This is a genomic window from Methylorubrum salsuginis, from assembly GCF_900114375.1.
Classification (GTDB): domain Bacteria; phylum Pseudomonadota; class Alphaproteobacteria; order Rhizobiales; family Beijerinckiaceae; genus Methylobacterium; species Methylobacterium salsuginis.
Genome location: NZ_FOSV01000019.1, coordinates 1 through 55,174, shown reverse-complemented (window position 1 = coordinate 55,174; position 55,174 = coordinate 1). Strand labels below are relative to the sequence as shown.

At 69.2% G+C, this 55,174-nt stretch carries 56 protein-coding genes and 1 other RNA gene (1 of these 57 cut by a window edge); 26 read left to right on the top strand and 31 right to left on the bottom strand.

Annotated elements, in window-relative coordinates:
* On the bottom strand, positions 1–533 hold the 5' portion of the coding sequence (locus BM140_RS19180; protein WP_091950139.1) for an RNA methyltransferase. The gene continues 202 nt to the left of window position 1, outside the view; 533 of the gene's 735 nt are visible here — the first part of the coding sequence; the start codon lies at positions 531–533; its stop codon lies beyond the left edge, outside the window.
* A gap of 168 nt (positions 534–701) precedes the next feature.
* Entirely contained in the window at positions 702–2,495 is a 1,794-nt protein-coding gene (locus BM140_RS19175) for a PHA/PHB synthase family protein (RefSeq protein ID WP_091950068.1), read from the bottom strand.
* Positions 2,496–2,622: 127 nt separating this feature from the next.
* On the opposite strand from BM140_RS19175, the gene BM140_RS19170 reads away from it, so the two are divergent.
* From BM140_RS19170 to BM140_RS19155, 4 genes are all read left to right on the top strand, one after another.
* Positions 2,623–2,970 (top strand): hypothetical protein, encoded by a 348-nt coding sequence (locus BM140_RS19170; protein ID WP_091950066.1) that lies wholly within the window; start codon positions 2,623–2,625, stop codon positions 2,968–2,970.
* A gap of 252 nt (positions 2,971–3,222) precedes the next feature.
* Complete coding sequence (locus BM140_RS19165; protein WP_091950064.1) at positions 3,223–4,443, top strand: LL-diaminopimelate aminotransferase; 1,221 nt, start codon at positions 3,223–3,225, stop codon at positions 4,441–4,443.
* Between the two features lie 239 nt (positions 4,444–4,682).
* Entirely contained in the window at positions 4,683–4,898 is a 216-nt protein-coding gene (locus BM140_RS19160; protein WP_091950062.1) for a hypothetical protein, read from the top strand.
* 107 nt (positions 4,899–5,005) lie between these two features.
* A complete protein-coding gene (locus BM140_RS19155; protein WP_091950060.1) occupies positions 5,006–5,353 on the top strand; it encodes a hypothetical protein in 348 nt (115 codons plus the stop codon).
* Between the two features lie 62 nt (positions 5,354–5,415).
* On the opposite strand, the gene BM140_RS19150 is transcribed toward BM140_RS19155, so the two are convergent.
* From BM140_RS19150 to BM140_RS19140, 3 genes are all read right to left on the bottom strand, one after another.
* A complete protein-coding gene (locus BM140_RS19150) occupies positions 5,416–6,522 on the bottom strand; it encodes a PhoH family protein (protein WP_091950058.1) in 1,107 nt (368 codons plus the stop codon).
* A gap of 36 nt (positions 6,523–6,558) precedes the next feature.
* A complete protein-coding gene (miaB, locus tag BM140_RS19145) occupies positions 6,559–7,899 on the bottom strand; it encodes a tRNA (N6-isopentenyl adenosine(37)-C2)-methylthiotransferase MiaB (RefSeq protein WP_091950055.1) in 1,341 nt (446 codons plus the stop codon).
* A gap of 100 nt (positions 7,900–7,999) precedes the next feature.
* Positions 8,000–8,569, bottom strand: a complete 570-nt coding sequence (locus tag BM140_RS19140) for a PH domain-containing protein (RefSeq protein ID WP_091950053.1) — start codon at positions 8,567–8,569, stop codon at positions 8,000–8,002.
* 105 nt (positions 8,570–8,674) lie between these two features.
* Between BM140_RS19140 and BM140_RS19135 the strand changes: the two genes are divergently transcribed.
* A complete protein-coding gene (locus BM140_RS19135) occupies positions 8,675–9,115 on the top strand; it encodes an MEKHLA domain-containing protein (RefSeq protein ID WP_091950051.1) in 441 nt (146 codons plus the stop codon).
* Between the two features lie 18 nt (positions 9,116–9,133).
* Here the strand turns inward: BM140_RS19135 and BM140_RS19130 are convergent, their stop codons facing one another.
* The 4 genes from BM140_RS19130 to BM140_RS19115 all read right to left on the bottom strand — a co-directional run bounded on the left by BM140_RS19130 (position 9,134) and on the right by BM140_RS19115 (position 11,972).
* Complete coding sequence (locus BM140_RS19130) at positions 9,134–10,003, bottom strand: lysophospholipid acyltransferase family protein (protein ID WP_091950048.1); 870 nt, start codon at positions 10,001–10,003, stop codon at positions 9,134–9,136.
* 19 nt (positions 10,004–10,022) lie between these two features.
* Complete coding sequence (locus BM140_RS19125) at positions 10,023–10,544, bottom strand: GNAT family N-acetyltransferase (protein WP_091950046.1); 522 nt, start codon at positions 10,542–10,544, stop codon at positions 10,023–10,025.
* On the bottom strand, positions 10,541–11,221 hold the full coding sequence (gene tsaB, locus BM140_RS19120; RefSeq protein ID WP_091950044.1) for a tRNA (adenosine(37)-N6)-threonylcarbamoyltransferase complex dimerization subunit type 1 TsaB: 681 nt from the start codon (positions 11,219–11,221) through the stop codon (positions 10,541–10,543). Before tsaB ends, BM140_RS19125 begins: the two co-directional genes overlap by 4 nt.
* 181 nt (positions 11,222–11,402) lie before the next feature.
* Positions 11,403–11,972 carry a NifU family protein gene (locus BM140_RS19115; protein WP_091950042.1) on the bottom strand — a complete coding sequence of 190 codons (570 nt, stop codon included), beginning with the start codon at positions 11,970–11,972 and terminating at the stop codon, positions 11,403–11,405.
* Positions 11,973–12,159: 187 nt separating this feature from the next.
* Between BM140_RS19115 and BM140_RS19110 the strand changes: the two genes are divergently transcribed.
* Both BM140_RS19110 and rplS read left to right on the top strand, forming a co-directional pair.
* Positions 12,160–12,696: a hypothetical protein gene (locus tag BM140_RS19110; protein WP_091950040.1), complete on the top strand. Its 537-nt coding sequence runs from the start codon at positions 12,160–12,162 to the stop codon at positions 12,694–12,696.
* Between the two features lie 80 nt (positions 12,697–12,776).
* On the top strand, positions 12,777–13,181 hold the full coding sequence (gene rplS, locus BM140_RS19105) for a 50S ribosomal protein L19 (protein WP_091950037.1): 405 nt from the start codon (positions 12,777–12,779) through the stop codon (positions 13,179–13,181).
* Positions 13,182–13,388: 207 nt separating this feature from the next.
* Here the strand turns inward: rplS and BM140_RS19100 are convergent, their stop codons facing one another.
* Positions 13,389–14,585, bottom strand: a complete 1,197-nt coding sequence (locus BM140_RS19100; RefSeq protein WP_091950035.1) for a lytic murein transglycosylase — start codon at positions 14,583–14,585, stop codon at positions 13,389–13,391.
* 292 nt (positions 14,586–14,877) lie between these two features.
* On the opposite strand from BM140_RS19100, the gene rpsD reads away from it, so the two are divergent.
* Complete coding sequence (gene rpsD, locus BM140_RS19095) at positions 14,878–15,495, top strand: 30S ribosomal protein S4 (protein WP_091950033.1); 618 nt, start codon at positions 14,878–14,880, stop codon at positions 15,493–15,495.
* Between the two features lie 78 nt (positions 15,496–15,573).
* On the opposite strand, the gene BM140_RS19090 is transcribed toward rpsD, so the two are convergent.
* Together BM140_RS19090 and BM140_RS19085 are read right to left on the bottom strand one after the other, a co-directional pair.
* Positions 15,574–16,359 (bottom strand): class I SAM-dependent methyltransferase, encoded by a 786-nt coding sequence (locus BM140_RS19090; protein ID WP_091950030.1) that lies wholly within the window; start codon positions 16,357–16,359, stop codon positions 15,574–15,576.
* A gap of 10 nt (positions 16,360–16,369) precedes the next feature.
* Complete coding sequence (locus BM140_RS19085; protein WP_091950028.1) at positions 16,370–16,972, bottom strand: LOG family protein; 603 nt, start codon at positions 16,970–16,972, stop codon at positions 16,370–16,372.
* 237 nt (positions 16,973–17,209) lie between these two features.
* Here BM140_RS19085 and BM140_RS19080 point away from each other — a divergent pair, with 237 nt between their 5' ends.
* From BM140_RS19080 to BM140_RS19060, 5 genes are all read left to right on the top strand, one after another.
* Entirely contained in the window at positions 17,210–19,060 is a 1,851-nt protein-coding gene (locus BM140_RS19080; protein WP_244535509.1) for a LysM peptidoglycan-binding domain-containing protein, read from the top strand.
* A 135-nt stretch (positions 19,061–19,195) separates the two neighbouring features.
* Positions 19,196–21,115, top strand: a complete 1,920-nt coding sequence (locus BM140_RS19075) for an ABCB family ABC transporter ATP-binding protein/permease (RefSeq protein ID WP_091950024.1) — start codon at positions 19,196–19,198, stop codon at positions 21,113–21,115.
* Positions 21,116–21,252: 137 nt separating this feature from the next.
* The gene (locus BM140_RS19070) at positions 21,253–22,254 is read left to right on the top strand and encodes a sensor domain-containing diguanylate cyclase (RefSeq protein ID WP_091950022.1); all 1,002 of its coding nucleotides are present in this window, start codon (positions 21,253–21,255) and stop codon (positions 22,252–22,254) included.
* Between the two features lie 59 nt (positions 22,255–22,313).
* On the top strand, positions 22,314–23,024 hold the full coding sequence (locus tag BM140_RS19065) for a phosphatidylserine decarboxylase (RefSeq protein WP_091950020.1): 711 nt from the start codon (positions 22,314–22,316) through the stop codon (positions 23,022–23,024).
* 37 nt (positions 23,025–23,061) lie between these two features.
* A complete protein-coding gene (locus BM140_RS19060) occupies positions 23,062–23,883 on the top strand; it encodes a CDP-alcohol phosphatidyltransferase family protein (protein ID WP_091950018.1) in 822 nt (273 codons plus the stop codon).
* 13 nt (positions 23,884–23,896) lie between these two features.
* Here the strand turns inward: BM140_RS19060 and cysS are convergent, their stop codons facing one another.
* Positions 23,897–25,285 (bottom strand): cysteine--tRNA ligase, encoded by a 1,389-nt coding sequence (cysS, locus tag BM140_RS19055; RefSeq protein WP_091950016.1) that lies wholly within the window; start codon positions 25,283–25,285, stop codon positions 23,897–23,899.
* 314 nt (positions 25,286–25,599) lie between these two features.
* On the opposite strand from cysS, the gene BM140_RS19050 reads away from it, so the two are divergent.
* Positions 25,600–25,926, top strand: coding sequence for a hypothetical protein (locus tag BM140_RS19050; protein WP_091950014.1), 327 nt, complete (start codon positions 25,600–25,602; stop codon positions 25,924–25,926).
* Positions 25,927–25,998: 72 nt separating this feature from the next.
* Here BM140_RS19050 and BM140_RS19045 read toward each other — a convergent pair whose 3' ends face one another.
* Positions 25,999–26,535, bottom strand: a complete 537-nt coding sequence (locus BM140_RS19045; protein ID WP_091950012.1) for a CreA family protein — start codon at positions 26,533–26,535, stop codon at positions 25,999–26,001.
* A gap of 153 nt (positions 26,536–26,688) precedes the next feature.
* Between BM140_RS19045 and BM140_RS19040 the strand changes: the two genes are divergently transcribed.
* The 5 genes from BM140_RS19040 (at position 26,689) to BM140_RS25525 (ending at position 33,200) form a co-directional block, all read left to right on the top strand.
* Entirely contained in the window at positions 26,689–27,690 is a 1,002-nt protein-coding gene (locus BM140_RS19040) for a DUF2865 domain-containing protein (protein WP_091950010.1), read from the top strand.
* Positions 27,691–27,839: 149 nt separating this feature from the next.
* On the top strand, positions 27,840–30,227 hold the full coding sequence (locus BM140_RS19035; RefSeq protein ID WP_091950008.1) for an OmpA family protein: 2,388 nt from the start codon (positions 27,840–27,842) through the stop codon (positions 30,225–30,227).
* Between the two features lie 199 nt (positions 30,228–30,426).
* Positions 30,427–31,635 (top strand): MFS transporter, encoded by a 1,209-nt coding sequence (locus BM140_RS19030; protein WP_091950006.1) that lies wholly within the window; start codon positions 30,427–30,429, stop codon positions 31,633–31,635.
* Positions 31,636–31,642: 7 nt separating this feature from the next.
* Positions 31,643–32,413, top strand: coding sequence for a class I SAM-dependent methyltransferase (locus tag BM140_RS19025; RefSeq protein ID WP_091950004.1), 771 nt, complete (start codon positions 31,643–31,645; stop codon positions 32,411–32,413).
* A gap of 181 nt (positions 32,414–32,594) precedes the next feature.
* Positions 32,595–33,200 carry a hypothetical protein gene (locus BM140_RS25525; protein ID WP_131803895.1) on the top strand — a complete coding sequence of 202 codons (606 nt, stop codon included), beginning with the start codon at positions 32,595–32,597 and terminating at the stop codon, positions 33,198–33,200.
* Positions 33,201–33,245: 45 nt separating this feature from the next.
* Here the strand turns inward: BM140_RS25525 and gltX are convergent, their stop codons facing one another.
* The 10 genes from gltX to BM140_RS18975 all read right to left on the bottom strand — a co-directional run bounded on the left by gltX (position 33,246) and on the right by BM140_RS18975 (position 44,304).
* Positions 33,246–34,595 (bottom strand): glutamate--tRNA ligase, encoded by a 1,350-nt coding sequence (gene gltX, locus BM140_RS19020; RefSeq protein WP_091950002.1) that lies wholly within the window; start codon positions 34,593–34,595, stop codon positions 33,246–33,248.
* 52 nt (positions 34,596–34,647) lie between these two features.
* A complete protein-coding gene (locus BM140_RS19015; protein ID WP_091950000.1) occupies positions 34,648–35,478 on the bottom strand; it encodes an outer membrane protein in 831 nt (276 codons plus the stop codon).
* Positions 35,479–35,641: 163 nt separating this feature from the next.
* Complete coding sequence (locus BM140_RS19010; RefSeq protein WP_091949998.1) at positions 35,642–36,511, bottom strand: outer membrane protein; 870 nt, start codon at positions 36,509–36,511, stop codon at positions 35,642–35,644.
* 225 nt (positions 36,512–36,736) lie between these two features.
* The gene (glmM, locus tag BM140_RS19005) at positions 36,737–38,077 is read right to left on the bottom strand and encodes a phosphoglucosamine mutase (RefSeq protein ID WP_091949996.1); all 1,341 of its coding nucleotides are present in this window, start codon (positions 38,075–38,077) and stop codon (positions 36,737–36,739) included.
* Positions 38,078–38,217: 140 nt separating this feature from the next.
* Positions 38,218–38,964 (bottom strand): sulfite exporter TauE/SafE family protein, encoded by a 747-nt coding sequence (locus tag BM140_RS19000; RefSeq protein WP_091949994.1) that lies wholly within the window; start codon positions 38,962–38,964, stop codon positions 38,218–38,220.
* A gap of 103 nt (positions 38,965–39,067) precedes the next feature.
* The gene (gene ftsH, locus BM140_RS18995) at positions 39,068–40,993 is read right to left on the bottom strand and encodes an ATP-dependent zinc metalloprotease FtsH (protein ID WP_091949993.1); all 1,926 of its coding nucleotides are present in this window, start codon (positions 40,991–40,993) and stop codon (positions 39,068–39,070) included.
* Positions 40,994–41,130: 137 nt separating this feature from the next.
* Positions 41,131–42,147: a tRNA lysidine(34) synthetase TilS gene (gene tilS / locus BM140_RS18990; RefSeq protein WP_244535507.1), complete on the bottom strand. Its 1,017-nt coding sequence runs from the start codon at positions 42,145–42,147 to the stop codon at positions 41,131–41,133.
* Positions 42,144–43,142, bottom strand: coding sequence for a tol-pal system protein YbgF (gene ybgF, locus BM140_RS18985; protein WP_091949991.1), 999 nt, complete (start codon positions 43,140–43,142; stop codon positions 42,144–42,146). The genes tilS and ybgF overlap by 4 nt, the downstream gene beginning before the upstream one ends.
* Positions 43,143–43,237: 95 nt before the next feature.
* Positions 43,238–43,750, bottom strand: coding sequence for a peptidoglycan-associated lipoprotein Pal (gene pal / locus BM140_RS18980; RefSeq protein WP_091949989.1), 513 nt, complete (start codon positions 43,748–43,750; stop codon positions 43,238–43,240).
* Positions 43,751–43,983: 233 nt separating this feature from the next.
* Positions 43,984–44,304: an Hpt domain-containing protein gene (locus BM140_RS18975; protein WP_091949987.1), complete on the bottom strand. Its 321-nt coding sequence runs from the start codon at positions 44,302–44,304 to the stop codon at positions 43,984–43,986.
* Between the two features lie 102 nt (positions 44,305–44,406).
* Between BM140_RS18975 and BM140_RS18970 the strand changes: the two genes are divergently transcribed.
* Complete coding sequence (locus BM140_RS18970; protein ID WP_091949985.1) at positions 44,407–44,805, top strand: response regulator; 399 nt, start codon at positions 44,407–44,409, stop codon at positions 44,803–44,805.
* Between the two features lie 61 nt (positions 44,806–44,866).
* On the opposite strand, the gene BM140_RS18965 is transcribed toward BM140_RS18970, so the two are convergent.
* From BM140_RS18965 to gap, 6 genes are all read right to left on the bottom strand, one after another.
* Positions 44,867–45,889, bottom strand: a complete 1,023-nt coding sequence (locus BM140_RS18965) for a tetratricopeptide repeat protein (protein WP_091949983.1) — start codon at positions 45,887–45,889, stop codon at positions 44,867–44,869.
* A gap of 47 nt (positions 45,890–45,936) precedes the next feature.
* On the bottom strand, positions 45,937–46,605 hold the full coding sequence (locus tag BM140_RS18960) for a thiamine phosphate synthase (RefSeq protein WP_091949981.1): 669 nt from the start codon (positions 46,603–46,605) through the stop codon (positions 45,937–45,939).
* A gap of 10 nt (positions 46,606–46,615) precedes the next feature.
* A complete protein-coding gene (gene fba / locus BM140_RS18955) occupies positions 46,616–47,683 on the bottom strand; it encodes a class II fructose-bisphosphate aldolase (protein ID WP_091949979.1) in 1,068 nt (355 codons plus the stop codon).
* Positions 47,684–47,984: 301 nt separating this feature from the next.
* A complete protein-coding gene (locus tag BM140_RS18950; protein ID WP_091949977.1) occupies positions 47,985–49,187 on the bottom strand; it encodes a phosphoglycerate kinase in 1,203 nt (400 codons plus the stop codon).
* An 11-nt stretch (positions 49,188–49,198) separates the two neighbouring features.
* Positions 49,199–49,681: a hypothetical protein gene (locus BM140_RS18945; RefSeq protein WP_091950135.1), complete on the bottom strand. Its 483-nt coding sequence runs from the start codon at positions 49,679–49,681 to the stop codon at positions 49,199–49,201.
* Positions 49,682–49,778: 97 nt separating this feature from the next.
* Positions 49,779–50,786, bottom strand: coding sequence for a type I glyceraldehyde-3-phosphate dehydrogenase (gene gap, locus BM140_RS18940; RefSeq protein ID WP_091949975.1), 1,008 nt, complete (start codon positions 50,784–50,786; stop codon positions 49,779–49,781).
* 376 nt (positions 50,787–51,162) lie between these two features.
* Between gap and BM140_RS18935 the strand changes: the two genes are divergently transcribed.
* The 6 genes from BM140_RS18935 (at position 51,163) to BM140_RS18915 (ending at position 54,076) form a co-directional block, all read left to right on the top strand.
* Positions 51,163–51,465 (top strand): DUF4164 domain-containing protein, encoded by a 303-nt coding sequence (locus BM140_RS18935; RefSeq protein ID WP_091949973.1) that lies wholly within the window; start codon positions 51,163–51,165, stop codon positions 51,463–51,465.
* A 20-nt stretch (positions 51,466–51,485) separates the two neighbouring features.
* On the top strand, positions 51,486–51,821 hold the full coding sequence (locus tag BM140_RS18930; protein ID WP_091949971.1) for a cell division protein ZapA: 336 nt from the start codon (positions 51,486–51,488) through the stop codon (positions 51,819–51,821).
* Positions 51,822–51,930: 109 nt separating this feature from the next.
* A complete protein-coding gene (locus BM140_RS25520; RefSeq protein ID WP_131803893.1) occupies positions 51,931–52,341 on the top strand; it encodes a hypothetical protein in 411 nt (136 codons plus the stop codon).
* A gap of 168 nt (positions 52,342–52,509) precedes the next feature.
* A non-coding RNA gene (gene ssrS, locus BM140_RS18925) (6S RNA) lies at positions 52,510–52,666 on the top strand.
* Positions 52,656–53,249: a 5-formyltetrahydrofolate cyclo-ligase gene (locus BM140_RS18920; RefSeq protein ID WP_091949969.1), complete on the top strand. Its 594-nt coding sequence runs from the start codon at positions 52,656–52,658 to the stop codon at positions 53,247–53,249. Before ssrS ends, BM140_RS18920 begins: the two co-directional genes overlap by 11 nt.
* Positions 53,250–53,254: 5 nt before the next feature.
* A complete protein-coding gene (locus tag BM140_RS18915) occupies positions 53,255–54,076 on the top strand; it encodes a TIGR00282 family metallophosphoesterase (RefSeq protein ID WP_091949967.1) in 822 nt (273 codons plus the stop codon).
* Positions 54,077–54,868: 792 nt separating this feature from the next.
* Here the strand turns inward: BM140_RS18915 and BM140_RS18905 are convergent.
* Positions 54,869–55,174, bottom strand: a 306-nt coding sequence (locus tag BM140_RS18905; protein ID WP_165616499.1) for a transposase, incomplete at its 5' end; no start/stop codon positions are given.

Sequence of the window (55,174 nt, the reverse complement as noted above, 5' to 3'; positions counted from 1 at the left end):
GTGGCAGGGGGCGAGAGCATCTCGCCGGAGAAGCGCAGGGTCGCAAGCCCAGCGGCGCGCCGCCATTCATAGCCCATGAGCAGAACCGCCTGGGCGAGGTTGAGCGACGGGAATTCCTCCGTGACCGGGAAGGTCACGATGGCATCGGCCAGCGAGACCTCGTCGTTGGTCAGCCCGACCCGTTCGCGCCCGAACATCAGCCCGATCCGCTCCCCCCGCCCGATCCGTTCGGCAACCTCCGCCATGGCCGGCTCGGGCGCATGAACGCGCTTCATCTGCCCGCGCTCACGCGCCGTGGTGGCGAACAGGGCGTGCAGGTCGGCAATCGCCTCGGGCAGCGTGGCGTAGACCGTCGCCCGATCGAGCACGTGGGTCGCGCCGGAGGCCGCCTCCCGCACGCCCTTCTTCGGCCAGCCGTTCTTGGGCGCCACCAGCCGCAACTCGGACAGGCCGAAATTCGCCATGGCCCGGGCGGTCATGCCGATGTTTTCCGCGAGTTGCGGTTCGACCAAGATGACGATGGGGGCGGTCACGACACTCTCGACGGAAAACGCCGCCGAGCCGGGCGGCAGCGTGCAGGGACACAGGGCGACGAGACAGCGACCGGCCCGCCGCCGCCGGTTCTGCCACACGCCGTCGCGGCGAGCGACAGCGCAGCCCGCTTTCGCTCGGGATTCTCGGCGGAGCGGGTGCGGGTCGGCCTATGCCTTCATCCGCACATAGGTCCCCGGCGCCGGCCCGAGGGACGGCAAGGCGCCTTCACCGGGAATGCGGGCGGGGACGCGCTCGGGCGCCTGCTCCTCCAGCCATCGGAACCAGTAGGGCCACCACGAACCCTCGTGCTCGGTGGCATTGGCGACCCAGTCCTCGAACTTGCCCTTGGCCGGGCCGCCGGTGCGGAAGCCGTATTTGGGCTTCTTGCCCGGCGGGTTGACGACGCCGGCGATGTGGCCGGAGCCCGCCAGCACGTAATCGACCCGGCCGCCGAACTTGCCCGAGCCTTCGAACACCGAGAGCGCCGGGGCGATGTGGTCCTCGCGGGTGGCGAGGTTGAAGATCGGCGCCTTCACCTTCTTCAGATCGAGGCGCACGTTGCCGAGCACCATCTGACCCTTGGCCAGGGTGTTGTTGAGGTAGCAGTTGCGAAGATAGAAGGAATGGTTGGCCGCCGGCATCCGGGTGGCGTCGGCGTTCCAGTACAGTAGGTCGAACGCCTGGGGTGCCTTGCCCTTAACGTAGTTGTTGACGACGTAAGACCAGATCAGATCGTTCGGTCGCAGCATGTTGAAGGCGTTGGCCATGCGGGCGCCCTCGAGATAGCCGCGCTCGGCCATCCGCCCCTCGATGACCTTGATCTGCTCCTCGTCGGCGAACACCTTGAGATCGCCCGCGTGGGTGAAGTCGACCTGCGTGGTGAGGAAGGTCGCATTCTTGATGCGGCGGTTGCCGGTGGCGGCCTGATAGGCCAGCGTGACGGCCAGAAGCGTGCCGCCGACGCAGTAGCCCGCGGCCGAGACTTCGCTCTCCCCGGTGGCGACGCCGATCATGTCGATCGCCGTCTCGATGCCCTCGCGCATGTAGGACTCGAAATCCTTGTCGCGGTGGCGCTCGTCCGGGTTGACCCAGGAGATTACGAACACGGTGATGCCCTGGCTGACCATCCAGCCGATGAGGCTCTTCTGCGGGTTGAGATCGAGAATGTAGAACTTGTTGATCCAGGGCGGCACGATCAGGAGCGGGCGCTTCAGCACGGTCTCGGTCTTGGGCGCGTACTGGATCAGCTCCATCAGCTCGTTGCGGAACACAACCTCGCCCGGCGTGACCGCCACGTCCTCGCCGAAGGTGAAGGCGTTGAGATCGGTCTGGCGCACGCGGAGCTGGCCGCCGCCGGCCTGGATGTCCTCCTGCAGCATCTTCATGCCGCGCACGAGATTCGCCCCGCCTTCCTCCAGCGTCTGGCGCAGGAGTTCGGGGTTGGTCATCACGAAGTTCGAGGGCGAATAGGCCGAGAGAAGCTGGCGCAGGTAGAACTCCGCCTTGTGGCGGGTGTGCTCGTCGAGCCCCTCGGCCTTCTCGACCAGCTCCTCGGCCCAGCGGCTGAAGATGAAATAGCTCTGCTTGATGATGTCGAAGAGCGGATTCTTGGTCCAATCCTCGTGGGCGAAGCGCTTGTCCTTCGCGTCAGGCGCCGCGACGGGCTGCGGCTGCTGTCCCTGCATCCGCGCGGCGGTGGAGGCCCACAGGGCGGCGAAGGATTCGGTCAGCCGAGTCTGGGCCCGCACGGCCTTCTCGGGATCGGAGAGCCATGTCTCCGCAACCTTGGTGAGGGTGCGGGTCATCTCGTCGATCTCGTCGGCGCCCTGCACCGCGCCGCCCTGCCCCATCTTCTCGAACGGCTGGAGCGCCGTCTGCCGGAAGCTCTCGGCCAATTGGTTGGCGTTTCGGGCGATCGTCTCGAAATCCGGTGCTGCCGGGCTGGTCCGCTCCGTGGCCACGCGAGTCCATCCTCCCGTCTCGGCTCACCTTTCCGTCCGGAGGGACGCGACGAGCCTCGTTTCCGACAATTTAACGCTCCAGGCAGGAGATGTCGCCGTCCGCACATCCCATTTCCAGACCGTTGTCATGCTCGTGAGCCCCACTTTCCGCGCCGTCGCCCTGGCCGTGCCGGTTCTGGCGCTCGCGGCCGGCTGCTCGAGTGACGTCAACCCGATGAAGGCGGCCTTCGTCGGCGCGGGCTACGGTCCGAAGGAGACGCAGGCGCCGGATTTCGTCGCCGCCTCGCGCAAGGCGGATGCCGGTTACATGCCGGTCGGCGAATCGGCGCCGCGACCCACCCGCACCCGCAGCGCCGAGGGGATGAAAGCGCTCCAATCCGAACTCGAGAACGCCCGCAGCCGCAACGAGGCCAAGGGCCGGGCCGCCGAGAGCGCGGCCAAGGCCACCGCGCAGGGGCTCGCGCCGCCGCAGTGACCGGGACACAATCAAGGTCGAGGGTGCGGTAGCACCGTATGGCCGGGCGCGCAGAGCGCCCCGCGCAGCGGCCTCGGCCACGCCGAGGCGTCTAGCGGAGCGAGAAGCCTAAGCCCGCGGATGCGGGCGCCGGCGACTGAGGCCAACTAAAAAACCCATCGGCGCGTGAGCGCGCCGATGGTAAACACTCCGATTCCCTGCCGCCGACGCCACGCGGGGGGAAGCGTTCCGCGACACCGGACAGAACCCGCCATGACCGATTTCCACCGCATCAAGCGCCTTCCGCCTTACGTCTTCGAGCAGGTGAACCGGATCAAGGCCGCCGCCCGAGCCCAGGGCGCCGACATCATCGATCTCGGCATGGGCAACCCGGATCTCGACGCGCCGCGCCACGTCATCGAGAAGCTGGTCGAGACCGCGGGCAAGCCGCGCACCGACCGCTACTCGGCCTCCAAGGGCATCGCCGGCCTGCGCCGGGCCCAGGCCAATTACTACCAGCGCCGCTTCGGCGTGAGCCTGAACCCCGACACGCAGGTCGTGGCGACGCTCGGCTCCAAGGAAGGCTTCGCCAACATGGCCCAGGCGATCACCGCGCCGGGCGACGTGGTGCTCGTGCCCAACCCGAGCTACCCGATCCACGCCTTCGGCTTCCTGATGGCGGGCGGCGTGATCCGCTCCGTTCCGGCCGAGCCGACCCCGGCGATGTTCCCGGCCCTGGAGAAGGCCGTGGCGCATTCGATCCCGAAGCCGGTCGCGCTCGTGGTCTGCTATCCCTCGAACCCGACGGCCTATGTCGCGGGCCTCGATTTCTACCGCGACCTCGTCGCGTTCGCGAAGAAGCACGAGCTGATCCTGCTGTCGGATCTCGCCTACGCCGAGGTCTATTTCGACGACAACGACCCGCCGCCCTCCGTGCTGCAGGTGCCGGGCGCCATCGACGTGACGGTGGAATTCACTTCGCTCTCGAAGACCTTCTCCATGGCCGGCTGGCGCATGGGTTTCGCGGTCGGCAACGAGCGCCTGCTTGCGGCGCTGACGCGGGTGAAGTCCTACCTCGATTACGGCGCCTTCACGCCGATCCAGGTGGCGGCCACCGCCGCGCTGAACGGACCGGACGATTGCATCCAGGAGATGCGGGCCACCTACAAGAAGCGCCGCGACGCGCTGATCGAATCGTTCGGCAAGGCCGGCTGGAAGCTGCCGGTGCCGCAGGCCTCCATGTTCGCCTGGGTGCCGATTCCCGAGAAGTACCGGCCGCTCGGCAGCCTGGAATTCTCCAAGCTCCTGCTGGAGAAGTCCGACGTGGCGGTGGCGCCGGGCATCGGCTTCGGCGAGCACGGCGACGATTACGTCCGCATCGCGCTCGTCGAGAACGAGCAGCGGATCCGGCAGGCGGCGCGCAACGTCCGCCGGTTCTTCGACAACTCAGACCGCACGCTGCACAACGTCGTGCCGATGCAGAAGGCGGTTTGATTCCTTCTGGGTTGCGCGGCCCCCGCGTTAAGCCGGAGGCCGCGTCCGCCGTCATGCCGTTGTGATGCGGGCGGTCGGCCGAAAATGTTGCGGCGGGGCGACAGCCCCCCGCAATCGCGCCCCGCTCCCCGCGCGAGCCTCCGGGGAAGCTTGTCAGTGGGCCTCGCCGTCCGCAGGGTCTTCTCCCGTTCCGCCGCAGGGTTCCGATCCGGCGGCCGGTCTGTGCCCCGAGGATTCGCATGCGCCGCCTGAAGCTCTTCGCCGCCCTGGCGCTCGCCGGCGCCGCAACCGGCGCCTGCGCCCCGCACCCGATCGTGGCCCGCGACCCCGTGCCCGCGCCCTCGCCCGATGAGGCCTATGACTGCACGACGAAGCCTCTCGTCCTGAACGCCTACCAGACCGGCTGCGAGCCGCGCCTGCGCGAGCGCCGCACGGTGCTCCAGTCGAAGGGCTGAACGTAAAGCCTTCCTTGTCACATCTCAGACTTGATCGAAGCCGACAGACAGCGCCCTCCCGCCACGGCGGGGAGCCGAAACAGACGCCCTTCGTGAAGGAGCCACCCGTGGCCCATACCCGCCTCGTCCTCGCCGCCCTGCTCGGTTTGACGATCGCCGACACCGCCCTCGCCCAGGGCGTGGGCGACCTCCGCTACGGCGAGCGGACCGGACCGCAGGTGCTCCAGCCCGATCCCGACACCAGCCGCTTCGCCGGCCCGCCGATGAGCACGGACGGTCGTGATCTGCGCGCCATCGGCGCCGTGCCGGTCCCGACCGTGATGAACGGCGGCAGCTTCGGCGTCACCGGCAACGACTACTACAACGACATGAAAGTTCTGACGCCGCAGGGCCCGCGCCGGAACTCCGAGACCTACATGCTGGCCCCGGCCTACCGCTCGCCGCCGCTGCGCTGATCTCTCGGGGTACGCCGGTCTCGCCTTGCGCGATCGTCGCGGGGCGAGACCCGACGAGGACCCTACGCCAGCGGCCGACGCCGCGGGTTCGGGTTTCGGTCGTGCTCGCCCTCGCCATGGGCGGCCTTCTCGTAGGCCGTCACGATGCGGCGCACGAGATCGTGGCGGACCACGTCCACGTCGCGGAAGCGCACCCGGCCGATGCCCTCGACGCCGTCGAGCACGTTGACCGCCTCCACGAGCCCCGATTTCTGGCCCGGCGGCAGATCGATCTGGCTCGGATCGCCGGTGATGATCATGCGCGAGTTCTCGCCCAATCGCGTCAGGAACATCTTCATCTGCATCGAGGTGGTGTTCTGCGCCTCGTCGAGCAGCACGACGGCGTTGGTCAGGGTACGCCCGCGCATGAAGGCCAGCGGGGCGATCTCGATGATGCCGGTCTGCAGGCCGCGATCGACGTGGCGGGCCTCCATGAAGTCGTAGAGCGCGTCGTAGATCGGCCGCAGATACGGATCGACCTTCTCGCGCATGTCGCCCGGCAGGAAGCCGAGGCGCTCACCGGCCTCGACCGCCGGGCGCGACAGGATCAGCCGCTCGGCATGGCCCTGCTCCAGCAGCGAGACGGCGTGGCCCACCGCGAGCCAAGTCTTGCCGGTGCCGGCGGGACCTTCGGCGAAGACCAGCTCGTTCGCGCGTAAGAGCTTGATGTACTCGCTCTGCGCCGCGTTGCGGGCGCGCACGGCGCCGCGCTTGCGGGTGGCGATCTGCTCGAAATGCTCGCGGCCCGGATCGGCGGCGATCTCGGCGGACGGGAACAGGTTGCCCTGAACGGTGACCTCCTGGATCACCCCGTCCACGTCGCCGACGGTCAGGGTCGTACCGCCCTTCTGGACGCGGACATAGAGCCGCTCGAACACCCGCCGGGCCTTTTCCGCCGCGTCGGGCGCTCCTTTGAGCACGAGGTGGTTACCGAGCGCCGTGCCGGTGATGCCGAGCCGCCGCTCGATATGCGCGACGTTCTGGTCGTACTGGCCGAAGACCAGGCTGGCGAGGCGGTTGTCGTCGAAGGTCAGCGAGACCTCGACGGTCTCGGCGAGGCCGGGGCGCCCGGCGGAGGAGCTTTTGCCGCGGCCGGCGGGGCCGCGGGCGGACGCAACGTCAATCGGCACAAAGAAGATTCCTGCCTCGGTGCATTCCTATATAGGTCATGCGGCGGCGGCCGCATCGGGCAACCTCTCCCCGAACAGGCTGTTCGAGCCCGAACGCACGATCCGCACGGGCACCAATGTCCCGATGGTGGAGGCGGGTGCGTCGAACTGTACCGCCTGGAGATGCGGCGTCTTGCCCGCGACCTGCCCCGGATGACGTCCGACCTTCTCGACCAGAATCTCGGCGACGGTCCCGACCGCGGCCTCGTTGAAGGCGTGGCGCTGGGCGTCGAGGAGCTTTTGCAGTTCCGCCAGCCGCTCGGTCTTCACGCTCTCCGGCACCGCGTCCTCGCGCTCGGCCGCGGGCGTGCCGGCGCGGGGGCTGTACTTGAACGAGAAGGCGGCGGCGAAGCCGATGTCGGACACGAGCCGCATGGTCTCGGCAAAGTCGGCGTCGGTCTCGCCGGGGAAGCCGACGATGAAGTCCGAGGACAGGGCGATGTCGGGGCGCGCGTCGCGGATGCGCGCGATCAGCCGGCGATAGGCGTCGCCGGTATGGCGCCGGTTCATCGCGTGCAGGATGCGGTCGGAACCCGACTGCACCGGCAGATGCAGGTAGGGCATCACCAGCGGGTTGTGGGCGTGGGCGGCGATGAGATCGTCGGCGAAGTCGTTGGGGTGGCTGGTGGTGTAGCGCAGGCGCAAGAGGCCCGGCACCTGCGCCAGCGCGTCCATCAGGATGCCCAGGGTCGCGGGCGCGCCGTCGGCGCCGTCGCCGTGATAGGCGTTGACGTTCTGGCCGATCAGCGTGATCTCGCGCACTCCGTCGGCGACGAGGCGGCGCGCCTCCTCGACCACCGCCGCGACCGAACGCGACACCTCGGCGCCGCGGGTATAGGGCACCACGCAGAAGGCGCAGAACTTGTCGCAGCCCTCCTGCACCGTGAGGAAGCCGGTGACGCCGCGATTGCGCCGCGCCGGAAGGTGGTCGAACTTGTCCTCCAGCGGGAATTCGGTGTCGACGACGCGGCCCTCGCGGGAGCGGCGCAGCAGGTCGGGCAGTCGATGGTAGCTCTGCGGGCCCACCACCACGTCCACGGCCGGCGCGCGCGAAAGGATCTCGCGTCCCTCGGCCTGCGCGACGCAGCCCGCCACGACGATCTTCGTCTCCCGGCCGGCTTCCGCCCGCTCGCCTTTCAGCACGCGCAGCCGCCCAAGCTCGGAATAAACCTTCTCGGCGGCCTTCTCGCGGATGTGGCAGGTGTTGAGGACGACGATGTCGGCCTCCTCCACCGCCTCGGTGGCGCTGTACCCCTCGGCCGCCAGCACGTCGGCCATCCGGCCGGCGTCGTAGGCGTTCATCTGACAGCCGTAGGACTTGACGTAGGCTTTCTTCAAGATCGCATCCCGAGGCAGCCGGCACGGAGCCGCAGGACTGCCACTCATCGGTTCGAATGTTCCGGTGCGCCTAACATATTTCTCGGAAGCCGTCGCGGCGTCAATCGCGGCGGGCCGCGTCCATGAGGCCGCGCAGGCGCTCGTAGGCTTCGCCCGCCTCCGGGATGTCCCGGATCAGCGCGCCGCTGCCGAAGGTGCTGCCCATGCCGAACTGGGCGTAGGGATTCCACGACGGACTGTTCCCCGTGGCCTGCGTGGCGAGATAGACGGAGCCCAGGCCGGCGCCGCGCTGAAGCACGCCGCGCCGCAGCGACACCTCGCGCACGTCGCGGAACATCAGCCGCTTGGCATGAATGGTGAGAAAGCCTTCCTCGATCTCGAGGCGATCAGCATAGACGCGGTAGACCGTCGTCCGATAGTTCATCGCCCGCGCTATGCAGACGACGATCGGATACAGGATAAAAATCAGGCAGAACATGATGATATATGGCAGAAAAACGTCCCACAGTGTCGTTGGCTTGCCGAGCAAAGACCGAACTGGTTTTGCGAAAATGTCGATGAGCGGAACGCCGACGGCAAAGGTGAAGAACAATTGCCAGGGTAGCTGGTGCAACAGAGCAACCCACAGGACGAAAACCGGGCGATAAATCGCCAGGGGCTTCTCTGTCATTGAAATATTCCGACCTGATACACGCTGTGATCGCAGGCGCTTCAGATCGTGTCAATTGCAGCGCGCAGTGTTGGCGGGCTTTCGAGGTGGGAGGGTAAAGTCCTCATGAATCGGCGAAGCGATTTTCACTTCTTCAACCTGCTGACCGGCAGCTTCCGGCGCCTCGTCGGCCGCCCGCTCGTCGCCGAGCCGGGGCTCGGGCCGGATTGGCTCTACGCGGAGGCGCCCTTCGCGGTGTTGGCCCACGACACGTCCGCCGACCCGCTGTTCGTCTACGCCAACCGGGCGGCGCAGGCCGCCTTCGGCTACGACTGGGACGAGATCGTCGGCCTACCCTCGCGGTTCTCGGCGGAGGCGCCGGAGCGGGCCGAGCGCCAGCGCCTGCTCGACGCCGTCGCCCGCGACGGGTTCGTGGCGGATTACAGCGGCATCCGCATCGCCAAATCGGGCCGGCGCTTCCCGATCACCGACGGCATCGTGTGGCAACTCGTGGACGAGGCGGGCGTGACCCACGGACAGGCGGCGACGTTTCCGGTGGCGGGCTGAGGCCGCACCGGCAAACCGCTACACCGCCGCGATCCCCGGCGCCGACACGTCCGCCCCCTCGTGCGCCGGCGCCGTCGCGGGCCGCACCGGACCCATCCCGCCCCGCGTCTCGCGCAACGCCCGCCGCACCGCCGCCTCGGCCTGGGCGGTGGCCTGCTTGCGGTCCGTGGCGGCGTCGAAGGCGATCGGCGGACCCCAGGCGACGTGGACGTCGATGGGCCCGCGGGTCGCAAACAGACCGAGATGGGGCGCCAGTTCCATGTCGCCGTACCACGCGATCTCGGGACGCTCGGCCCGCGTCACCGGCAGGCCGTTGCGGCGGACATAGCTCAACGCCAGCGGCTGCAGCCGGATGCGGGCGAGCCCCCCGGTCTCGGCGGCGAGCGCCGCGCGGGCGGCCCCGACGAGCGAGGAGCGGAACGGCAGCAGGTGCAGCCCGTCTCCCGTGGTGCCCTCGGCGAACAGCACGATCAGGTCGCCGTTGGCGAGCCGCTCGCCGACGGTGGCGTTGACGGAGGCCGTGGCCGCCCGCTTCGCGCGCTCGATGAACACCGTCCGCTGGAGTCTGGCCAGCGTGCCGATCACCGGCCAGCCCTCGATCTCGGACTTCGCCACGAAGGAGAGCGGGCGCAGCGAGCCGAGCGCGACGATGTCGAGCCAGGACACGTGGTTGGACAACACCAGAGCCGGTTCCCCCGGCGGCGGCGGCGTGCCGCTCTGCGTCACCCGCACCGAGAACAGGCGCAGAAACAGCCGGTGGAACCAGACCGGGAGGCGCGCGGCGAGCCGTCCGCGCCCGAAGCGCAGGCTGAACCATTGGGGGGCAATGAGGAGCACGAAGGCCAGCGCCTGGAGCGCCAGCCGCAGGCCGATGCCGAGCCGGGTCATCGGGCGGAGATCGGGCCGATCACGCGAGCGCCGCGCTCATGGTCAGTGCGGTCGCCCGGCTGCCGTTGGGCAGGGGATAATAGCCCTTGCGCTCGCCGATCTTCACGAAGCCGGCCCGGGTGTAGAGCTTGAGCGCCGGAGCGTTGCCCTCGTCCACCTCGAGATGGACCGTGCGGATGCCGGAAAAGGCCAGCGCATTCATGTGCTCGCGCAGGAGCCGGTGGCTGTGGCCGCCGCCGCGGACGGAAGGGGCGAGCACGATGGTAAGGATCTCGGCCTCGTCCGCCGCCTTGCGGGAGAGCACGAAGCCGATCACCGAGCCGCCACGGCGCAGGGCATGGGCCTCGGTCGAGCGCTCGCACAGCATCCGCTCGAATTCGTGGGCGGCCCAGGGGCGGGCGAAGGCGGTGGCGTGGAGCGCCTCCAGGGCCGGCGCCTGGCCGGCGTCGCGCAAAGGGGCGACGTAGGGCGTCGAGCCCCAGGCGTCCCACCACGCCGACCACCAGTCGAGAGCCCAGAACGGGGAGAGGGGCCGGTTCATGCCCGCGCGATCCTGGCGTGATCCTGCGGCCGGGCATCCGGCCCGCGAAGGTAGAGGGGGCGCGGCAGGGCCTGCGCCGGGTCGGCCACGAGGCCGAGGGAGGCGACCCAGGCGATCTGCGGCGCGCCGGTGGCGGCGACCTCGACGGACAGGCCGGCTTCCGTGGCGGCGGCGGCGAGCACCGCGGCACCCGTGCCGGTCATCAGCGTGCGGCGGCGCCCGAGGAGGGCCACGGCATCGGCCAGCGACACGTGCTGCGGCGGGATCACCACGCCCTCGGCCACGCTCATGGCCTGGAGATAGACGGCGCCGTGGCGCGCATCGATGGCGGCGGCGATCAGTGCCTCGCCGTCGAGGGCCAGTTGCGGCGCCAACAGGGCGGAGAGCGTCGTGACGCCGACGACCGGGATGCCCGCGGCGAGCCCGACGGCGCGTGCCGCCGACAGCCCGACCCGCAGACCGGTATAGCTGCCCGGCCCGACCGTGACGGCCACCCGCGACAGGCTGGCGAAGCCGCCGTCGATCCGCGCCATCACCCGCTCGATCAGCGGCAGCAGCGCCTCGGCATGGCCGCGATCGAGCGGCATCGATTCCTCGGCCAGCAGGTCGTCGCTCGCATCGGTGGCGATGCAGGCGGCGCAGGCGTCGAGCGCCGTATCGATGGCAAGGATCCGCAAACCGTCACACCCGCCGACGGGGGCTTTTGGGACCCTCCGCCGGTTTTTCCATGAAACCTGACCGGAACGCCGGCCGGCGTCCCGTTCGGCTCACTCTAAGCCGAAAAGCCCGGCCTCGTCAGCGCGTCCGGCCGCGGCCTCCCCAGGAAGCCGCGGGGGTGTTGCCGATGCGCCAGCCGGATCAGACCGCCTGAACCTCGCGGACCGAGGGGAGGAAGTGGCGAAACAGGTTCTGGACGCCCTGCCGCAGGGTCGCGGTGGAGGACGGGCAGCCCGAGCAGGCGCCCTTCATCTCCAGATAGACGATGCCGTCGCGAAACCCCCGGAAGGTGATGTCGCCGCCATCGCCCGCCACCGCCGGGCGCACGCGGGTCTCCAGCAGGTCCTTGATGGTGACGACGGTGTCGTGGTCGGCCTCGTCGTAGAACTCGTCCGCCGTGTCGTCCTCCTCCAGCACCGCGCCGGCTTCCAGCACCGGGCGGCCGGACTGGAAGTGGTCCATGATCGCGCCGAGCACGGCGGGCTTCACCTGCGGCCACTCGTTCACGCCCTCGGTCTTCGTCACCGAGATGAAGTCGTGCCCGAAATAGACGCCGGAGACGCCGGGCACCGCGAACAGGGCGGAGGCGAGCGGCGAGCGCTCGGCGCCGGCGGCGTCGCGGGCCTCGAAGGTGCCCTCGGGCAGCACGACGCGGCCGGGCAGGAACTTCAGGGTAGCGGGGTTCGGCGTGGCTTCGGTCTGGATGAACATGGAAAAATCCTCGTGTCCGCTGGCGCCGGTTCAAGGCCGGCCGGGAACGGCAGCGGGCTTTTTGGGAGTGTCCGCTGCCGCTTTCCATGTGGACCGGGGCGCATGGATTCTCAACCGCGCTCCCCGCGTTGATCGCGGGCGATCGCGGTTGCAGGATGGGCTTCCTGCTCCTCTGACGCGATTCGCCATGGATACCGCCTTTGCCGATCCGCAGACCGCGCGCATCGCCGCCTTCCTGTGCGGCATCGGCATCCCGGTCGAGCCCGCCGACCTGCCGGGGCGCTGCTTCGTTCCGGGCATCCGCATCGAGTGCAGGCGCCTGCTCGTGGACGAATCGCGCATGACCTATCCGGGCGACCTCCTGCACGAGGCCGGCCACATCGCGGTGATGACCCCGGCGGTGCGGGCGCGGCGCAGCCTCGACATCAGCCAGAACATGGGCGACGAGATCGCCGCCATCGCGTGGTCCTGGGCGGCGCTGACGCATCTGCGGCTCGACCCCGAGGTGGTGTTTCACGCGGGCGGCTATCGCGGTGCCTCGACGTGGTTCGCCGAGCTGTTCGGCGCCGGCACCGCCCCCGGCCTGCCCCTGCTGCAATGGATGGGGCTGACCTACGACGGGGCGACGGCGGAGGCCCGCGGCGCCTTGCCCTTCCCGCACATGCAGCGCTGGCTGCGCGCGGCGCCGGAGGAGGCCATCGACAACACGGCCGACATCGGTTAGACGGCGGCCCAACTCACAACAGGATGCCGAAATCCTGACGCCCGGCCTTGACCGGTGGGGCGCAACGGCCGGAGTTTACCATGAACGTCATCGAGCAGCTCGAGCGGGAAGAGATCGCCCGTCTCAACAAGACCATCCCGGATTTCGAGCCGGGCGACACCGTGATCGTGAACGTCCGCGTGAAGGAAGGCGAGCGCACCCGCGTCCAGGCCTATGAGGGTGTCTGCATCGCCCGCGCCGGCGGCGGCCTCAACGAGAACTTCACCGTCCGCAAGATCTCCTACGGCGAGGGCGTGGAGCGCGTGTTCCCCGTGCACTCCCCGATGATCGATTCGATCAAGGTGGTCCGTCGCGGCAAGGTCCGTCGCGCCAAGCTTTACTACCTGCGCGACCGCCGCGGTAAGTCCGCCCGTATCGTCGAGCGCAACGACCGCGCCGACAAGGCCGGCAAGGCCGAGAAGAAGGCGCCTGCCGCCGCCGAGTGATTCGATCGGAATACGGCTCCCGCGCCAGCGGGAGCCGTCCGTGACCGAAGAAGCCCGCTCCGAGATGCTCGGGGCGGGCTTCTTCATTTCCGGCACGAGGCAGCGCGCCATCCCACCGTGACGGATATCGGATCCGTCACGGTGGGATGGGCGTCTGTTTTCGCATCATTATTTCCGAGTGCCGGGGCGGCGGGGCCGCCGGCACCGTCACCCCCGCCGGAGCGCCGCCAGCACCTTGCCGCCCGGTCGGCCGGTGGCCGGCATGCCGAGCTGGCGCTCGATGTCCTTGATCGCCTCGCGGGTCTTCGAGCCGACCTTGCCGTCCGGCTCGCCGACATCGTAGCCGCGGGCGATCAGGCGCGATTGCAGGTCGCGGCGCTCGGCCCGCGACAGCGGCGGATCGTCGGTCGGCCAGTCGGCCTGGACGCCGGGGCGCCCGCGCAGGCGGTCGGACAGGACAGCGATGGCCAGCCCGTAGGATTCGGCGGCGTTGTAGGAGTAGATCGCGTCGAAGTTCTTCGTGACGAGGAAGGCCGGGCCGTCGATGCCGGCGGGCGCAATGATGCCGGCGGGGCCCTCGCCGGTCAGCGGGCGTCCGTCGATGCGGGTGACGCCGAGCGAGGCCCAATGGCCGACGGCGTGCTTGTTCTTGCGGCCCGCCGCCCCGACGTTAAAGCCGCGCGGCAGCTTCACCTCGTAGCCCCAGGGTTGGCCGTTCGACCATTTGGCGACCCGCAGGAAGTTGGCGGTCGAGGCCACCGCATCGGCCACCGAATCGACCACATCGCGCCGCCCGTCGCCGTCGCCGTCGACGGCCAGGCGCTGGTAGGTGGTCGGCATGAACTGGGTCTGGCCGAAGGCGCCGGCCCAGGAGCCGGTCAGCCGCGAGGCCTCGATGTCGCCCCGCTCGATGATCTTCAGGGTGGCGATGAGTTCACCGCGAAAGAAGTCGCGGCGGCGGTTGCCCGAGCAGGCGAGCGTGGCCAGCGACTGGACCAGCGGCATCTTGCCGAGGTTCTTGCCGAAATTCGACTCGACGCCCCACACGGCGGCGATGGTGTGGCGATCGACGCCGTAGCGGGCCTCGGCGTTGGCGAGCGCCTGGGCGTGCTGGCGCATCGCCGCGCGCCCGTCCTCGACCCGTTCCTCGTCGACCAGCGCCGACATGTAGTCCCAGATCGGCGTCTTGAACTCGGGCTGCGCCTGGGACAGCTCGATCACCTTGTCGTCGTAAGCGATCCCGCTGGTCGCCGCCCGGAACGTCTGGGCCGAGACGCCGGCTCCCGCCGCCTGCGCCTGGATGCCGGCAAGGCAGGACTGGAAATCGGCCCGCGCCGGAACGGCGGACAGACCTGCGGCGAGGGTGAGGGCGATCAGGCTGGCGCGGGCTGTCGGCGTCGGCATGGTCGGGCGTTCTCCGGGTAACGGATGAATCTTTGGGCGCGATTCAGGCGATACGAGGGTTAACGAAGCGTGACGATGTCTCGTCCCTGACGATCCGGTGACACGCCGGAATTGACGCCAGGACCCATCTGGTCTAGCAGGCCGTCACGAACGGGGCTCCTCAGCGGGGCCCCGCGTCGTTTTCATGCGCACCCGCGAGCGGCAACGTCCGCTCTGTCGCCCTCGAAGGCTCCGGCCGCGATGAGGGAAAGGAGGGCGCGTTCCTCAAAGTCTTGTTCCAGAGGAACAGCGAATGTCCAAACGCGTCCAGGCGAAGCACAAGCTCGATCGCCGCATGGGCCAGAACATCTGGGGCCGCCCGAAGAGCCCCGTGAACCGCCGCGAGTACGGCCCCGGCCAGCACGGCCAGCGCCGCAAGGGCAAGATGAGCGACTTCGGCACGCAGCTGCGCGCCAAGCAGAAGCTCAAGGGCTATTACGGCAACATCACCGAGAAGCAGTTCCGTCGCTATTACGCCGAGGCGATCCGCCTGCGTGGCGACTCGGGCGAGAACCTGATCGGCCTGCTGGAGCGCCGCCTCGACGCGGTGGTGTACCGCTCGAAGTTCGTCGCGACCCCGTTCGCCGCGCGCCAGTTCGTCAACCACGGCCACGTCAAGGTCAACGGTCGCCGGGTCAACATCCCGAGCTACCAGGTCAAGGTCGGCGACCTGATCGAGGTGAAGGAAGCCTCCCGCCAGCTCGAGATCGTCGTCGTGGCCTCGCAGCTCTCCGAGCGCGACGTGCCGGACTACATCGAGGTCGATCATCAGAAGATGACCGCCCGCGTGACCCGCATCCCCGGCCTGTCCGAGGTGCCCTACCCGGTCCAGATGGAACCGAACCTCGTGGTCGAGTTCTACTCGCGCTAATTCGCTCCGGGCCTCGTCCGGATACGGAAAGGGCCGCCCCTCGGGGCGGCCCTTTCTCGTTGGGGCTGTGGTGACCTCTCAGCCGACGAGGCGCCTCAGGAAACCGCCGCGCCCGTGCCGATACGACCGGCCGCTAAGCCGCCGGAGGGCCTCCTCGGCGGGCACCAGGGTATGGGCGGCGTACATCCGGGCGATGCCGTCGGCGTCGTTCGGCATCTCCGAAAACGCGCGGACGATCGCGTCGTAGTTCTTCTTGAGCACCTTCGACGACGGATCGAGCCCGGTGATCACCACGAGGCCGGTGGGGGCGGCATCGACCAGCATGACGGTCAGGTCGGGCCGGTACTTGGCCAGGATCGGCACCACCTTCCAGACATCGCCGGTCCACCAGTTTGCGTAAGGGGTGCCCTGGCTGCGCGCTTGCGCCCGCATCGGATCGCGCTCGGCCATCGGCGCGGCGAGGGGCAGGCAATCGTGCAGGCAGAGGATCGAATCGCGCCGGCTGATCGCCTCGGTGTTCATCACGTCGCGCAGCAGGAACTCGAACAGGTGCATGCCGTCGAGGAACGCGAGGTCGATGCGACCGCCGAGATCGCGGCGCAGGCGCAGATGCCGGAAGAACACGTCGCTCATCACCTGATAGAGCGACACACGTGTCTTGTTGGCCGCGATGTTGGCCGTGAGCGTGAATTCCGGGTCCACTCCGATGCCGTGGCGGCAGGCGACCTGCGCGAACACGGCGCCGCGGGCGACGCCGATCTCGAGGTAGCGCTCCACCGCCGCATTCCGCGACAGGCGGGCGAGGAATTGCTCGTAATGCAGGCCCTTATGCGGGCCGAACAGCGTCTGGTCGGTCGCGTCCATGGGGCCGGGCTCAGAAGCGCTTGGCGATCAGGGCATCGGATTGCGGAGCGGGCTCGGCCTCGGCGAGCGCCCTGCGCAACAGCTCCACCGCCGCGGCCGGATCGTTCCCCACGATGTAGTTGAGGTCGAGGCCCTCGCGGATGAAGCCGAGGCCGCGCATGTGGTCGAGCAGGGTGATGAGCGGATCCCAGAAGCCGTTCACCGACAGGAGCAGGATCGGCTTGGCGTGCTGGCCGAGCTGCGCCCAGGTCATCTGCTCCACCAACTCCTCCAGCGTGCCGATGCCGCCGGGCAGCGCGACGAAGGCGTCGGCGCGGTCGAACATCAGCTTCTTGCGGGTGTGCATGTCGGAGACCACGATGGTCTCCTGAATCGCGTCGAGCATGCGCTCGCGCGACTTCAGGAAGTCCGGGATGATGCCGGTGACATGGCCGCCGGCATCCAGCGCCGCCTGCGCCACGGTGCCCATGAGGCCGACATTGCCGCCGCCATAGACGAGTCGGATGCCCGCGTGGCCGAGAGCGGCGCCGAGCGTCCGGGCGGCCTCGGTGAAGGCGGGATCGCCGCCGAAGCCAGAGCCGCAATAGACGCAGACCGAGGTGAGACGCTGCATCAGACCCCTCCCGGCCGGCGCGCGGCCCGGTCATGCCCACGGAAAAGTGCTGAGTAACCACGCGAATCCGGCCGGCGCGCGGGTTCGAGCTTTGGCGTTCTTCTCATGTTCGATAAGGTGTCACGGCATGTGGACGGGTCGTCGACGGCGGTGCGGGCGGTGCTGCGACGGGCGCAGGCCCTCGGCCAACCCGCGACGCTGCGGATGAGCGGGAGTCTGTGATCCATGAGGGCTGAGGTGCGGCGAGGCATCGTGCTCGCGGTTGCGGGCCTGCTCGGCGGCTTCGCCATGGTCGTCGCGCTGTTCGGAACGGGAGAACTCCTCAAGCGCAACGCGACGGGCGGCTCCTCCGAGCCTCCGGCGGAGGCGCCCGCGGGATCGGACAAGGCTGCTCCTCTTGCCGCTCTCACGCCGCCGCCGCAAGGAAAAACCCCCGGTGCCGGCCCGGATGCCGCCCGGCCGCAGGAGGCCGCTCCGACGGATGCGGACGGTGCTCCGACCTTCGACATCGTCCGCGTCGAGCCGGACGGTGCGAGCGTCGTCGCCGGGCGCACCGTGCCGAACGCGAAGGTCGAACTGCTGCGCGACGGCAAGGCCTTCGCCAGCGTCACCGCCGACGCGGCGGGCCAGTTCGCCCTGACGCCGCCGGACCTGCCCACCGGATCGAGCGAGATCGCCCTGCGGGCCGTCGCCCCGGACGGCAAGCCCCTCCCCGGCCGCGAGAGCGTCACCGTCGTCGTCTCGGAAAAGCGCGGCACCAAGCCGCTGATCGCCCTCTCCGCCCCCGACGCGCCGACGCGGGTGCTGTCCCAGCCCGACGCGCCGGAGGCCGGCACGGGCCGCCCCGCCACCGCCTTCGCGGAATCGTCCGGCAAGGCTGCACCCGGCCCGTCCTCCGACGGGACCAAGGCGGCCGACCGGAAGGCGCCGGTCCGCGGCGAGGGGGACGCGGCGGACGCGGCTGCGCCGATTCGAGAGGCGGCGCGACCGTCGGCGAACCAGGATCAGCCGGCCTCCGGCGCGGCCGAGTCGGCGCCGCGGATCGTCAGCATCGACGCCCAGGACGGCGGGCGCCTCGACGTGACGGCGCAGGCCCCCGCCGACAGCACCCTGCGGCTTTACCTCAACGACACCCTGGTGGCCTCCGGGCGCACCGGGGCGGACGGGCGGATCGCCTTCACCATCGGCCGCGGCGTGCGGCCGGGCAGTTATCAGGTCCGTGTCGATTCGGTCGATCCGGCGGGTGGCAAGGTGCGCCGCCGCGCCGAAGTCGCCTTCACCTATCCGGAGAGCACAGCGCGGGTCGCGGCTGCCGAGAAGCCCGCCGCGGAAGCACCCGCCCCCCGGAAGAACGGCGAGGGCAAACGCACCGAGAGCAAGCCTGCGGATCGCAAGCCGGCGGCCGAAGTCGCCACGCCTTCGGCGAAGGCGCCGACCGACGCAGCCAACGAGCCGAAGACAGGGCCGAGCGCCGCCAAGCCGGACGTGAAGCCCGCGAGCCCGAAGACGTCCGAGACGCAGGCCGGCGCATCGCCGATGGATCAAACGCCACCTCAGGCCAAGCGGCCCGACCCGCGCCCGGCCGAGACCGATGCGGGTCGGACGGCCCCGAGCGCGTCCGCCCCCGCCAAGGCTTCGCCCATGCCCGAGACCCGGACCGCACCGAGCCTCGCGGGCGATCCGGCCATCGCTCCGCCGCCCGCCGCGCCCTCCCCCGGCACGGTGGCGCCCGGCACGCCCTCCGTCGCGGCCGGCACCGGCATCGGCACGCCGAACCCGGCCGCCGACGGCGCCGCCGCGGCGGCACTCGCGCCCAAGCTGCCGGAGGCCGGGCGGACGGCGGAGGCGCCGGGCCAAAGGGCCGGCACCGTGTTCGTGCCCGAGATCAGCACGGCGCGCATCACCCGCGGCGACAGCCTGTGGCAGATCAGCCGGCGGACCTACGGCAAGGGCAACCGCTACACGGTCATCTACGACGCCAACCAGGACCAGATCCGCGATCCCGACCTGATCTATCCCGGCCAGATCTTCGTCCTGCCGAAGGACGCTCCCGCCGCTGCGGACAACCCGGCGCCCAAGAAGACGTAGGATTCCGGCGCAGGGAGGATGCGGCGCCGCGCCGGATGCACGCGGGCGCGGCCCGGCCTATATGCAGGCAACGGACGGCCTCGAGCGCCCGTCGCGCCCAGGCCGTCCTCCCCGCATCCGCATCCCGATCGCATCATGGCAACCGCATCCGAGCCGGCGGCGCCGAGCGCGCCCGTGCCGCTCGACCGACCCGGCCTCATCGCCACCTACCGGCGCCTGTGGCCCTATCTCTGGCCCCACGGGCGGGGCGACCTGCAACGCCGCATCTTCCTCGCCTTCGGCCTGCTGATGCTGGCCAAGGCCGCCACGATGGTGATGCCCTTCACCTTCAAGTGGGCGACCGACGCGCTGGTGGCGGCCACCGAAAAGAGCGCGCCCGCCTCCGTGCCTGCGGGGCTGATCTCGGCGCCGTTCCTGCTCATCGGCCTCTACGGCTTGTCGCGGGTCGCCATGGCGGCGATGACGCAGGTGCGCGACGGGCTGTTCGCCAAGGTGGCGATGCATGCCGTGCGCCGCCTCGCGCTGCTCACCTTCGAGCACATGCACCGCCTCTCCTTGCGCTTCCATCTCGAGCGCAAGACCGGCGGCCTCACCCGCGTGCTGGAGCGGGGGCGCAACGGCATCGAGGAATTGTCGCGCCTGATGGTGCTGACGCTGGTGCCGACCATCGTCGAACTCGCTCTGGTGCTCGGCATCCTGGCCTACGAGTTCGACTGGCTCTACTCGGCCGTCGTGGCGACGATGATCGCCGCCTATCTCGGCTTCACCTGGAAGGCGACCGAGTGGCGCATCGGCATCCGCCGCCGGATGAACAACTCCGACACCGACGCCACCACGAAGGCGGTCGATTCGCTGCTGAACTACGAGACGGTGAAGTATTTCGGCGCCGAGAGCCGCGAGACCGCCCGCTACGACGCCTCGATGGAGAAGTACGAAAAGGCCTCGACGCAGACCTACGTCTCGCTCGCGGTGCTGAACGCCGGACAGGCGGTGATCTTCACCCTTGGCATGACGGCGGTGATGGCCTTGGCGGCGCGCGACATCATGGCCGGACGCACCACGATCGGCGGATTCGTGCTCGTCAACACGATGCTGGTGCAGCTGTCGATGCCGCTCAACTTCATGGGCATGATCTACCGCGAGATCAAACAGGCGCTGGTCGACATCGACGACATGTTCCGCATCATCGACCGCAACCCCGAGATCGCCGACCGCCCCGGCGCCCCGGTGCTCGCGGTCCCGGCCGGGACCGTGCGGTTCGAGGACGTGCGCTTCGCCTACAATCCGGAGCGGCCGATCCTGCGTGGCGTCTCGTTCGAAGTGCCGGCGGGGCGCACGGTGGCCATCGTCGGCCCCTCGGGAGCGGGCAAGTCGACGCTGTCGCGGCTGTTGTTCCGCTTCTACGAGCCGCAAGCCGGGCGCATCACCATCGACGGGCAGGATATCGCCGCCGTCCGCCAGGATTCCCTGCGGGCGGCCATCGGCATGGTCCCGCAGGACACGGTGCTGTTCAACGACACCATCGGATACAACATCCGCTACGGCCGCTGGGACGCGAGCGAGGCGGAGGTGCGCGAGGCCGCCCGCCTCGCCCAGATCGACCGCTTCATCGAGAGCCTGCCCGAGGGCTACGAGACCCCGGTGGGCGAGCGCGGCCTGAAGCTGTCGGGCGGCGAGAAGCAGCGCGTTGCCATCGCCCGCACCATCCTCAAGAGCCCGCCGATCCTCGTCCTCGACGAGGCGACCTCGGCGCTCGATTCCTTCACCGAGCGCGAGATCCAGGCCGCCCTCGACCGCGTAAGCCGGGATCGCACGACCCTCGTCATCGCCCATCGTCTCTCGACCGTGGTCAATGCCGACGAGATCCTAGTGCTGGATCAGGGCCGGATCGTCGAGCGCGGCGACCATCCGACCCTTCTGACGCAGGGCGGCGTCTACGCGGCCCTGTGGGACCGCCAGCGGCAGGCGGATGCCGCACGCGAGGCACTGAAGCAGGCCGAGGACGAGAAGTCGCTCAGAGCGCATTCCGCTCCGGAACCGCAGCCGGTCGGATGATCCCGGCCTCGGGGTCACGTGATCGTGATCCCACGGCCTTCCGGGGATGGACCGGCGTCACCAATCGTCAACCGAATCGCCTCAAGCTTCACAGTGAGGACGCGCCGCATCGGCGCCGAACCGGACCGCCCCGATCGATGCCTGACGCTCCGAGGATCCGAGGGATTTCCGAAGCATACGACCCCGCCGAGATCGAACGCCTTCGCCTTCAGCTGCGCATCCAGTCCGCCATCATCGCCGCGCAGCGGGACGCCTTGCAGAACGAGGCCCTCGCCGACCGGGCGATGCGGGGAGCCCAGATGGGTCTCTGGGAATGCAGCCTCCCCGACGAGCGTGTCCGCTGGACGCAAGGCGTCTACGACCTGTTCGGCCTGTCTCCGGAAGCCCCACTCGTCCGACAGGCGACTTTGGAACAGTACACGCCGGATTCGCGCCGGACGCTCACGCTCCTGCGCGACCAGGCGCTGGCGAACGGAACCGGGTTCAAGCTCGACGCCGAGATCCGCTTGCCCGACGGTCGGCACCGCTGGCTGCGCCTGACCGCGACGGTCGATCGCCGCGAAGGCATTCCGATACGGCTATTCGGCCTCAAGCAGGACGTGACCGACGAGATCCTGCTGCTGGAGCGCACCCGTCAACTCGCCGAGACCGACGCACTGACGGGGCTCGCCAACCGCGCCCGCTTCGATGCGCGCCTGCGCGTGCCGGTCGGCACGCTGCTCCTGATCGACCTCGACGGTTTCAAGGCGATCAACGACGCCTATGGGCATCCGGCGGGCGATGCCTGCCTGCGCGAGGCCGGAAGCCGGCTGATGCGGACCTGCCGCCGGGGCGCCCTCGTGGCGCGTCTCGGCGGCGACGAATTCGCCGTCGTCCTCGACGAGAGCCTGCGCCCCGATGCCGCCGCTGCCCTGGCGCAGCGGATCGTCGAGGCTCTGGGTCGGCCGGTCGATCACGAGGGCCGGCGCTACCGCCTCGGCGCCTCGGTCGGCGTCGCCCTCTCGGGATCGGAGGCGGGCGACCTGTTCGCGCGGGCCGACACCGCCCTCTACGCCGCCAAGGCGGCAGGGCGGCGCACCTTCCGCCTGTTCGATCCGGCGGCCTGCCCTCCGGGCCGGGCGGCGGGCTGGTTGACGTAGGCCCGCCCCCCTGCCATCCGGCGGGTCGCATTCGCCCCGCCGGAGCCCTATCGGAGCCCATGACCGACCTCATCGAGACGATCCGCCGGACGCTCGTGCCGATCCACAAGGAGGGGTACCCCTTCATCCTGATCGGCATCGTCCTCACCGTCGGCGCCGGCCTGTTCTCGCAGTTCTTCGCCTGGGTGTTCCTGATCCTGACGCTGTGGGTCTGCTACTTCTTCCGCGATCCCGAGCGCGTCGTGCCGGTCGGCGACGGCCTCGTGGTCTCCCCCGCCGACGGGCGGGTGAACCTCATCTCCACCGTGCTGCCCCCGCCCGAGCTCGACCTGTCGCACGAGCCGATGCTGCGGATCTCGGTGTTCATGAACGTGTTCGACTGCCACGTGAACCGCGTGCCGGTCACCGGCAAGATCGGCCAGATCCACTACACGCCCGGGCTCTTTCTCAACGCCGAGCTCGACAAGGCGAGCGACGACAACGAGCGCAACGGCCTCGTGATGGAGACGACCCATCGCGGTCAGCCCCTGCGCATCGGCGTCGTGCAGATCGCCGGCCTCGTGGCGCGCCGCATCGTCGGCTTCGTGTCGGCGGGCGAGACCAAGCAGGTCGGCGAGCGCTTCGGCCTGATCCGCTTCGGCTCGCGGGTCGATGTCTACCTGCCCGTGGGCACGCGCATCCTCGTCGGCCTCGGCCAGAAGGCGGTGGCGGGCGAGACGGTGCTGGCCGATCTCGGGGGTGGCCCGGAGCGCAGCTTCCGCCGTATCTGAGCGGCGCCCGCGCCATCACAGCCGAGTCAGAGGCGACATGGACGATCTCTTCCCGCCCTTCGCGCCCGATCCGAACGACCGCCCGCGGCGCTTCCGCCCGGTGCCGTTCCGGATCATCGCGCCGAACATGATCACGCTCCTGGCGCTCTGCCTCGGGCTCACCGCGATCCGGCTCGCCTTCGAGGGCCGGTTCGAGCCCGCGGTGCTGGCCGTGGTGGTCGCCGCCGGCCTCGACGGGATCGACGGGCGGGTGGCGCGCCTCCTCAAGGGCACCTCGCGCTTCGGGGCGGAACTCGACTCGCTGGCCGACTTCGTGAATTTCGGCTGCGCCCCGGCGCTGATCCTCTACAGCTTCACCCTGCACAACCTGAAGCAGGTCGGCTGGATCGTGGCGCTGGTCTTCGCCATCGCGATGTGCCTGCGGCTCGCCCGCTTCAACGCGATGCTCGACGACCCCAACCGCCCCGAGTGGAAGAAGGACTACTTCGTCGGCATGCCCGCGCCCGCGGGCGCGCTGACCGGCATGCTGCCGCTCTACCTGCACTTCCTCGACGTGCCGTTCCCCCAGTGGAGCACGGTGCTGATCCTGATCTACGAGCTCGCCATCGCGCTCCTCGTGGTCTCCACCGTGCCGACCTTCTCCGGCAAGACCTGGGGGAAGCGCGTCTCGCGCGACCTCGTCCTGCCGATCTTCCTCGTGGTGGTGGTGGCCTTCGGCCTCGTGATCTCGTTCCCGTTCGAGACGCTGGCCGCGGTCAGCCTCGGCTATCTCTGCCTCATCCCCTTCGGGGCCGGGCAGTACCGCAAGCGCCTGAAGAAGGAGGGCGAGGAGCCGACGCCGTCCGAGACGGCGCCGTAGGGACGAGGACGGCTCACCCCGCCACCGTCCAGGTGGTGGTGCCGTCCTTGTTGTCCTTGACGCTGACGCCCATCGCGGCGAGCGCGTCGCGCACCCGGTCGGAAGCCGCCCAGTCCTTGGCGGCGCGGGCCGCCTTGCGCTCGGCGATCAGCGCCTCGACTTGTCCGACATCGACGCCCGCCGCGCTCACCCGCGCGGCCTCGCGCTGCGCCTTGGTCTCTCCGAGAAACCCCATCAGCCCGGCTGCCGCCTTGAGCGCGGCGGCATCCGCACCCGCGAGCCGGTGCAGCTCGCCGAGGGCCGCGGGGGTGTTGAGATCGTCGCTCAGGGCTTCGACCACCTTTTCCGGCACGGTCTGCGCGGGCGCGGCCTCGCCCGCGGCCTCGTACCAGCGCTCCAGCATCCGGCCGGATTCCTCCAGCCCCCGGAGCGTCCAGTCGATCGGCTGGCGGTAATGGGTCTTGAGCATGTTCAGGCGCACGACCTCGCCCGGCCAATCGGCCAGCACCTGCCCGATGGTGATGAAGTTGCCGAGCGACTTCGACATCTTCTCCCCCTCGACCTGCAGGAAGCCGTTGTGGAGCCAGACATTGGCCATCACGTCGGTGCCGAAGCAGCAGCGCGATTGCGCCACCTCGTTCTCGTGGTGGGGGAAGATCAGGTCGATGCCGCCGGCATGGATGTCGAAGGTCTGGCCCAAGTGCTTCCACGACATCGCCGAGCACTCGATGTGCCAGCCGGGGCGCCCGGCCGAGTCGATTCCGCAGGGGGACGGCCAGGACGGCTCGCCCGGCTTCGAGGGCTTCCACAGCACGAAATCGAGGGGCGAGCGCTTGTAGGGCGCGACCTCGACGCGGGCGCCGGCCTCCATCTCGTCGAGCGGGCGCTTCGACAGCGCGCCGTAATCCGCCATGGAGGGCACGTCGAACAGCACGTGGCCTTCCGCGACGTAGGCGTGACCGGCGGTGAGCAACCCTTCGATCAGCCGATGCATCTCGGCGATGTGGTCGGTCGCCCGTGGCTCGACGAAGCGGGGGCGCTCGCCCGCCACGTTCACGTCCTCGGCCATCAGCACGCCGAGCGCGCGGATGTCCTTGTGGAACTGCGCCAGCGTGCCGTCGGTGAGTTCGCGGATGGTGATGCCGCGCTCGAGGGCCCGCGCGTTGATCTTGTCGTCCACGTCCGTGACGTTGCGGGCGTAGGTGACGTGGCCCGGCCCGTAGAGATGGCGCAGCAGCCGAAACAGCAGGTCGAAGACGATGATCGGCCGAGCGTTGCCGATATGAGCCGCGTCGTAGACCGTCGGTCCGCAGGCATACATCCGCACATGCGCCGGATCGATCGGCTGGAAGGCCGTCTTCTCGCGGGTCAGCGTGTTGTAGAGCCGCAACATCGGGGTCATCGAAGAGGTCCCGCCGGAACCGTCCGGCCTTCGCGACGGCAACGTGCCGTCCTCGGTTTCTCGTTGCGCCGCAGCGTGTTCGGCGGTTCCGCCGGGAGCGCCGCCACATTGCCGCCGGAGCCGCGCCGGTTCGCTGTTGCAACGCCGCGACGGTCGCCGGTCCGGGCATGAGCTAACCCAGAACCGTGAGGAATTCGAGAACGGCGCTGCCCAGGGCCGCGGATCAGCCGACCGTGATCCCGGGCGCAAGGATTTGTTTACCGAGCCGTCCGAACACTCCGCAACCGAGCGAATCCGTTAACAAGGTCCCCACCATGCGCCGTCCGGTCGCCGCCTTCCTCGCCCTCGCCCTGGTCACGGCCGCGCCTCAGGCCATCGCCGGCGAACCGGCCCCGGCGCGCACGCATGTCGAGAAGACGTTCCTCATCCCGGCCGAAGAGGGCTACGGCGTCGGCGAGTGCCTCAGCGGCGGCCCGAGCGAGTGCGGACAGGTGGTCGCCAACGCGTGGTGCGAGTCGCAGGGCTATGCCAGCGCGGTCAATTACGGCGTCGCCGCACAGGACGAGTATACCGGCGCGATCCCCGCCACCCCGATCCCGGCGCCGGCCGCCCGCCCGCTGCGCATCACCTGCCAGGACTGATTTTTTTGCTCTTCCACCTGCCGTCATTCCGGGTTCGCCCCGGAATGACGGCGGTGATGGATCGGAAGGCGCCTACTTCACGAAGTCCGCGCACTTCTGCGGCGCTTCCGTGCCCCACGGGGCCAGCGGTACGCTGGAGGTCGAGTTCTTGGGCGAACCCTGCACCACCTTATCCGAATAGACCATGTAGATCAGCGTATTGCGCTTGGCGTCGCAACCGCGCACGATCTGCATTGACTTGAAGATCAGCGAGCGCCGCTCGCTGAACACCACGTCGCCCTGCTTCACCTTGTCCTTGAACTGCACCGGCCCGGTCTGGCGGCAGGAGAGCGAGATATCGGAGACGTCCTCGGCGAGGCCGAGCGTGCCCTTGATGCCGCCCTTCTCGGGCTGGGTGTACCAGCAGGCGATACCCGATACGTCGGGATCGTCGATCCCGTAGACCACGAGCTTGTCGTTCGGGGTGAGCGGGCGCCACACGGTCGACTTGTCGAAGATCCGGTCCGGATCCTCCGCCGCCCCGGCCGCACCCGGAACGAGCGCGGCGGCGAGGCAGGCCGCCGCCGTCACGGCGCGCACGCTTCCCATGGTGCCCCTGAGCCACATCATCGACGCAATCCCCTCAAAGCCTGGCCGTAAACACATGGTGTCCCTGTCCCCCGGCGGCGAGGGGCGTTAACACAGGTGTGAGGCGTTTCGCCGTCGCGCACCGGCCTTCACCGTCTCCCGCGACCTCCTGCCCGAGATCCCAGCATCCGCCCCATGCCGCTGATCGGACCGCAGCTTCGCCGTGCCTTCGCCGCCCTCGCCGCGGCCGCAGGCCTCGTCCTCGCTCAAGGAGGTGCCGCCTCCGCCGGCGATGTCTGGGCCTGCCAGCGCTACAAGACCGAGCTCGCCAACCTGAACGCCAGCGCCTCCACGGCCGCGGCGCTCCAGAGCGAGGTGACGCGGCTGGAGGCCTATTATCGCAGCCTCAATTGCGAGGGCGGCCGGTTCCTGTTCTTCGACACCCGGCCGCCGCAATGCGGCGCGGTCGAGGCCCGCATCCGCTCGCTCAACGCCACCTATGGCGGCGGCGACGGCGAGGTGGTGGCCGCCCGCCGCCGCCAGCTCGTGGCTGCGGTGTCGAGCGCCTGCTCCGGCGTGATGCCCGAGACCGGCCAGGAGGCGCGCCTCAACGGCGGCCAGACCGCGCGGGGCGGCCCCCAGGTGATCTGCGTCAAGACCTGCGACGGCTCGTACTTCCCCATGGCCAACCTGCCGGACGGGCGCGAGGGCGCCGACGAAATGTGTCAGGCGCTCTGCCCCGGCACCGAGTCACTCGCCTATTCGATGCCGCACGGCGACGATGCGCTCAAATACGCCGCGACGCTCAAGGGCAGCCGCGCCTACACGGCGACGCCGACGGCGTTCAAGTTCCGCACGAGCTTCGTGCCGAACTGCTCCTGCAAGAAGGAGGGGCAGAGCTGGGCGCAGTCGCTCGCCAAGGCCGAGAGCATGCTGGTGCGGCACAAGGGCGACATCTTCGTCACGCCGCTGACCGCCGAGCGGCTGTCGCGGGCGCCGAAGGTGCGCCTCACCCTGGTCGGTCGCGCCGACAAGACCGCGGCCTCGCTCGCCGCCGACGCCGCCAACCGCGAGGGCGTCGCCACGACGCCGCCGGACGCCGCCGTGGCGGAGGCCACCGGCTCGACGGGTGAGACCCGCAGCAGCGCGATCCGCGTGATCGTCCCGGGCTTGGTGCCGGTTCCGGCCGCGCCGTGAGAATGGTTCCGGCCGGTTCGATTCGGTAAGACGCGCCGGATCGAAGTTGAGAACCCGCCTCGATTGGAAATTTGACGTCTCGTGATCGGGAACCATATCGGCCCGACAATGTTCGGAACCGCCGATCGCGTTACACGAGGCCGTCCTACATGCGGATCACCCGCTCCCTGCTCCTGACCGGTACGATTCTGCCGGCTCTTCTCCTGTCAGACCTATCCTTCGCCCGCTCGCTCGGCGAGTCCGCCAACGGGCGGATCGAGCTGGCGCAGCGCGATCCCGAGGGGCCGGGCGGTCCCGGTGGCGGCCGCGGTGGGCCGGGCGGCCCCGGCGGTCCCGGGGGCATGGAGCGTGGTGGACCGGGCGGGCCCGGCGGCGGTCGCGGCGGACCGGAGCGGGGCGGCCCCGAACGTGGCGCCCCCCCCGGCGGCATGGAGCGAGGCGGCCCCGGTGGGCCGGGCGGCGGTCGCGAGCGACCGGATCGTCCCGAGCGGCCTGACCGTCCCGAGCGGCCTGCGCCCGCCGAGCGCGCGGCCCCGCCGGCCGCCCGCGAGCGGCCGGACCGTCCCGAAAGGCCGGATCGCCCTGAGCGTCCGGATCGTCCCGCGCGTCCCGACCGCGACGCGCCGGATCGCCCCGACCGTCCGACCCCGCCGGCCGCCCGCGACCGCGCGCCGACGCCGGACCGCGACGCTCCGCCGGCCCGTCCGGGCCGCGACGCCACCCCGGATCGTCCCGACAAGCCGACCCCGCCCGCCCGCGGCGGCCGCGATGCCGATCGCCCCGATGCCCCCGGTCGCCCGGACAATCCGGCGCGCCCCGGCCGCGACGCGACGCCGGACCGCCCCGGCCCCGCCGGTCGCGATGCCCCCGGCAAGGATGCCCCCGGCAAGCCCGACCAGCCCCCGGCCCGCGGCGGACGCGATGCCGACCGTCCCGACGCGCCCGGCCGCCCGGATCGCGACGGCCCGAACCGCCCCGGCCGCGACACGCCGGCCAAACCCGATGCGGCCAAGCCCGACCGTGACGGCGACGGCAAGCCCGACCGTGACGGTCCCGCCCGCGGGGGCCGCGATGCCGATACGCCGCCGAACCAGCGCCCCGGCGTCCCCGGCCGTCCGGTCCAGCCGCCCGGCACGCCGCCCAACGCCGACCAGCCCGGCCGTCCGGGTCAGCCCGGCGCGAACCCGGCGACGCCGCCGAACCAGCAACCGGGCGTGCCCGGCCGCCCCGTGGCGCCCAACCAGCAGCCCGGCGTCCCCGGTCGTCCTGTGCAGCCGCCCGGCACCCCGCCGAACGCGCAGCAGCCGGGTCAGCCCGGTGTCGGCACGCCGCCGCCCGGCGCCCCCGGTGCGCTCCAGCCCGGCCAGCCGGGCTATCAGCCGAACGGCCTCGACGGCGACCGCCGCGACGGACGCGACCGTGACGACCGCTTCGGTCGGGACGGACGTGACCGGGACGACCGCTATGGCCGCGACGGCCGTGACCGGGACGACCGCTACGGCAGGGACGACCGGCGCGACGACCGCTACGGTGGCGGCGGTGGCCGTGACCGGTTCAATGTGCCCGGCACGCCGGCCTACATCCCCGGCGGCTTCCGCGACGACGACTATCGGATCCGCGACTACGACACGATCCGGCGCGACCGCCGCGAATACGACGTGGATGGCCGCACCTATTACCGCGAGCCGGGCCGCATCATCGTGCGCGACCGCGACGGCTACTTCATCCGCCACGACGAGAACGAGCGCTTCCGCACGATCTACGGTGACCGCGGCTATCGCAGCGAGCGTCGCGGCGGCGAGATCTACAGCTACGTCGACAGCCCGCTCGGCGGCCAGATCGTCACCGTGGTGGACGATGACGGGCGCCTGCTGCGTCGCTCCCGCCGCTACAGCGACGGGCGCGAGGTGTTCCTCATCAACAATGCCTATGGCGGCGCCCCGAGGCCGATCTACGAGGATGTCGTCGATCTGCCGCCGCCGGACATCCGCATTCCGCGTGATCGCTACATCGTCGATTACGAGCGGGCCGACGAGCGCACGGTCTATCAGGCGCTGTCCGCCCCGCCGGTGGTGCCGGTGGATCGCCGCTACACCCTGGATCAGGTGCGCTACTCGCCGCAGCTGCGCGCTCGGATGCCGTCCGTCGACATCAACACGATCACGTTCGACACCGGCTCGTTCACCGTGACGCCCGATCAGGCCCAGCGCCTCTCGACCATCGCGGCGGCGATCAACCAGGCGGTCAAGGCCAATCCGCAGGAGGTGTTCCTGATCGAGGGTTACACCGACGCGGTCGGCGCGGAGGTCGACAACCTGTCGCTCTCCGACCGTCGCGCTCAGTCGGTCGCCGCGGTGCTGACGCAGAACTTCCAGGTACCGCCGGAGAACCTGACCACGCAGGGCTACGGCGAGCAGTACCTGAAGGTGAATACGCAGGAGGCCAACCGCGAGAACCGCCGCGTCACGGTCCGCCGCATCACCCCGCTGCTCCAGCAGCAGGCGGACCAGCAGCAGCAATCGGCGCCCCCGCAGTAGCGGAACGCCCTGCCTTGACCCTCCCCCCTCTGCGGGGGAGGGTGCCTGCGGGGCAGGCGGGAGAGGGGAGCGACGCTTCCGGCGAATTCACCTTCGACGGCGGCCGAGCGGCATCCGCTCTCCCCTCTCCCGACCCCCTTCGGGGGCCCACCCGCCCCCGCGGAGGGGGGAGGGTTTTTTGCGTTGAGGATTCGGCACCATGGATGACGCCAGCGACCGGTTGATCGAAGCCGGCACGCCGGCCTTTCGCCGGGCCACGCTGGCCTTGTTCGCCGCCGGCTTTTCCACCTTCGCCGTCCTCTACGGGGTGCAGCCCCTCCTCCCCGTCTTCGCCGACAACTTTTCCGTCTCGCCCGCCGAGAGCAGCCTCGCCCTGTCGCTGCCCTGCGCAACGCTCGCCATCGCGCTCCTCGTCGTCAGCCCGCTCTCGGAGGTCTTCGGTCGCAAGCCGGTGATGACGGCCTCGCTCTTCGCCTCGGCGCTCCTCACCATCGCCGCGGTGCTGATGCCCGACTGGCACGGCTTCCTGGCCTTACGCGCGCTCACGGGGCTCGCCGCCAGCGGCCTGCCCGCGGTGGCGATGGCCTACTTGAGCGAGGAGATGCACGGACGCGCCATCGGCCTGTCGATGGGGCTCTTGATCGGCGGCAACGCGCTGGGCGGCATGGTCGGGCGGCTGCTCGCCGGAATCATCGCCGACCATGCGTCCTGGCGCTGGGGGCTTGGCACCATCGGGGTTCTGGCGCTGTTTGCGGCCGTCGCCTTCCAGTTCGGCCTGCCGGCCTCCCAAAGATTCCAGGCGCACCGGATGCGCTGGCGCGAGGTGCCGGGCACCTTCACCCACCATTTCTCGGATGCCGGTCTGCCGTGGCTATTCGTGACGCCGTTCCTGCTGATGGGCGGGTTCGTCTGCGTCTACAATTATATCGGCTTCCGCCTGCTCGATCCGCCCTACTCACTGAGCCAGACGGCGATCGGCCTGATCTTCGTGGTCTACCTCGCCGGCACCGCCAGTTCGGCGCTCACCGGCCATGTCGCGAGCCTGCTCGGGCGGCGCAAGGTGTTGTGGCTCGCCATCCTGCTCGGGCTCGCCGGCATTGCCCTGACCCTGGCCGAGAACCTGATTCTCATCATCCTCGGCATCGTCGTCGTCACGGTGAGTTTTTTTGGCGCCCACTCCGTGGCGTCGAGCTGGGTCGGGCGGCGCGCGTCGCGCGACCGGGCCCAGGCTTCGGCGATCTATCTCTGCCTATATTATCTTGGCTCGTCCCTGCTCGGCACGGCCGGGGGCTGGTTCTTCCTGCATTACGGCTGGGGCGGTGTGGCCGGCTTTTTTGCGAGTCTCTACGTCGCTGCCCTGCTGGTCGCCCTTCGCTTGACCCGCCTGCCGCCGCTGCCGCTGAGTTGAGGCCGCCATGAGCGCATCCGACACTCACGAATCCCAGGTCGATCGCCAGTTCGGCGCCCGAGCCGCCGACTACGTCGCCAGCGCCGTCCACGCGGCGGGCGCCGACCTCGACGCGCTCGCCGCCCTCTGCCGCGACGTGCCCCACGCCCGCGTGCTCGATCTCGGCTGCGGCGGCGGCCATGTCAGCTATGCGGTCGCCCCGCATGTCCGCGCGGTGACCGCCCTCGACCTGTCGCAGGCGATGCTCGACGCGGTTGCAGCGGAGGCCGCCCGGCGCGGCCTGACCAACCTCGACACGCGCCGCGCCGCGGTCGAGGCCCTCCCCTTCCCCGACGCCGCCTTCGACCGGGTGCTCACCCGCTACAGCGCCCACCACTGGGCCGACGTGCCGACGGCGCTGCGCGAAGCCCACCGCGTGCTCAAACCCGGCGGCCGCCTCGGCCTCGTCGATGTCATCCACCCCGGCCCGCCCCTGCTCGACACCCACCTTCAGGCCTGGGAACTCCTGCGCGACCCCTCCCATGTCCGCGACTACGGCGAGGCGGAGTGGCGTGCGATGCTGACGGAGGCTGGTTTCGTACCGGGGGCGGTGCAGCGGTGGCGGGTGCGGATGGAGTTTGCAAGCTGGGTCGCGCGGATGGGGACGCCGGCGGCGAGTGTCGTGGTGATCCGGGCGTTGCAGGAAGGGGCGCCGGAGGCAGTGCGGGAGCATTTTGGGGTTGAGGCCGATGGGAGTTTTTTTGTGGATGTAATTATGGTCGAATCGGAGGTTGGATAGAGTGACATGAGGCGCTTGTCTCGGCACTTCCGCACGCGACTTTTGCACTAGCTAAGCCTATGACATACTGACATTTTAATGCTGTGCAAAATTCTTGATGTCTGCACGTAAGTGGGCCATTGCATGCTCGACACTTATCTGACAGTAATAAGAGAGCATTATTTTTCTATGAATGATGACAATGGCATACACATTAGTAGAGCATCGTCATCGTTTTGCGGCGTGGGCTGCGGGACGTGCATCTGTAGCCAAAGGGCACCGCTTTACAGTAGAAGATGGGAGAAGGCTGCTCGAAATTACAGATATTCCAGAATACGCAGCTGATATGGGAAATACCCCAAGCGAGCCTGACGAATTTGATTCTCTTCACAGAAAATGGCGTAAAGATATTATTGAAGAGGCCAAGCTTAAACTCGTAGGCGGTAGGGAGAATTGTGTCACGCACGGCGTTGCAGCCAAGCTTATCAATGTCTACTTAAAAGCGGCCCTCGTAATCGTTGCGCCTACCCTAGAGGGATGTGCGAGGGCGAAGAATGTGCATCCGCCCGTAGATAAGCTTTTATTGATGTCACTTGCCAATCACACTAAGCCTGCCTCATCGAACAGAAAGCGTTCCGCAAATCGCTGGCGTAAATATGCATCTATTGGCTGGTCGAATTTCGACAGCGAAAAATACGAAGAAGTGATATCGGAAATTAGAAATTTTTCTAATGGAAAACCTCTTTGGTCTATCGAAGAGCATTGGATCGGATTTCAGGGGATGTTACCCGATCCGGAAAGTGAGTAGACATTCAGTTCCATAATGCGCGCTTATGCGCGTAACTCGAAACTCTCACGCCACCTGTCCCTCCAACCGCTCCAGCGCACGCTCCCGCCCGATCAACGGCAGCAATCCCGCCAGATCGGGCCCATGCTCCAACCCCGTCAGCGCCAGCCGCAGCGGCATGAACAGCGCCTTCCCCTTCGCCCCGGTGGCGGCCTTCACGGCGTCGGTCCAGGCCTTCCACGTAGTGGGGCCGAAAGGGCCCTCGGGGAGCAGGCGGGCGGCTTGCGCGATGAAGGCGGGGTCTTGGATCACCGGGGTGACCGGGCCGTTCACCACGCGCCACCAATCGGCGGCCTCGCTCACGCGGGCGAGGTTGGCCCGCACCGCGAGCCAGAATGTTTCGGAAATTTCCTCCGGCACCCCGAGGGCCGTCAGGCGCTCGCGCGCTTCAGCGAAGGGCATGTCGTGGACGAGCCGGGCGTTGAGGCCGTCGAGTTCGGTCGGGTCGAACCGGGCAGGCGCCCGGGAAAGGTGGGCGAGGTCGGTCAGCGTCGCCAACTCGTCGAGGGAGGCGACCGGGCGCACGGCCTCCGCCGAACCGGTCAGCACCGCCAGCGAACGCACGGCCGCCGGCTCGTAGCCGGCCTCGCGCAGCGAGCGCAGCGAGAGATGGCCGAGGCGCTTCGACAGCCCCTCCCCGTCCGCCGTGGTCAGCAGGTTGTGGTGGCCGAAGGCCGGCACGGGTGCGCCGAGCGCCTCGAACAGCTGCACCTGCACGCCGGTGTTGGTGACGTGGTCCTCGCCGCGGATCACGTGCGTGACGCCGGTCTCGGCGTCGTCCACCACGGAGGGCAACGTGTAGAGGTAGCTGCCGTCGGCCCGCACCAGCACGGGGTCGGACAGGGAGGCGCAATCGACGTGGCTGTCGCCGCGCACGAGGTCGGTCCAGGCGACGACGCGGTGGTCGAGCAGGAAGCGCCAATGCGGGCGCCGGCCCTCGGCCTCCAGGGCGGCGCGGTCGGAATCGGTGAGGCTCAGGGCGGCGCGGTCGTAGACCGGCGGCTGGCCGCGGCCGAGCTGGCGCTTGCGGCGGCGCTCCAGCTCCTCTTGCGTTTCGTAGCAGGCATAGAGCCGCCCCGCCGCCTTCAGGCGCGCCGCGGCCGCGTCGTAGAGGGCGGTGCGGTCGCTCTGGCGGAAGAACAGGTCGGGGTTGACCCCGAGCCAGGCGAGATCGGTCTCGACCGCTTGGGCGAATTCCCGGGTCGAGCGCTCCCGGTCGGTGTCGTCGAGCCGCAGCAGGAAACGCCCGCCGTGGCGCCGGGCGTAGAGCGCGTTGAGGAGCGCCGGGCGGGCATTGCCGATATGGAGGAAGCCCGTCGGCGAGGGGGCGAAGCGGACGAGGGGAGCGGCACTCATGCCGCCCCTCTACCCAAATTTTTCGGGTCTCGCACCCGCTGCGCAGGCTGTCTCAGTTGCCGTAGGGATCGGGCGCGGCCCCAGGGGCGAAAAAGTTCGAGAAATTGTAGCGCAGGCCGATGCGGAACTCGTTGGCGGCGAGATCCTTCACGCGGGTGTTGTAGCCGAAGGCGTCCAGGCCGCTCTTGGCGCGGCCGAGATCGACGTAGCGATAGGCGGCATCGAGCGTGAAGCCCGCGCCGATGTCGTAGGACAGGCCCGCCGTGAGCGCCCAGGCGAAGCTGGCGACGGAGCGGTTGGCGCGGGGCACGACATCGCGCGGGCCGGGGGCCGAGCCTTCGATGCCATCGCATCCGACTTCGAAGCAGGTCGTCTGCGTGTAGTTGCGGCGCATCGCCTTGTCGGCGAAGCCGATGCCGCCGCCGATGTAAGGCGTGAAGCCGTACCACGTGCCGAGATCGGCATAGACGTTCACGAGGCCGGTCAGCACGTCAATCTTGCCGGCCTCGACGTTGTAGCCGGTGACGAAGCCCGTGCCCGACGAGAGGGCGCGAAAATCAGAGGGGCCGCGCTGGTCGATCGTCGCGTCGATGCGCAGCCAGGGGAAGACGCGGTAGCCGATACCGCCGCCGTAACCGCTCGCCGGGGTCATCCGCAGATCGAGAAGGGGGTTGATGCCGGGACCGGCCGGGACTGCATCCTTCGGATCGGCGAACCAGCTCTGCGTGAAGTCGCCGCGCAGGTACCAGCCGCTGCCGATCTCGACCGGGGCCACCGCCGGGGGCGGAGGCGGCGGGGGCAACAGGTCCGCGGCACGGGCGAGGCCGGGCGCGGCACAAGCGAGAACGGTCGCCGCGAGGGCGAGACGGCACGGAGCGATCATGAACTCTCTCGGGGATCGGCAGCCTCACGGCCGCGGTGCGATTGCCTAAGAGCTTGATCCCAAGAGGTTATGATGAGCTTAACCTTAACCGGGTCGTTCGCGCAAAAGAAGAGCGGCGCGGGAGTGCCCGCGCCGCTCGATCATCGTCCGTCGAGATCGTGGATCAGTACTTGCGCACCAGCGGGCCCGGCGGATAATCGACCGGCGCCAGCGGCGCCGGGGCGCCGAACATGTAGCGCAGGCCGAACTTCACGTCGTGGGAGTCGAGCTCCTTGAGGCGGTAGACGGTCTTGGTGGCACAATCCGGGATGCACGTGACCACGCCGGTCTGCGCGCTCCCCATGTTGAGATAGCGATAAGCGAGTTCGAGCTTGACGTTGTGCGACAGTGCATAGGCAAAACCGGCATGCGCCGCCCAGGCGAAGCTCGTCTTATCCTTGGCCGGACTTTCGCCCAGCGGGACCGACGAGGTACCGTTGCCGTAATCGTACGACTTACCGAAAGAATGGTGCGCCACACCGACGCCGGCGCCGATGAACGGCGTCACCCCGAAGAACGTGCCGAGGTCGACGTAACCGTTGACGAGGCCGACCACCGAATCGAACTTGCCCTTATTCAGGTTGAACTTGTCGTCTTCCCCGTAGGACTTGTCCTGGGCGTAGAATTGCCACTTTGTCTGGAAGCGGTACTCGCCAGTGGCGTCGAAGCGCAGCCAAGGATTGAACTGGTAGCCGATACCCGCGCCTGCGAACCACTGGCTGCCGACCTTATCCTCAATGGTCCTGTAAATGTACGGAAGCGGAGGCTTCGAGACATCGACCGCCTCGGTGCGGCGCAACTCGAGGTCGCCCCAGCCGCCGTCGCCGCGCAGGTACCAGCCGCCCGCGAAGTCGACCGGTTCGGCGATCGGGGGAAGCGGCGGGGGCGGCGGAGGGGGCAGGAGATCGGCGGCTTGGGCCAGGCAGGGCACCCCGACGCCCGCGAGGAGCGTGAGAGAGCGCGCCCAGGCGAGGAGCGTGGTGCGGCGGCGCATGCGGGAATCCTTCACTCGTCGGGCGCGCCGGAAACAGAAGGGCCGGCCCGTGGTGCGAGTTGGAGAATGATCCGTGAAGGTTAAGCCGCACTTAACGTAAAAAATTAGCCTTGCCGATTTATGGCTTTTCTCGGAACGACTGCAAACACGTCACGGGCGCCGGGGAAGGCCGCCGGGAAGCGGCGGCCCGTCGGGCCGCCGGCTCGGAGCGAAGGCTGGCTGCCTTCAGGCCGCCGCGCGGCTGACCGCGTCGACCACCTCGTCGACCACTTCGTTGACGAGGTCCCGGTCGTCGCCCTCCGCCATCACGCGGATCACCGGCTCTGTACCCGAGGGGCGGATGACGAGGCGCCCCGAGGCGCCGAGCCGGTCCTTGGCCTGGGCGATGGCAGTGACGACGGAATCGGCGCGCAGCGGCTCGCCGGAGCGGAAGCGGACGTTCTTGAGGATCTGCGGCAGCGGCTCGAAGCAGTGGCAGACCTCGCTCACCGGCCGCTCCTGGCGCTTGACGACGCTGAGCAGCTGAAGCGCGGCGACGAGCCCGTCGCCGGTGGTGGCATAATCCGACATGATGATGTGGCCGGATTGCTCGCCGCCGAGATTGTAGCCGTGCTCGCGCATGTGCTCGAGCACGTAGCGGTCGCCGACGGCGGTGCGGGCCAGATTCAGGCCGAGGCCGTTGACGTAACGCTCCAGGCCGAGATTCGACATGATCGTGGCCACGAGACCGGGCTGGGTCAGCCGCTCGTCCTCCTTCCACGAGCGCGCGACCACGGCCATGAGCTGGTCGCCATCGACCTTCTGGCCCTTCTCATCGACGATCAGGACGCGGTCGGCATCGCCGTCCAGCGCGATGCCGACATCGGCGCGCAGCTCCCGGACCTTGTTGACGAGGGCGGCCGGGGCCGTCGAGCCGACATCGTGGTTGATGTTGAAGCCGTCCGGCTCGACGCCGATGGAGATCACTTCGGCGCCGAGTTCCCACAGGGTCTCGGGGGCGACGCGGTAGGCGGCGCCGTTGGCGCAATCGACCACGACCCGCAGACCTTCCAGGGTGACGTGGCGCGGCAGCGTGCGCTTGGCGAACTCGATGTAGCGGGCATGCACGCTCTCGATGCGCTTGGCCCGGCCGAGATCGCGCGAGCCGGCGAGCTTCTTGCGCAGGTCACCCTCGAGCAGGGCCTCGATTTCGAGCTCCACCTCGTCGTTGAGCTTGAACCCGTCGGGCCCGAACAGCTTGATGCCGTTGTCCTCGAAGGGGTTGTGCGAGGCCGAGATCATCACGCCGAGATCGGCCCGCATCGAGCGGGTCAGCATGGCGACCGCGGGGGTCGGCATCGGGCCGAGCAGCAGCACGTCCATCCCGACCGAAGTGAAGCCGGCGACGAGCGCGGTCTCGATCATGTAGCCCGACAGGCGCGTGTCCTTGCCGATGACCACGCGGTGGCGGTGGTCGCCCCGCTGGAACACGACGCCCGCCGCCTGCCCCACCTTGAGGGCGAGTTCGGGGGTGATGACGCCGTTGGCGCGCCCGCGGACGCCGTCGGTTCCGAAATACTTGCGCAACGTCGCTTCTCCGAATTCCGGACGGGTGCCAGCCGGTCGCACTCTAACAGATCGAGGCCCGGACCGGTGGATCGGGCGCAGGCGTGGTGAATCGGTTGCTCCCCGACAAAGGCGTTGGAAATACGGCCGAGGAACCGCCGTCATGCCAGCTTCGGCAACGCCGAGGCGAGCATCGTCACGCCCGAGACGGTCAGGAGACCGAGCACCAGCCGGCGGAAACCGGTCTCGCTGATGCCGGCATAGACGCGTGTGCCGAGAAGGGTCGGGACCAGCATGGCGAGCAGCACGACGGCAAGGGTCGGCAGCATCGACGGTCGGACGACGCCCGAGGCCAGATAGGCCACCATGATCGCCAGCAGCATCGACAGATTGAAGTTCTGGATGACGTTGCGCTGCTTGTTCCGCTCATAGCCGCGCAAGGTGCACCAGAGCGTCGGCAGCACGCCGGTGAAACCGCCGAGCCCTCCGAGCACGCCACCCGCAAGGCCCACGACCGTATCCGCCGCCCGGCCGCCCCCGGTGATCCGCGGCAGATTCCGGGCGAACAGCATGGCCGGGCACCAGACGACCAGCAGGCCGCCGAGGATCGCCTTGAACCAATCGATGTCGAGGCGCGGCAGCAGGGCGACGCCGAGGGGTATGCCGACGAGGCCCCCGAGGATGAAGGGCGCGAGCAGCGGGAGATCGAAACCGCGGCGGACCTTTGCGGCGGCGACGAGCTGCCCGCCGAGGCTGCCGGCCACGGAGAGGAACGCGGCGAGTGTCGGATCGATCACCCAGGCCCAGACCGACAGGGCGGTGAGGCCGAACCCGAAGCCGGACAGCCCTTGCACGAATCCGGCAAGGGCGGCGCCGAGGGCGACGATCAGTAGAGTCGAGAGGGTCATGTCGCGGTGCGGGTGCCGCCAACCGGATTGGATCGGATGGTCCGACCAAGAAGAAGGGGCGCCTCGCGGCGCCCCCTGCTGAACGAAACCTGTCGGGTCGGCCTCAGCCCTGCGGCTGGGGGCTCGGCTCCAATCCGTCGCTGCCACGCGGACGGCCGCGGCCGGTCGAGGGCACCGTCGAACCGCGGGCCGGGGTGGGCGGGACGTCGCCGGAATCGCGCACCGGGGGCTCGCCCTGGAGCAGCTTGCGGATCTCGTCGCCCGAGAGGGTCTCGTACTCGAGCAGCCCCTGGGCCAACGATTCCAGATCGTCGGCCTTCTCGGCGAGGATGCGGCGGGCCTCTTCCAGGCCGGCTTCGACGAGGCGGCGCACCTCCGCGTCGATCTTCTGGGCGGTGGCCTCCGAGACCGTCTGCTGACGACCCATCGACATGCCCAGGAAGACTTCGTCGTTGTTGTCGCCGTAGGCCACGGTGCCGAGTTCCGGCGAGAAGCCCCAGCGGGTCACCATCATCTTGGCGAGCCGCGTGGCCTGCTCGATGTCGGACTGAGCGCCCGAGGTCACCTTGTCCCGGCCGAAGGTCATCTCCTCGGCAATGCGCCCGCCCATCATGATCGCGAGGCGCGAGGTCATCTGCTCGAACGACATCGACAGCTTGTCGCGCTCGGGCAGCTGCATGACCATGCCGAGTGCACGGCCGCGGGGGATGATGGTGGCCTTGTGGACCGGGTCGGTCGCCGGGACGTTGAGGGCGACGATGGCGTGGCCGCTCTCGTGATAGGCGGTGAGGCGCTTCTCGTCCTCGGTCATGACCAGGGTGCGCCGCTCGGCGCCCATCATCACCTTGTCCTTGGCGTCCTCGAACTCGTGCATCGTGACGATGCGCTTGCCGCGACGCGCGGCGAGGAGCGCGGACTCGTTGACGAGGTTCATCAGGTCGGCGCCCGAAAAGCCGGGGGTGCCGCGGGCGATGGTCTTGAGATCGACGTCGGGCGCCAGCGGCACCTTGCGGACGTGGACGCGCAGGATGCGCTCGCGGCCGGTGACGTCCGGGTTCGGCACCATGATCTGGCGGTCGAAGCGACCGGGACGCAGCAGCGCGGGGTCGAGCACGTCGGGGCGGTTGGTCGCCGCGATGATGATGACGCCCTCGTTGGCCTCGAAGCCGTCCATCTCGACGAGCAGCTGGTTGAGGGTCTGCTCGCGCTCGTCGTTGCCGCCGCCGAGGCCGGCGCCGCGGTGGCGACCCACCGCGTCGATCTCGTCGATGAAGATGATGCAGGGGGCGTTCTTCTTGGCCTGCTCGAACATGTCGCGGACGCGCGAGGCGCCGACGCCGACGAACATCTCGACGAAATCCGAGCCGGAGATGGTGAAGAACGGCACGTTGGCCTCACCCGCGACGGCGCGGGCGATCAAGGTCTTACCCGTGCCGGGGGGGCCGACGAGCAGCACGCCGCGGGGGATGCGGCCGCCGAGCCGCTGGAACTTCTGGGGGTCGCGCAGGAACTCGACGATCTCCTGCAGGTCCTCCTTGGCCTCCTCGACGCCGGCCACGTCCTCGAAGGACACGCGCCCATGCGCCTCGTTCAGAAGCTTGGCCTTCGACTTGCCGAAGCCCATGGCGCGACCCGCGCCGGACTGCATCTGGCGGCTCAGGAAAATCCAGGCGCCGATGAACACCAAGATCGGCAGCCAGCTTACGAGAAGCTGGATGAACCAGGGGGTGTTGTCGGAGGGCGGGCGGGCGGTGATCGACACGCCCTTGCTCTGGAGCTTCGAGACGAGGCTCGGATCGTTGGGGATGTAGCTCGTGAAGTTGCCGCCGCCCACATAGGTGCCGCTCACGTCCTGCCCGGCGATCACGACGGACTGGATCTTGCCCGAATCGGCATCGTTCAGGAGCTGGCTGTAGGCGATCTCGCTGCCGCCGCCGCGGTGACCCGGGTTCTGGAACAGGGTCACCAGCGCGAGCACCAGCAGGAAGATGACGACCCACAGGGCGAAGTTGCGGAAGTTCGGGTTCATCTCTCGGTCCTGAGAGGCGTGCGGGCGACTTCCCGCGGCTGCCGGGGCATGCTCCACGCGCTCCCGGCCAATGTAGGCGGCGGCTCTCCCGTTGCCAAGTAAATCGGCTGCCCCTGCGGCGAGGTCGCCGTGCAAGGTTATTTTCGGGGGGCGACGCGTCGGCGCGGCGGGGCGGGCGTGAGCCGGATGCGGCCGGAGGGGCCGACGCTCACGATTCTGTCGCGCAGGGTCCGGCGCAGGGCTTCGCCGCGGGCGAGCGCCGGCAGGATGCCGTCGAGGACGAGCGCTTCGAGCCGCTCCAGACGTCGGGGCGGGGCCGCGTCGTCCTGGCCCAGCGCCGCATCGAGCACCCGCAGGACGATGGCCTCCGGCTCGCGGGCGAGGCGGCTTCCGTCGAGGATGAGCCCCTCCCCTTCCCTCGCGAGGCACACCTCGGCGAGCACCGTCGCGGCGCGGGACGCGAGCGCGGCTTCGTTGCGGGCGATGCGGGCGGCGAGCCGCGCCAGCCGATCGGGCGAGAGCCCCTCCCCTTCGAGGAGCGGCAACAGGCGACGTAGCCGGGCACGGGCGAAGCGTTCGTCGGCATTCGAGGGATCGCGCACGAAGGGCAGCCCATGCGCGGTGCAATAGGCGACGAGGTCGGCCTTGGGCAGGGCGAGGAAGGGACGCAGGAGGCGCAGGCCCTCGCCGATCATGCGCTCGGACCGCATGCCGGCGAGCCCCGCCGGGCCGCTGCCGGCCAGGAGCCGCATCAGCACGGTCTCGGCCTGATCGTCTCGGGTATGGGCGGTGAGGATGCGGTCGGCGCCGATGCCCTTCGCGTGATGCGCGAGAAGCCGGTAGCGCGCGGCCCGCGCTTCGGCCTGGACGCGGCCCTCGCGCCGGGGCGCGTCCCAGGTCAGGACGGCGTGCGGCAGCCCGAGTTTGTCCGCGAGACGGCCGACATCCGCGGCCTCTTCCGCCGAGCCAGCGCGCAAGCCGTGATCGACGGTGGCGAGGAACAAGCCTTCAGGGGCGCCGAGCCTCGCGGCGGCGTGCATCAGGGCGGTGGAATCCGGCCCACCGGAGACGGCGAGCAGCACCGGCGCGGTCGCTCTCTCCAAGAAGGGCGCGAGGGCGCGGGCGAGGCGGGATTCGAGGTCGGTCGAACTCAAGCCGCGCAGCGGGCGCGCTTCTGCTCCCGCTCGACGCCCTGGCGCACGCTGGCGCCCGCGCCGGGGAACTTGCGCTCGACCTCGGCCAGCGTGGCGCAGGCCTGGGCCTTGGCGCCGAGGGCGTGGAGCGAGGCGCCGAGCTTCATCATCGCCTCGGGCGCGACCGGCGAGGCGGCGTAATCGGTCGAGACCTTCAGGAACTGTTCGGCGGCCTCGCGCGAGCGGTTGCGCTGGAGATAGCTCTCGCCGAGCCAGTAGGTCGCCTTGGGCACCAGCCGGTCGCGGGGATGCGACTGGATGAACTGGCGCAGGCTCATCTCGGCCTGCTCGTATTGCCGCTCGCGGATCAGGGCGTAGGCGGCCTCGAAATCGGCCTGGGCATCCCCGGTGCCGGTGGCCGCGATGCTGGATGTCGGCGGCTCCGCGGCGGCGACCTTGGCCTGCGGCGGGGCGATGTCGACCGGGCCGCCGAGACCGGGCGGCGGCAGATCGGTGTCGCCGGGCTCGCCCGCATCACCCTCGTCGACGCCGGCCCGGCGCAGCGGCGCATCGGCTTCGGCGATGGCGCCGGTCGGCAGCGGGAGCGAGGGCTGGGTGCTGCCGAGTGGCTTCGGCGCGCCCGGCGCGTTGGGGTTCTGGGAGGGATCGAAGGCGTCGCCGCGCTTGCCCGGCTTGCCCTCGCCCGGGTTGACGCCGTAGGGCGCGCCGCCCGACGGCGACGCGGCCGGAGGGGCCGCAGGCGCACGCTTGGCGGCCGGAGCCGGAGCACTCCCCTTCCCTTCCTGAAAGCGGAACTCGACGTCTTCCTGGAATTTGCGAAGCTGCTCCTTGAGCTGGCGGTTCTCGTACTGGAGCGTCTCGATCTGGCCGGAGAGCTGCCGGGAGACGTTCTCCAGGCGGTTCAGGCGCACGATCAGCTCGGAGGCATCCTGCGCGCGCAAGGGCGTCGCGAAGGCGAGGGCGAGCCCGACGGTGAGGAGAAGGCGGCGGAGCATGGGGCTGGCACCGATCGTCAGTTCGTTCGCGGCCGTCGCTCGGGTTACCAGAAGGCCCGGCCGGCCGCAAAACCGGTTTCGTCGCCTGCCGGATGCTACGAGCCGGCGCCGTTGTCGAGCACGGTGACCGCGCGGCGGTTCTGCGACCAGCACGAGATGTCGTTGCACACCGCCACGGGGCGTTCCTTGCCGTAGGACACCATCCGCATCCGGCCCGCCGCGATGCCGCGGGAGGCCAGATAATCCTGCACCGCCTGCCCGCGCCGGGCGCCGAGGGAGAAATTGTACTCGCGGGTGCCGCGCTCGTCGGCATGGCCCTCGATCAGGAAGGTGTAGCGCGGGTAGCGCTGCAGCCACGCGGCCTGCTTGTCGAGGGTCGCGGTGGCGGTGGGTGTCAGGTCGGTCGAGTCCGACTCGAAGAACACCCGGTCGCCGATGTTGACGACAAAGTCCTGCGCGCTGCCGGGCCGGGCCGGGCCGCCGGCCCCGCCCGCGCCGAAGCCCGAGGCGTCGGCGAGGTCCTTGTCCTTGGAGCAGGCGCCGAGCCCGAGGGCCGCGCACAGAGCCAGCGTGAGGGAAAGCCCCCGGATAGGCGCGGGTGTCGGCATCGTCTGTCTCCTCGGCCCGCACCGTGCGGGCCGGCTGCGTTCGGTTGAGAACGGTTTAGCCGCAGATGGTTAAGCGTCCTTGACGGCAGGCGCCTCGTAGCCGGCTCCGCGGTGCGGCCCGGTGCGCCTGCACACCCAAGCTTTCATCCGATCAATGCGGCACGCTGGAGACGTGAGGGGTGGGCGGGGGCGTTTCGGCCCGGCTGTTGCGGCGCAGCAACAAGATTCCTGCTTCAGGCGGCCCGGAGCAAAGCGATCGCCGAGCGCGCCCGGGCCGCGTCCGCCAGGGCGTCGTCCAGCGCGGCCTCGACACCGACCTCGCGCAGGCAGGCCTGCTCCAGCCGGGCACAGGCCCGCGACAACGACGAGAAGGCGAGCGCTCCGCTCGACGAGACCAAAACGTGGGCGTCGCGGGCGAGCTGATTGCGGTCGGCCGAGGGCGGTTCGAACCGGGTCGCGATCTCCCGGTCGAGGGCGCCGAGGAGTTCGAGCAGCCGGGGGCGCCCGAACAGCTCCTCGAGGTCGGCCATCGTCTCGCTGTCGAAGTCGGCCATGCGGCGGTCTTGCCTCGTGAATTCTTGACGTGACGGAACCGTCTCAAGGGAACGTTAACCGGACGACGGTGTGATGCGGCCGGACCTCACCGGAAGAAGGCCATGGTGTCGCGCCCAACGATTCTCATTGTCGAGGACAACTATCTCCTGCTCGAAATGCTCACGCATTTGTGCGAGCAGGAGGGCATCGCGGTGCTGGCGGCGTCGAGCGGCGAGGCCGCGCTGACGATGCTGCGCGACGGACGCGCGGCCATCGACTGGCTCTTCACCGATATCAACCTTCCCGGTCTGATCGACGGCTGGGAGGTCGCCGCCGCCTATCGCGAGCGTCATCCGCAGCGCCCGGTGATCTATGCCTCGACCCTGCCGCGGCTGGAGCGCCGTACGGTGCCGGGGAGCATCTATGTGCGCAAGCCGTTCCAGATCCGTGAGATTCTGTCGCTGGCGCGGATGATGGCGGTCGAGAGCCGGACCCCGGAGGCGCTGCGCGCCACCGGCTGATCGCCTCGCCGGCCCCGTCGCGCACCGCTTCGAGGTCGCGGGACATCCGCGACCCGGCCGCTCACGGCATCTGGTTCGCACGCTCCGCCGCCAGCGCCTCGGCCCGCTTGCGCTCGTCCGGGCCGAGGCCGGCGGTCGCCTGATCGAGCACCTCGTCGGAGCGGCCCTGCGCCGCCGCCGCGAGATTCCAGCCCGCCGCCTCGACGAGGTTTTTCGGCAGGCCGCGCCCGTGGAGATAGAGCCGGGCGACGCGGTTCTGGGCGATGGCGTTGCCGCGCCGCGCCGCGTGGAGGAAGTAGCGGGCGGCCCGTCCCTCGTCCTTGGTCACGCCGTCGCCGAGAAACAGCCGGATCGCGAACTCGACCTCGCCCGCGAGGTCGCCGTTGTCGGCGGCGCGCCGGAACCATTGCGCCGCCTGGACCGTGTCCTTCTTGACGCCCTTGCCCTGAAGGTAGAGCACGCCGAGCGCATGCTGGGCCGGGGCGATCTCGGCCTCCGCCGCCTTGCGGAAGTTGGCGGCGGCCGCCGCCTGCTCCTCGGGCTTCGGGTCGCCGATCTGGATCAGGGCGAGGTTGTAGGCCGCGCTCGGCTCATTGCGCTGAGCCGCCTTCTCCAGCCAGTCACGCCCGGCCTTCGCGTCCTTGGGCTGGCCGCGCCCGTCCATCGCCATCAGGCCCAGCGACGCCATGGCGTGCGGCTCCCCCTGCGCGGCGGCGAGGCGGTACCATTCCAGGGCGCGCTTCGGGTCCTGCTTGGTGCCGAGGCCCTGATTGTAGAGTTCGCCGAGCAGCGTCATCGCCGCGGCGTCCTTGGGGTTCGCCTCGATGCGCTTCGTCGCCTCGCGGAAGGCGGTGACGTAACGCCCGCGCTGATAGGCGCCGTAGGCCGCATCCGCATTCGGATTGGGCTTGGACGGCACCGCCCCGTCGGATTTCGCGCTGTAGGGCGAGGGCAACTCGCGATCGAGGCCCTGGCCGGGCTTCCTGGCCGGAGCCGCCTCCTTCGCCGGCGTCTCGGCGGGCTTCGGCACCGCGAGGGCCGCCCCCGGCATCAGGAGGGCGGCGACGAGCGCCCATCGCCTCATCCCGCCGCGCCGCCCGCGCGACAACTCATCCGAAAAGCGAAAAAGAATCATCGAGCCTTGTCGAGAACCGCCTGCGCCGTCCGCACTCCCTCGGCATCGCCGAGCCAGAGGGCGCTTTCGAGGCCGACGAACTCGGCCCCGGTCGCGGCGAGCGCCTCGACCTCGTCGCCCTGCACGGCCACGGCGATGCAGGGCGTCTCGAAGATCTCGGCCCACCAGGCGGCGCGCTCGCGGACCTCGTTCGCATCGGGCGCCACGCCGTCGGGAAACAAGCCACCGAACAGCAGGTAGTCGGCACCGGCCTCGCCGGCCAGCATCGCGGTGTCGCGCGAGCCGAGCACGCCGCCGGCCCCCAGGATGCGCCCGTCGCGCAGGCGCCCGCGCAGATCGCGCAGGGTCTCGTCCTCGGCGCGCTCCACATGCACGCCGTCCGCGCCGCCGCGGGCGGCGACCGAGACGAGGTCGCCGTCGAAATCCGGCACGGCGACGACGACCGCCGCGCCCCGCTCCTGCGGCGCCGGGCACAGCTTCTTCAGAAGGCCGACGAGGCTGCGCTCGTCGCTGGCCGCGAGCCGGAGGATCACCGCCGCCACGTCGCCGGCCGCGCAGGCCGCATCGAGCGCCCGCGCGGTGTCCTCGGCCTGTTCAGGGCCGAGACCGTAGGGAGACAGGAGGGCGAGGCGGGGCTTGGGGCCCGCCGGTTGCGGCTCGCTCACGTCGGTGGCCTCAGGCGTCGATGCGGGGGTCGAGGGAGCCGCTGGCATAGCGCTTGGCCATCTCGGCGACCGAGATCGGACGGATCTTCGTGCCCTGGCCGGCGGTGCCGAACTCCTCGAAGCGCTGCTTGCACAGCTTGCTCATCGCCTCCATGGCGGGCTTCAGGTACTTGCGCGGATCGAACTCCTCCGGGCTCTCCGTGAGGATGCGGCGGATCTGGCCGGTCATCGCCATGCGGTTGTCGGTGTCGATGTTGATCTTGCGCACGCCGTGCTTGATGCCGCGCTGGATCTCCTCCACCGGCACGCCCCAGGTCGGCTTCATTTGGCCGCCGAACTTGTTGATGATGTCCTGCAGCTCCTGCGGCACGGACGAGGAGCCGTGCATGACGAGGTGGGTCGTCGGCAGGCGGCGGTGGATTTCCTCGATCACGTTCATGGCGAGCACGTCGCCGTCGGGCTGGCGGGTGAACTTGTAGGCGCCGTGGCTGGTGCCCATGGCCACCGCGAGCGCATCGACCTTGGTCTCGCGCACGAACTTCACCGCCTCGTCCGGATCGGTCAGGAGCTGGTCGTGGGAGAGTTCGCCCTCGGCGCCGTGGCCGTCCTCGGCCTCGCCGGTGCCGCTCTCGAGCGAGCCGAGCACGCCCAGCTCACCCTCGACCGAGACGCCGGCCCAATGGGCCATCTTGGTGACGTTGCGGGTGATCTCGACGTTGTAGTTGTAGTCGGCCGGAGTCTTGCCGTCGGCCTTCAGGGAGCCGTCCATCATCACCGAGGTGAAGCCATACTGAATCGCGGTGGCGCAGGTGGCTTCGTTGTTGCCGTGGTCGAGATGCATGCAGACGGGAATGTGCGGATAGATCTCCACGAGGCCGTCGATGAGCTTGGCCAGCACCACGTCGTTGGCATAGGCGCGCGCGCCGCGGCTCGCCTGGAGGATCACCGGCGAATCGGTGGCGTCGGCCGCCGCCATGATGGCGAGCCCCTGCTCCATGTTGTTCAGGTTGAACGCGGGCACGCCGTAGCCGTACTCGGCGGCGTGGTCGAGGAGCTGCCGGAGGGTGATGCGTGCCATGGTTCGATCCTCGTCCGATGCGGCCCCCGTGCGGGCCTATCCCTTTCGGGCGTATATAGGCGCGTCCGTGCGGTCAGGCTGCGCGCGGACGCGAAAAACTTGAGTGTAATGTAACGGCGCTTCCGCGGATTTTTCTCTCCCATCCGCGGGAGAGGGTGGCCCCCGAGGGGGTCGGGAGAGGGGAGCGACGGTGCCGCTTGGCCGCGTTCGACGCGAACTCCCAGGAAACGTCGCTCCCCTCTCCCCCTCGCATCCGCGAGGCACCCTCCCCCGCAGAGGGGGGAGGGTTATGAGCGTTGCGTCAGCCCTTCGCCCGCAGCGCCTCGACGCCGGGCAGCTCCTTGCCTTCCAGCCATTCGAGGAAGGCGCCGCCCGCGGTCGAGACGTAGGAGAAGGCCTCGCCCACGCCCGCGTGGTTGAGCGCCGCCACCGTGTCGCCGCCGCCGGCCACGCTGACGAGTTGGCCGGCCTTGGTGCGGGCCGCCGCGTGCTGGGCCACCGCGACCGTACCGGTGTCGAACGGGGTCAGCTCGAAGGCGCCCAGCGGGCCGTTCCAGACCAGCGTGCGGGCCTCGTCGATGGCGCCGTCGATCGTCGCCATGGAGGCGGCACCCACATCGAGGATCATCGCGTCGGACGGCACGGCGTCGACCGGCACCGTCTCGTTCTCGGCATTCGCCTTGAACTCGCGCGCCACCAGCGCATCGGCGGGCAGGATGATGGTGCAGTTCTTCTCCTTGGCCGCCGCCATGATGCGCTGGGCGGTGTCGGAAAGATCCTTCTCGCACAGCGACTTGCCGACATCCTTGCCCTGCGCGTGCAGGAAGGTGTTGGCCATGCCGCCGCCGATCACCAGCATGTCGACCTTGGCGACGAGGTTTTCGAGGAGATCGATCTTGGTCGAGACCTTGGCACCGCCGACGATGGCGATGACCGGGCGAGCCGGCGATTCCAGGCCCTTGGTGAGCGCGTCGAGTTCGGCCTGCATCAGGCGACCGGCATAGGCCGGCAGCACGCGGGCGAGGCCTTCGGTCGAGGCGTGGGCGCGATGCGCCGCCGAGAACGCCTCGTTGACGTAGAGGTCGCCGTTGGCGGCCAGCGCCTTGGTGAAATCGGGATCGTTCTTCTCCTCGCCCGCGTGGTAGCGGGTGTTTTCGAGAAGAAGCACGTCGCCGTCCTTCAGGGCGCCAACGGCGGAGGCCGCGGCCTCGCCGACGCAATCCTCGCCGAAGGCCACCGGCTTGCCGACCTTTTCGGAGAGCGTCGCCAGGATGGGTTTCAGCGAATCCTTCGGGTCCGGCTTGCCCTTCGGGCGGCCGAAATGGGCGAGCAGGATGACCTTGCCGCCTTGGTCGGCGATCTCGCGGATCGTCGGCACCACCCGCTCGATGCGGGTCGCGTCGGTGACGCGGCCTGCTTCCATCGGCACGTTGAGGTCCACGCGCAGGAGCACGCGCTTGCCCTGGAGCGGGCCGGCATCGTCGAGGGTGCGGAAGTCGGGCATGCCGGTCGCTCTTACGGGTTGGAGGTCGTCTGCGGCTGACCGCCGAGGCTCGGCGGCAGCAGCTTGTCGAGGTTCGCCCGCTGCACCGCGACCATCAGGGCCACGGTCAGCACGGCGGTGATGAGGGCGGTGAGCACCAGGGCGCCGGTGCCGGGCAGCCGGTTGATGCGGTCGGCCATGCCGCGGACCTCGCCGCGCAGCGAGGCGAGATCGGCCTGGCGCGCCGCCTCGTTCATGCGGGAGGACGCGTTCTCGACCTTGTCCTCGACGCGCGAGAGCAGCGCCTCGGAGCGGGCGTACTTGTCCTCGATGCGCGCCGCCTTGTCCTCGATGCGGGCGAGCTGATCGGCATGGTTGACCGCACTGGCGGCCGGCAGGTCCGCCTTGCCGATCGCGGGTGCCGGGGCCGGCGCCGGGGTGACCGTCGCGGCGGGAGGCGGGGTGGTCGGGATGAAGTCGGTCCCGGACGACTTGGTCGGCGAGGTCTCGGTCATCGCGTGCACACCGTTGTTTTGAAGTGAGGCCGAAGCCCCGTTCATGCGTGAGGCGGCCGGCACGAGCCGGCCGCCTCGTTCAGGCTGATCTAGGCGATCAGATCAGCTTGGCCATGGCGACGGCGGTGTCGGCCATGCGGTTCGAGAAGCCCCACTCGTTGTCGTACCAGGACAGGATGCGCACGAAGGTGCCGTCCATGACCTTGGTCTGGTCGAGGTGGAACGTGGACGAGTGCGGATCGTGGTTGAAGTCGATCGACACGTTCGGCCGGTCGGTGACGCCGAGCACGCCCTTGAGCGGGCCGGCGGCGGCGGCCTTGATCGCCTCGTTGATCTCCTCGACCGAGGTCGCGCGCTTGGCGGTGAAGACGAGATCGACCGCCGAGACGTTCGGGGTCGGCACGCGGATCGAGGTGCCGTCGAGCTTGCCCTTCAGCTCCGGCAGGACCAGGCCGACGGCCTTGGCGGCGCCGGTGGTGGTCGGGATCATCGACAGCGAGGCGGCGCGGGCCCGGTACAGATCCTTGTGCATCTGGTCGAGCGAGGGCTGGTCGTTGGTGTAGGAGTGGATCGTCGTCATGAAGCCGCGCTCGATGCCGACGGCCTCGTTGAGCACCTTGGCGACCGGCGCCAGGCAGTTCGTGGTGCAGGAGGCGTTGGAGACGACGAGGTGCTCGCCGGTCAGGCCCGCGTGGTTGACGCCGTAGACGACCGTGAGGTCGGCGCCGTCGGCGGGCGCCGAGACGAGGACGCGCTTGGCGCCGGCATCGAGATGGGCCTTGGCCTTGTCCTTCGAGGTGAAGATGCCGGTGCATTCCATGGCGATGTCGACGCCGAGATCGCGGTGCGGCAGCTCGGCCGGGTTGCGCACGGCGGTGACCTTGATGCGCTTGCCGTTGATCACGATGGCATCGCCCTCGACGGCGACCTCGGCCGGGAAGCGGCCGTGGACGGAATCGTAGCGCAGCAGGTGGGCGTTGGTCTCCACGGGCCCGAGATCGTTGATCGCCACGACCTCGATGTCGGTGCGGCCGGCCTCGACGATGGCGCGCAGCACGTTGCGGCCGATGCGGCCGAAGCCGTTGATGGCAACCTTGACGGTCACGGCGTGACTCCTTGGCTTTGGGGCGCGCCTTCGCGCCGACGGGGAAGCGGGGATGCGGCGGGCGGGCGCCCCGCCTGCGAATGCGGGACCGCTCCAAGCGGGGCCGCACTGAACCTGACATGAACCGGGACCGGAGACGCACCCGCACGCGTCCGGACGGCGGACGGTTTGCGCGGGGAGCCTGTCAGGGGCACGGTCGGGATTCCGATGGGCGGCGGCGCGCGGAGAGCGCGGGAGGCCGGGCGCGGGCTCTCTAACATGGGGGCCGGGGCTGTCAAAGATCGTGGGTGCCGCTGCGAACAGGCTGGAATTTCGAATGCGCTTGGCTGAAACCTCTCAACAGCGAGGCAGGACGGGGAAGGATCAACCGGGCAGTATGGCGAAGGCTGGTGAGAAGGCGGCGGCAATTCCGCTCGAGGAAGCGATCGGTCGGCTCGACGCGGCCCTGGCATTGCTGGAGACGGCAGTGGCGCGGCGTCTAGAGGCGGAGCGCAGCCGCGGCGACCGGGAGACCGAGTTCGCCCTGCTGGAGGAGGATCGCGCGCGATTGGCCGCCGAACTCGACGCCGCGGGCGCCCGGCTCGCCCGGATGAACGTCACCACCGGCGAGGTCGGGCGCCGCCTCGATCGCGCCATCGAGACCGTCAAGGATGTCCTGTCCGGCCCGTCCGGCTCGTAAGGCGAAAGAGTGCGCGTCCCATGCCCCATGTCAGCGTCACCATCGCGGGCAAGAGCTACCGCATGGCCTGCGGCGAGGGCGAGGAGAGCCATCTCGAAGCGTTGGCCCACGACCTCGACAAGCGGATCGCCGACATGCGCGGGGCCTTCGGCGAGATCGGCGACATGCGCCTTCAGGTCATGGCGGCGCTGACGCTGGTGGATGAGTTGCAGGAGGCCCGGCGCCGCATCGCCGACATGGAGCGTGATGCCGCCCGCGAAGCCGGCGAGCAGGCCCGCCTCGCCGCGGGCGTCGGCGTCGCCGCCGAACGGATCGACCGGCTGGCGCGGGCTTTGTCGGGGCATTCGGGGGGCTGAAAATCGACGGCCGGGTTGAACGACCGACTGATGCTGTACCATCGGCCGGCAGGCTGGACTCTTGACGCATTCATACTTGGATCCCAGCACTGAACGAGACCTCAACTCGATGCGCCATTCTTCAAATTCTGCATATGTCGTGTTTTTGAAAATAATGAAAATCGTTAGAGTTTTATTTCAATTCGTTTTGCTGATCTTGCTTGCTCTTCTTTTGATGGATCTCATTTCTGCGGCGGGATCGAGCGACTGTCGCGCTCCTTCGGGCGAACGGACCCACAATTGCTTTCCCTGGGGGATGACGGAAGGACCCATGGAGGGCGGCAGCTGGAATTACATGAACAAAACGAGATACCTGACGACTTCCGGCATCATGTGCGCGGGCCTTGCTTTGGCGGTCTGTATTCCAATAATTGTGAAAAATATCTGGCTATCATTGATTTTAATGATTGTAATTTGTCTTGGCGGGATTCGGGCACTACTTGAGGTCAACAAAATCATCTTTACGATGCTCGGCTGGTGATCTGCGAGGGGTACCCCCCTCGCAAGCGCGATCGACAGGCCATCTCCAACTCTGGCTCGCAAGAGGATGCACCGGCCGATCCGGCCTGCGATCCACGCGGGGCCGGCGGTTCGAAATCGCGCACGTTTCCCCCTAGCGCCGGAGCCGCGCCGGCTCTACATCTCGTGGGCGGGGCTGCAGGGTTCGTCAGGAGAACTTTCCCCGGGGCCTTATCGACTCCCTAGGGAGCTGTTCCTGGCCTCGTCCGTGGACTTGGCCAACACGGCGCCCACCTACTCTGTAGGTTTCCCGGGATCGACACTCCGACGGCTCAGGTGGCTCCGCACTCTTCCCCCCTTCGCGCCCACAAGGCGCAACTCCGCGCCGAGGTTCTGGCCCGGCGCGACGCGCTCTCCCCCGAGGCCCGCGCCGCTGGCGCGCAGGCCGTGGCCGAGACGATCATCGGGCAAATCCCGGAACTGGCCGATGCGCCCCTCGTCGGCGCCTTCTGGCCGATCCGCAGCGAGATCGATCCGCGCCCGCTGATCGAGCGGCTGTTCGCCCGCGGCCAGCGCGTGGCCTTGCCGAAGGTGACGAAGCAGGGCCTCGTCTTCCGCGAATGGCGGGCCGGCGAGGAACTGGTGAAGGGCAGCTTCGGCCTGTCCGAACCGCGCGACGACCTGCCCCCGCTCGACCCGACCGCCCTGATCGTGCCGCTCGCCGCCTTCGACCGGGCCGGCCAGCGCATCGGCTACGGCGCCGGCTATTACGATCAGGCGATCGAGCGGCTGTCGAAGAACGGCCCGGTGTTGACCGTCGGCATCGCGTTCTCGGTGCAGGAGATCGGGCAAGTCCCGGCCGAGCCGCACGACCGCCCCCTTGACCATATGGTCACCGAAGAAGGTCGCGTGCCTCTTCGGCAGAGCTAGATTTCATGCGCATCCTCTTCCTCGGCGACATCGTCGGACGCCCCGGCCGCCACGCGGTGGCGGAGCGCCTGCCCCGCCTGCGCGAGCGCTGGCGGCTCGATTGCGTCATCATCAACGGCGAGAACGCGGCGGGCGGCTTCGGCATCACCGAATCGATCTGCGACGAGATCCTGCAGGCCGGCGCCGACGCGGTGACGCTCGGCAACCACTCCTTTGACCAGCGCGAGGCGCTGGTCTTCATCGCCCGCCAGCCGCGGCTGATCCGGCCGGCGAACTACCCGCCGGGCACGCCGGGCCGGGGCGCCACGGTGATCGAGACGGCCCGCGGCGCCCGCGTCCTCGTCGTCAACGTCATGGGCCGCATCTATCTCGACCCGCTCGACGACCCCTTCGCGGCCGCCGACCGCGAGCTGGAGGCCTGCCCGCTGGGTGCGGCGGCCGACGCCGTGATCGTCGACATGCACGCCGAGGCCACCAGCGAGAAGCAGGCGATGGGCCATTTCCTCGATGGCCGCGCGAGCCTCGTCGTCGGCACCCACACCCACGCGCCGACCGCCGACCACCGCGTCCTGCCCCACGGCACCGCCTACCTTTCGGATGCCGGCATGTGCGGCGACTATGATTCGGTGCTCGGCATGCAGAAGGAGGAACCGGTGCGCCGCTTCCTCCAGAAGACGCCCGGCTCCCGCCTGGAAGCCGCCACCGGCCCCGGCACGCTCTGCGGCGTCGCGGTCGAGACCGACGATGCGACGGGGCTCGCGAAAAGGGTCTGGGCGGTGCGGCTCGGGCCGCATCTGGAGGAGAGCTGGCCGCGGGAGTGGGATTAGGTTCAACACGCGATCCGCGGGACCGTGCAAAGGGCCGCTGAGGGTGGGAAGCGGATGTGTTTGGCAGTGTCACGGGAGCGCCTGGTCAGGTCGCTTGGAACCGTCCCGGACGCATCGGATCCACGCCATTCCCATGACGAAACTGCACGCCAGTATGAAGAGCGAGCTGCCCGCTAAGATCCAAGCCCATTTCTCGGACGTCCAGATCACAGGGCGAGTGCACGAACCAGGGCGGATGCTGACGGTGATCTGCTTCCCACTGGACAACCACGAAGGTCGATAACCCATCGACACATCCTGCGAGCAGTTGGGTGGACCTCCCGCGCCGGAGCTATCGTAGGTGAGGGTTGCCTTGACGGCACCTTTCGACAGCAGTTCCACGCGTGTCACGCGCGCGTCGACACGCTGCCCAGTGCGCAGCACCGTCACGTCTTCAAATTCGAGGAATGTCTTCCGGGCAAAGTACCCCGCTCCAACCAGCCACATGAGGGCCATGGCCAGCAAGAAACGGACGGTCTCTGTTTTTTGCTTGTCTCTGTCTTGTAGGCCTACCAAGCGGAGGCAGACGTCTCCGACTACGACGTAGATAGCTCTGAGGCTCGTCCACTGCATTTCGCACTCTGGATCACCGCAATGCTGAGAATTAGGCTCCGCTCATGCATGATCCCTCGATGCTAAAATTCTGTGTCGAGCGTCTTCTTTGGGTCGATTCCGTCGAAAAACTCGGTGGCCCCCACGCTCACCGTCGGACGGGATGGGCTTTTGCCGTTGGACCGGTGTGTGCCCGGCCGGTCAAGCCGGGCTCGGCTGCGGGACCGGGATGATCTTTGCGAGCTTCTTCAGGTTCTGGGCTGCGGCTGCGAGGTGGAACTCGTCCTTCGCTCCGTTTGGCCCTCGTAGCCGGAGGCGGTCGAGCTTCAGGATGCGCTTGAGGTGGGCAAACAGCATCTCGACCTTCTTGCGCTCGCGCCGTGAGGTTTTGCCTTCCTCGGAGCGTGCGATGTCGCGGGCCATGTCCCGTGCGCCCTCGTAGATCGAGCGCGGGACCTTGCGCCTCGGCTCGTTCGGGCAGCACCGCGCTTTTAACGGGCATGGCGT

Excerpts from the sequence above, each read along its gene's own strand:
- BM140_RS19110 (WP_091950040.1), top strand. The coding sequence starts at position 12,160 with ATGGATACCGCCTTTGCCGATCCGCAGACCGCGCGCATCGCCGCCTTC.
- BM140_RS18945 (WP_091950135.1), bottom strand. The coding sequence starts at position 49,681 with ATGACCGAGACCTCGCCGACCAAGTCGTCCGGGACCGACTTCATCCCG.
- rpsD (WP_091950033.1), top strand. The coding sequence starts at position 14,878 with ATGTCCAAACGCGTCCAGGCGAAGCACAAGCTCGATCGCCGCATGGGC.
- BM140_RS19070 (WP_091950022.1), top strand. The coding sequence starts at position 21,253 with ATGCCTGACGCTCCGAGGATCCGAGGGATTTCCGAAGCATACGACCCC.
- BM140_RS25525 (WP_131803895.1), top strand. The coding sequence starts at position 32,595 with ATGGCATACACATTAGTAGAGCATCGTCATCGTTTTGCGGCGTGGGCT.
- BM140_RS19100 (WP_091950035.1), bottom strand. The coding sequence starts at position 14,585 with ATGCCGACGCCGACAGCCCGCGCCAGCCTGATCGCCCTCACCCTCGCC.
- BM140_RS18975 (WP_091949987.1), bottom strand. The coding sequence starts at position 44,304 with ATGGCCGACTTCGACAGCGAGACGATGGCCGACCTCGAGGAGCTGTTC.
- ybgF (WP_091949991.1), bottom strand. The coding sequence starts at position 43,142 with ATGCTCCGCCGCCTTCTCCTCACCGTCGGGCTCGCCCTCGCCTTCGCG.
- BM140_RS18965 (WP_091949983.1), bottom strand. The coding sequence starts at position 45,889 with ATGAGGCGATGGGCGCTCGTCGCCGCCCTCCTGATGCCGGGGGCGGCC.
- BM140_RS18930 (WP_091949971.1), top strand. The coding sequence starts at position 51,486 with ATGCCCCATGTCAGCGTCACCATCGCGGGCAAGAGCTACCGCATGGCC.
- BM140_RS18935 (WP_091949973.1), top strand. The coding sequence starts at position 51,163 with ATGGCGAAGGCTGGTGAGAAGGCGGCGGCAATTCCGCTCGAGGAAGCG.
- BM140_RS19170 (WP_091950066.1), top strand. The coding sequence starts at position 2,623 with ATGCTCGTGAGCCCCACTTTCCGCGCCGTCGCCCTGGCCGTGCCGGTT.
- BM140_RS19045 (WP_091950012.1), bottom strand. The coding sequence starts at position 26,535 with ATGATGTGGCTCAGGGGCACCATGGGAAGCGTGCGCGCCGTGACGGCG.
- BM140_RS19040 (WP_091950010.1), top strand. The coding sequence starts at position 26,689 with ATGCCGCTGATCGGACCGCAGCTTCGCCGTGCCTTCGCCGCCCTCGCC.
- BM140_RS19125 (WP_091950046.1), bottom strand. The coding sequence starts at position 10,544 with ATGAACCGGCCCCTCTCCCCGTTCTGGGCTCTCGACTGGTGGTCGGCG.
- BM140_RS19010 (WP_091949998.1), bottom strand. The coding sequence starts at position 36,511 with ATGCGCCGCCGCACCACGCTCCTCGCCTGGGCGCGCTCTCTCACGCTC.
- rplS (WP_091950037.1), top strand. The coding sequence starts at position 12,777 with ATGAACGTCATCGAGCAGCTCGAGCGGGAAGAGATCGCCCGTCTCAAC.
- BM140_RS18950 (WP_091949977.1), bottom strand. The coding sequence starts at position 49,187 with ATGCCCGACTTCCGCACCCTCGACGATGCCGGCCCGCTCCAGGGCAAG.
- BM140_RS19065 (WP_091950020.1), top strand. The coding sequence starts at position 22,314 with ATGACCGACCTCATCGAGACGATCCGCCGGACGCTCGTGCCGATCCAC.
- BM140_RS25520 (WP_131803893.1), top strand. The coding sequence starts at position 51,931 with ATGCGCCATTCTTCAAATTCTGCATATGTCGTGTTTTTGAAAATAATG.
- BM140_RS19090 (WP_091950030.1), bottom strand. The coding sequence starts at position 16,359 with ATGGACGCGACCGACCAGACGCTGTTCGGCCCGCATAAGGGCCTGCAT.
- BM140_RS18915 (WP_091949967.1), top strand. The coding sequence starts at position 53,255 with ATGCGCATCCTCTTCCTCGGCGACATCGTCGGACGCCCCGGCCGCCAC.
- BM140_RS19075 (WP_091950024.1), top strand. The coding sequence starts at position 19,196 with ATGGCAACCGCATCCGAGCCGGCGGCGCCGAGCGCGCCCGTGCCGCTC.
- cysS (WP_091950016.1), bottom strand. The coding sequence starts at position 25,285 with ATGACCCCGATGTTGCGGCTCTACAACACGCTGACCCGCGAGAAGACG.
- BM140_RS19130 (WP_091950048.1), bottom strand. The coding sequence starts at position 10,003 with ATGACCCGGCTCGGCATCGGCCTGCGGCTGGCGCTCCAGGCGCTGGCC.
- BM140_RS19165 (WP_091950064.1), top strand. The coding sequence starts at position 3,223 with ATGACCGATTTCCACCGCATCAAGCGCCTTCCGCCTTACGTCTTCGAG.
- pal (WP_091949989.1), bottom strand. The coding sequence starts at position 43,750 with ATGCCGACACCCGCGCCTATCCGGGGGCTTTCCCTCACGCTGGCTCTG.
- BM140_RS19025 (WP_091950004.1), top strand. The coding sequence starts at position 31,643 with ATGAGCGCATCCGACACTCACGAATCCCAGGTCGATCGCCAGTTCGGC.
- BM140_RS19035 (WP_091950008.1), top strand. The coding sequence starts at position 27,840 with ATGCGGATCACCCGCTCCCTGCTCCTGACCGGTACGATTCTGCCGGCT.
- BM140_RS19060 (WP_091950018.1), top strand. The coding sequence starts at position 23,062 with ATGGACGATCTCTTCCCGCCCTTCGCGCCCGATCCGAACGACCGCCCG.
- BM140_RS19015 (WP_091950000.1), bottom strand. The coding sequence starts at position 35,478 with ATGATCGCTCCGTGCCGTCTCGCCCTCGCGGCGACCGTTCTCGCTTGT.
- BM140_RS19160 (WP_091950062.1), top strand. The coding sequence starts at position 4,683 with ATGCGCCGCCTGAAGCTCTTCGCCGCCCTGGCGCTCGCCGGCGCCGCA.
- BM140_RS19000 (WP_091949994.1), bottom strand. The coding sequence starts at position 38,964 with ATGACCCTCTCGACTCTACTGATCGTCGCCCTCGGCGCCGCCCTTGCC.
- fba (WP_091949979.1), bottom strand. The coding sequence starts at position 47,683 with ATGGCACGCATCACCCTCCGGCAGCTCCTCGACCACGCCGCCGAGTAC.
- gltX (WP_091950002.1), bottom strand. The coding sequence starts at position 34,595 with ATGAGTGCCGCTCCCCTCGTCCGCTTCGCCCCCTCGCCGACGGGCTTC.
- ftsH (WP_091949993.1), bottom strand. The coding sequence starts at position 40,993 with ATGAACCCGAACTTCCGCAACTTCGCCCTGTGGGTCGTCATCTTCCTG.
- BM140_RS19135 (WP_091950051.1), top strand. The coding sequence starts at position 8,675 with ATGAATCGGCGAAGCGATTTTCACTTCTTCAACCTGCTGACCGGCAGC.
- BM140_RS18970 (WP_091949985.1), top strand. The coding sequence starts at position 44,407 with ATGGTGTCGCGCCCAACGATTCTCATTGTCGAGGACAACTATCTCCTG.
- BM140_RS19085 (WP_091950028.1), bottom strand. The coding sequence starts at position 16,972 with ATGCAGCGTCTCACCTCGGTCTGCGTCTATTGCGGCTCTGGCTTCGGC.
- BM140_RS19115 (WP_091950042.1), bottom strand. The coding sequence starts at position 11,972 with ATGTTCATCCAGACCGAAGCCACGCCGAACCCCGCTACCCTGAAGTTC.
- BM140_RS19050 (WP_091950014.1), top strand. The coding sequence starts at position 25,600 with ATGCGCCGTCCGGTCGCCGCCTTCCTCGCCCTCGCCCTGGTCACGGCC.
- BM140_RS19030 (WP_091950006.1), top strand. The coding sequence starts at position 30,427 with ATGGATGACGCCAGCGACCGGTTGATCGAAGCCGGCACGCCGGCCTTT.
- BM140_RS19140 (WP_091950053.1), bottom strand. The coding sequence starts at position 8,569 with ATGACAGAGAAGCCCCTGGCGATTTATCGCCCGGTTTTCGTCCTGTGG.